Below are 57,671 nucleotides of genomic sequence, written 5' to 3'. Positions count from 1 at the left end.
CGATGTCCATGCGCCCACGGTAGTCCGGGACCAGGGTCTCTAGCTTGACGTTTGGCGACAACAGGCGAATTTCACGAATGCAATCGGCAAAGTGCTGGGCACCGCCGTCACGCAGGTCATCCCGGTCAACCGAGGTGATCACCACGTACTTGAGGCGCAGATCGGCGATGGCAACGGCCAGGTTTTTCGGCTCGTCGACGTCCAGGGCTTTCGGTCGGCCGTGGCCAACGTCACAGAACGGGCAACGACGGGTGCAGATATCACCCATGATCATGAAGGTCGCGGTGCCACCGGAGAAGCATTCGCCCAGGTTCGGGCAGGATGCCTCTTCGCATACGCTGTGCAGCTTGTGCTTACGCAGCAGTTGTTTGACGCGGTCTACTTCGGGAGAAACCGGGATACGTACACGAATCCAGTCGGGCTTTTTCGGCAAGTCGACGGTCGGAATGATCTTCACCGGAATCCGCGCGACTTTTTCCGCGCCGCGCAGCTTCACGCCGGCTTCCACTTTCGGACGGGCCGCATGCTCAGCGATGTCGAGCGTCGGGATCAGGGTTGGCGCAGTGTCAGTCGCAATAGTCATAGTCAGTCGATTCCGCCCGTTAGGGTCGTCTGCTCAGCATAGTCGAGGTGTTTGACGAGCTGCGCACGCAGCCGGGCACTTACCTCGGCAAATTCAATCGGGCCTGCATGATCGCGTAGCTGGGTCATTGCCAGCCCCGCATACCCGCAGGGATTAATCCGTCGAAACGGCTCAAGGTCCATGTCCACATTCAGCGCCAGGCCGTGGAATGAGCAACCGTTGCGAATCCGCAGGCCGAGGGAGGCGATTTTCGCTCCATCGACATAGACACCCGGCGCATCCGCTTTCGCTACCGCTGTTACGCCGTAGCTGGCCAACAGTGCAATCAGGCTGTGCTCGATCCGGGTGACCAGTTCGCGCACCCCGAACCCCAGACGCCGTACATCCAGCATCAGGTAGGCGACCAGTTGGCCGGGCCCATGATAGGTCACTTGACCACCACGATCGACCTGTACCACCGGAATATCACCCGGCAGCAACAAGTGTTCGGCTTTGCCTGACTGACCTTGGGTAAACACAGGAGGGTGCTGCACCAGCCAGACCTCGTCACCCACCTCGCGAGCACGCTCGTCGGTGAAACGTTGCATGGCGTGCCAGGCCGGCTCGTAAGCGACCAGACCCAGGTCACGGAAGCCCAGGCTGCCGGACATCAGAGCACCATGTGCACGAAACCCGTAGCGCGCAATGCACTATTGATATCGCGCAATTGTTCTTCGCCAGTCGCGGTGATGTGCAGCTGTACGGTGGTGTATTTGCCATTGCTGCTTTGACGCTCGGCGAGCGTGGCGATATCGAGCGTGGCGTGCTTGGCCAACGTCTCGATCACAAGGGCAGTGAAACCTACGCCGGTATCGCCGATCACCTTGATCGGGTAGTCGAGGCAGGGAAATTCGATTTTATGCGACTTTACGTCGGTATCAGTCATGGCAGTAACGGCCTCGTAAGCCGTGACGAGCGGCACGCACCGCGCTCTGGGTCAGAGCCGGTGCACGCCGGTCGGCAATATCAGTTGAACAAACCGTAGAAGAACAGGCGGATGCTGTCCCACACGCGACGGAAGATTCCACCCTGGTCGACAGCGTCGAGGGCGATAAGGTCGGAAGTGTGCACGATTTTGTCGTCCATTTTCACTTCAACTTTACCGATCACGTCGCCCTTGGCGATAGGTGCAACCAGCTGTGGATTCATAGTCATGCTTGCGGCCAGCTTTTTCAATTGGCCTTTAGGCAATGTCATGGTCAGGTCATCAGCCAGACCGGCTTTGACTTGATGCTCGACGCCTTTCCAGACAGCTGCCTGAGCCAGCTCGGTGCCCTTCTGATAGAACGTCTGGGTTTCGAAGAAGCGGAAACCGTAAGTCAGCAGCTTTTGAGTCTCGGCAGCACGAGCCTGTTCACTGTTGGTGCCAAACACCACGGCGATCAGACGCATACCATCACGTACTGCCGAAGACACCATGCAGTAACCCGCTTCGTCGGTGTGACCGGTTTTCAGACCATCAACGGTCTTGTCACGCCACAACAGCAGGTTGCGGTTAGGCTGTTTGATGCCGTTCCAGAAGAACTCTTTCTGCGAGTAGATCGCATAGTGAGCAGGGTCTTCATGGATGATCGCGCGTGCCAGCACGGCCATGTCATGAGCCGACGAGTAATGCTCCGGGTTTGGCAGACCGGTCGGGTTCATGAAGTGGCTGTTGGACATGCCGAGGTCGCCGGCGGTTTTGTTCATCATGTCGGCGAAAGCATCTTCGCTGCCGGCAATGTGCTCGGAGAGCGCGACGCTGGCGTCGTTGCCTGACTGAATAATGATGCCGTGCAGCAGATCGCTGACAGTAACCTGGGTGCCCACTTTGATGAACATCCGCGAACCGCCCGTGCGCCAGGCATTTTCGCTGACGGTCACTGGATCGTTTTCACCGATCTGGCCGCGACGGATTTCCAGGGTCGCAATGTAAGCCGTCATCAGCTTGGTCAGGCTTGCGGGTGCCAAACGCTGGTCGCCGTTATTCTCGACCAGAACGTTACCGCTGGAGGCGTCCATGAGCACGTAGGCTTTGGCGGCCAGTTGCGGCGGCGATGGCATCATCTGTTCAGCCGCCCAAGCGGCAGGGGCGATGATAAGCGGAACTAGCAGGCACAGGCGTTTTGCAAAGGTGGTGATGTTCATCCGTCTCTCGAAATTGCTAATGGGCAAACATGCCCTCGCGGGCAAAGCTAATCTGACTGGCGAAAAAATGACGTTTTCATCCGGTCTGCGACGCCAGGCATTACCCCTGGCTTACAAAACAGCCTGATTGATCAGACTGTCCTGTGAACAGTTGCATGTATCGCTTGCTCTGTCGGCAAGTCACCGTCGGCCAAACAACTGCACATCAACCCTGAACCAACCCGGGTTGAATTATTAATCCGACGTCACCACGCTCGGCTGGCCAAGATTGGCCGACCGGACGCTGGCTTGTAATTGCTGGGCTTCACCCTGAGTGTCTATCGGCCCCATCCGCACCCGATACAGCGTTTGCTGACTGCGTACTGTCGAGCTGACGAACACTGGAGTTTGCACCATCCCGCTCAACTTCGACCTCAGGAGTTCCGCAGCGTCCGGGTTGGCGAAAGCTCCCACCTGGAGATACAGCCCAGAGGCTTGTGCGGAAGCGTTTTTTTTTGCATCAATTTGCATGGCTGGAACTGCCACAGCGTGCTGCTGGGGCGGTGGCGTATATTGCTCGACCGTTCCAGTGGAAGCCGTAAAGGCAGGCGGCGCAGCCTGGGCGATGACTTGCGGTTGTTCAAGCATCAGCGGCGCTGGACGTCCGCGCTGCGCCCACCATTCCTGGGGGTCGATACCTTCAACCTTGACCCGCGCAGTACCGATTTCGGCGTAACCGAGCTTTTTAGCGGCCGCGTAGGACAGGTCGATAATCCGGTCGGAATAGAACGGCCCACGGTCATTGACCCGCAGGATCACGCTCTTGTTATTGTCCAGGTTGGTCACGCGAACATAGCTGGGCAACGGTAACGTCTTGTGGGCGGCACTCATGCCGTACAGGTCGTACTTTTCACCGTTGGCTGTGTCCTGGCCGTGGAACTTGGTGCCATACCAGGACGCGGTTCCCGACGCTACGTAGCGCTTGGAGTCAGACAGCGGGAAATAAGTCTTGCCCAATACGGTGTAGGGGTTGGCCTTGTAGGGGCCGTTATGCAGGGTCGGCACTGCGTCCGGAATCCGCGAGACATCGACATCCCACCATGGCGCACCATCTTTATGCGCACGGTTGATATCCAGACCTGGGGCCGAACGCACAGCCGTACTCTGTGGCGAGCGGCTGGTCGAACAGCTGGCCACCAGGATGGTCAAGGCTGCGAAGGCCAGGAACTTTAGTGGTTTGCGAATCGGCAATGCCCGCATTACTTGACGCCCCGTGCTTGGACCAGCAGTTCAGACAGTTGATGCACGGCCATGGCGTACATCACACTGCGGTTGTAGCGCGTGATTGCATAAAAATTCTTCAGGCCCATCCAGTATTCAGGGCCATTTTCACCATCGAGCCGGAAAGCGGTCACCGGCATATCATCGCGCAGCGCATCATGACTCGACCACCCCAACGCTCGCAACTCCCCAACATTCTTTACCGGATCGATTCCAGGGCTCAAACCTTCGTCGGCATGCTCACCGCGCACCGTCGCCAGGCTCACAACCGGCTCGCCCGCGACCCAACCGTGACGTTTGAAATAGCTGGCAACGCTACCGATCGCATCGTCCGGATCGGTCCAGATATTGATGTGGCCATCACCGTCGAAATCCACGGCATACGCCCGAAAGCTGCTGGGCATGAACTGCGGCAATCCCATAGCACCGGCGTACGAGCCTTTAAGCGTCAGGGGGTCGACTTGCTCTTCACGGGCCAGCATCAGGAACTCGCGCAGCTCCTTGCGGAAGAAGTCGGCACGCGGCGGATAGTCGAAGCCCAACGTCGACAAGGCGTCTATTACGCGGTAGTTGCCGGTATTGCGACCATAAAACGTTTCCACTCCGATGATCGAAACGATGACTTGTGCCGGTACGCCGTACTCCTGCTCGGCACGTGCAAGGACCGCTTCGTGTTGACGCCAGAAGTCCACGCCACGCGCAATACGCGCATCAGTGACGAAAATCGGCCGGTAGTCCTTCCATTGTTTTACCCGTTCGGCCGGACGAGAAATTGCGTCGAGAATGGCCTGTTTACGTTCTGCTTCGCGAAAAACAGCCATGAGCTGTTCACCGGCAAACCCATAGTCGCGGGTCATTTCGCCGACGAACTCAGCCACTTGCGGCGAGCCGTCGTAATCGCCTGCGGCCGCCTCCTGCACTGAACCAAGGATGCCCACCAGGCCGACCAACGGAGCATATCGAGCAGCCCAGCTACGCATTACTTGCATTGAGTTGTTCACCTTAATCAAACCTGTGCGATCCACTTACGATGGGTATGGACCGACATCAAAACCCCAAACGCTGACAACAGTGTTACCAGCGAGGTTCCGCCATAGCTAATGAATGGCAATGGGACACCTACAACCGGCAACAGGCCACTGACCATACCGATGTTGACGAAAACGTAAACAAAAAACGTCATTGTCAGGCTACCGGCCAACAATTTGCCAAACAGCGTCTGAGCTTGAGCGGTGATCACCAGCCCTCGACCGATCAACAGAACATAGATCAGCAACAGGGCGCAAATACCCACCAAGCCAAACTCTTCACCCAACACAGCAATAATAAAGTCGGTGTGGCTTTCCGGCAAAAAGTCCAGGTGCGACTGCGTACCCAGCAACCAGCCCTTGCCAAATACGCCGCCAGAACCAATCGCCGCCTTGGACTGAATGATGTTCCAGCCAGTGCCCAGCGGGTCACTTTCCGGGTCGAGGAACGTCAGGATTCGTTGTTTCTGGTAGTCGTGCATGAAGAAAAACCACATGCCGACCGCCACCGGCACGGCTGCGGTGAGCACACCAATGATCCAGCGCCAGCGCAGGCCGGCCATGAACAGTACAAACGTACCCGACGCCAGGATCAGCAAAGAAGTGCCCAGGTCCGGCTGGCGCACGATAAGGATGAACGGAAGACCGATCAGCCCCAGGCTCAAGGCCACGTGCTTCAAGTGCGGCGGCAACGTGTGCTTGGCCAGGTACCAGGCGATGGTCGCCGGCATGATGATTTTCATGAATTCGGAAGGCTGGAAGCGAATGACGCCGGGGATGTTGATCCAGCGGGTCGCGCCCATGGCGTTGTGGCCCATGACGTCCACCACCACCAGCAGCATCAGCCCCACTACGTAGGCGGCCGGTACCCAGCGCGCCATGAAACGCGGCTCGAGCTGCGCGATGATGAACATCGACACCAGGCCGATACCAAAGGAGGTCGCCTGCTTGATCAGCAGATCCCAATTCTTGCCACTGGCCGAATACAGCACGAACAAACTGCCGGCGGCCAGGGTCAGCAACAGGATCAGCAGCGGCCCATCGATATGAATGCGCTGGAGGAAACTGGCGCGACGGCGCATCACGTCCTCGCTGGAAAGGATGCGGTCGAAATTACTCTTCACGGGCCGAAGCCTCCGCATTTGAGGTGCTGGCGTACTCAGGTTTGAGCAAACCGTCCGGGCCAAGCAACCAGGCATCCATCACCTGGCGGACCACGGGGGCCGCGACGCCAGAACCGGACTCGCCGTTCTCCACCATCACTGCCACGACTATTTTCGGGTTATCCGCCGGGGCGAAGCCGACGAACAGGGCATGGTCACGGTGACGCTCCTGAATCTTGGAGCGGTCATACTTCTCACCCTGCTTGATTGCCACCACTTGAGCTGTACCGCTTTTGCCGGCAATTCGGTATTGCGAACCGATCGCAGCCTTGCGCGCAGTACCACGGGCGCCGTGCATCACTTGTTGCATGCCGTGATTGACCTTGTTCCAGTCCGAGGCGTCACGCAGCACGATGTCCGGCATCGGGTTTGCGTCTACCGGCGGCAAGCCCTCGATGGTTTTTGCCAGGTGCGGACGATTCCACTTGCCCTTGTTGGCCACCAGTGCAGTCGCTTGCGCCAGTTGCAGCGGGGTCGCCTGCATATAGCCCTGACCGATACCGAGGATCAGCGTCTCACCAGGAAACCAGGCCTGACGCCGGGTAATCCGCTTCCAGTCTCGCGACGGCATCAAGCCTGGCGACTCTTCGAACATGTCCAGCGACACCTTCTGCCCGATCCCGAACTTGTTCAGGTACGACGACAGCCGGTCGATGCCGAGCTTGTGCGCCAGGTCGTAAAAGTAGGTGTCGTTGGAGCGCATGATCGCCGTGTCCAGATCGACCCAGCCATCGCCCGTGCGGTTCCAGTTGCGATATTTGTGGTCGTAGTTCGGCAATTGGTAATAGCCCGGGTCAAACACCCGAGTGGATGCCGTGACGACGCCACTGTCGAGCCCGGCGATAGCAACAGCCGGTTTGATCGTCGAACCCGGCGGGTACAAGCCACGCAGAATACGGTTGAACAAGGGCCGGTCAATGGAGTCCCGCAGCTCGGCATAGGCTTTAAAACTGATGCCGGTGACAAACAGGTTAGGGTCGAAACTCGGCTGACTGACCATCGCCAGCACTTCGCCAGTACGCGGATCAAGCGCGACCACCGCACCGCGACGCCCGGCCAATGCAATTTCGGCGGCTTCCTGCAGTTTGATGTCGAGGCTCAGGACGATGTCTTTGCCTGGCGAAGGATCGGTGCGCTTGAGCACACGCAATACTCGCCCGCGGGCGTTGGTTTCAACTTCTTCGTAGCCCACCTGACCATGCAGCTCCGGCTCGTAGAAACGCTCGATGCCGGTTTTGCCGATATGGTGGGTGCCGCTGTAATTGACCGGGTCGAGCACCTTGAGCTCTTTCTCGTTGATCCGCCCCATGTAACCCACCGAGTGCGCGAAGTGCGCACCCTGCGGATAGTGGCGAACCAGCTGCGCAACCACCTCAACGCCGGGCAGACGGAACTGGTTGACGGCAACGCGGGCAATTTGCTCTTCAGTCAGCTCAAACAGAATGGGCACCGGCTCGAATGGCCGTCGCCCCTGCTTCATGCGCTTTTCGAACAGCACCCGATCATCAGGCGTCAATTCCAGCACGCTGACAATGACGTCCAGCACCTGCTCCCAGTCGCCAGAACGCTCGCGGGTCATGCTCAAGCTGAAACTGGCCCGATTATCGGCGACGACCACCCCATTGCGGTCGTAGATCAACCCACGGGGTGGCGGAATCGGCTGAACATGAACCCGGTTGTTCTCCGACAGGGTCGAGTGATACTCGTACTGGATGACCTGCAGGAAATACAGCCGCGCAATCAGCACGCACACCAGCACCACCACCGCCACAGCCCCGACCACGACTCTGCCGCGCACTAGGCGGGCATCTTTCTCATGGTCCTTGAGGCGAATCGGCTGGGACATTTAGGGCGTGTTCACACGACTACTTGTGATAAGGGTGCCCGGACAGAACAGTCCAGGCGCGATACATCTGCTCACCAATGAGGATGCGCACGAGTGGATGCGGCAAGGTCAGCGGGGACAACGACCAGCGTTGTTCGCTACGCGCGCAAACCTCCGGCGCCAGCCCTTCCGGGCCACCGACCATGAGATTCACCGTGCGCGAATCCAGACGCCAGCGATTGAGTTCGACCGCCAATTGCTCGGTGCTCCACGGTTTACCGTGCACTTCGAGGGTGACGATACGCTCGCCCGGCTGCACTTTTGCCAGCATGGCTTCGCCTTCCTGGCGGATGAAGCGCGCCACGTCGGCATTCTTGCCCCGGGTATTGAGCGGAATTTCCACCAGTTCGAGCGCCAGTTCGGATGGCATACGCTTGGCGTATTCATGCCAACCTTCTTCCACCCACTTTGGCATGCGCGAACCGACAGCGATCAAACGCAGACGCACAGCAACCCCTTACTCTTTGTCAGACGGCGTGTTGTCGAATGACATTTTGTCGGCTGCCATTGGGTCAAACGGGTTCGCATCGTGGCTGCCATGGCTTGCACGGCTTTGCTCGGCACCATGCCACAGACGCTCAAGATCGTAGAACTGACGGGCGCTGGCGGTCATTACGTGCACGATGATGTCGCCCAGGTCCAACAGAACCCAATCGCTGTCGCCCTTGCCTTCTTCACCCAGTGGCTTGAAGCCCTGAGCCTTGACCTTGTCGCGCACGTTCTCGACCATCGAGGCGATGTGGCGGTTGGAGGTACCTGTGGCGATGAGCATGTAATCAGTGATGCTGGTCTTGTCGCGCACGTCGATCGCCAGGATGTCCTGGGCCTTGATGTCTTCCAGTGCAGCCGTTGCCAGCTTGATCAGGATTTCGCTATTTTGCTTCGTCATAAAAAACTCATTCAGCTCGTGTGTATGAGGACCTGAAACGCCATCTAGAGAGGCTGTTTCAAAGGGTCCCCTGAGTGTTCGGCGCATGGTACAGCCCGTGCGCGTCGATATAGGCCAGTACCGCGTCTGGCACCAGAAAACGTACCGACTTCCCGCTGGCCAGCAGTTGGCGGATCTGGGTGGCAGACACCGATAACGGCGTCTGCCAGACGAATGTAATGTGTCCACCCGGCCCTTTCAGGGCCTTCGGATCGCTGACTGCGCGCCCCGCCAGCAAGTTACGCATGGCGTCAGGCGACTCGCTGTCGGCGTCCGGGCGTTGCAGCACCACGATATGGCAGTGCTCCAGCAGTTCTTCCCAGCGATGCCAGGTCGGTAGCCCGCAAAAGGCATCCCAACCCAATAACAGGAATAACTGGTCATCTGCGGCCAACTCGGCCCGCATCAGTTCCAGGGTGTCGATGGTGTACGACGGTTTGTCCCGTTGCAGCTCTCGGTCATCCACCGTCAAAGGAGGCACACCGGCCACCGCGCACTTGACCATCGCTAGTCGGTGCTGCGCACTGACGCTTGGCATGTCGCGATGAGGCGGCCTGGCACTGGGTGTCAGGCGTAACTCATCAAGCCCCAGCAACTCGGCGACTTCCAGCGCACTGCGCAAATGGCCGATGTGCACGGGGTCGAACGTGCCGCCCAGCATACCGATACGTCTGGGCAGGCCTGGCGTCTGTGGCACCTGCGCAGCGGGTTTTTCGGGATCGGCCAAGTCAGACAGGCTCCTGGCCACGCAACTGACCATCGCCGACCACGATGTACTTCTCGCAGGTCAAACCTTCCAGACCGACCGGACCGCGGGCGTGCAGCTTATCAGTAGAAATGCCGATCTCGGCACCCAATCCGTATTCAAAGCCATCAGCGAAGCAGGTCGGGGCGTTAATCATCACCGAACTGGAGTCCACTTCGGCCAGGAAACGCCGAGCCTGGCCCTGATGATCAGTGACGATGGCATCGGTATGGTGCGACCCATAGCGGTTGATATGTTCGATGGCCTGATCCAGATCCGCCACCACAAGGATCGACAAAATCGGCGCAAGGTATTCGGTGTTCCAGTCTTCTTCGGTTGCTGGCAGGGCATCAATCAGCTCGCGGGTGCGTTCGCAACCGCGCAGCTCGACACCTTTTTCGCGAAATTGCGCGGCCATTGGCGGCAAAAACTCGGCAGCAACAGCCTGATCCACCAACAAGGTTTCCATCGCGCCGCAGATGCCGTAACGGTAGGTTTTGGCGTTGAAACTGATGCGCTGAGCCTTGGGCAGATCGGCGTGGGCACTGACATAAACGTGGCAGATGCCGTCCAGATGCTTGATCACCGGCACCCGTGCATCGCGACTGACCCGCTCAATAAGGCCTTTGCCGCCGCGTGGAACGATCACGTCGACGTACTCGGGCATGGTGATCAGCGCGCCGACTGCCGCACGATCCGTCACTTCAACCACTTGCACCACGGCCGCCGGCAAATTGGCAACCGCCAGGCCGCGCTGAATGCAGGCGGCGATGGCACGGTTGGAGTGAATGGCTTCAGAGCCACCACGCAGAATCGTGGCGTTACCCGACTTCAGGCACAGGCTCGCGGCATCGATCGTCACATTCGGACGCGACTCGTAAATAATCCCCACCACACCCAGCGGCACACGCATCTTGCCGACCTGAATGCCCGACGGCCGATAGCTCATGTCGCGAATCGCGCCAATCGGGTCCGGCAGGCTGATCACCTGGCGCAAACCTTCGATCATGCTATCGATGCGTGCCGGCGTCAGGGTCAGACGCTCGAGCATGTACGGCGACAGGCCGTTGGTCCGACCGGCCGCCAAGTCCAGCTCATTGGCGGCAGACAATTCGGTCCGGGCGTCATCGAGAGCGTCAGCGGTGGCTTGCAAGGCGCGGTTTTTCTGCGCGGTGCTGGCGCGGCCGATCACTCGCGAAGCTTCGCGGGCGGCGCGACCCAAACGGGTCATGTAGTCAAGAACGGACTCAGTCATGGTCTCAGAGGTCTTGGCGGAGAGGAAAGCGGCCGATTATAGCTGTCGAGCCCGTGTAACGACAGCGGTGGCAGGCGGATGGTCGATAACCCGAGCAAAGTCGGGATAAAAAGCCCTCTGGAGCACCCAAAACCTCACGCCGGCACCTGATATAACGCCTTCGCGAAGAGGCCCCGCAGCCATACTCATCAATACCCGGCACACCGTCATTCAGCTTTGATTAAGACAGTTGTTGTTATCATCGCCGCCCTGATTGCCATTCGACGACCGTAAGCACCGATGCCCACCCCCCTGCCGGACTCGTTTTTCCACCGAGATGCGCAAGTCCTCGCCCGGGCGTTACTGGGCAAAGTGATTCGTCATCGCGTGGGCAATGGCCCAGATGCGTTGTGGCTGTCGGCTCGGATCATCGAGACGGAAGCCTACTACTGCGCAGAAAAAGGCAGCCACGCGTCATTGGGCTACACCGAAAAACGCAAAGCGCTGTTTCTCGAGGGCGGGCACATCTATATGTACTATGCCCGCGGCGGCGATTCGCTGAACTTCAGCGCCGAAGGGCCGGGCAATGCCGTGCTGATCAAGTCCGCGTATCCGTGGGTCGACGAACTTTCCGACGGCAACAGTCTCGCGCACATGCTCTTGAACAACCCTGATGCCAAGGGAGCACTGCGTCCGCCCGAGCGTCTGTGTGCCGGTCAAACCCTGCTGTGCAGGGCCCTGGGGCTCAAAGTCCCGACTTGGGACGCCAAACGCTTCGACCTTGAGCACCTGTTCGTCGATGATGTCGGTGCCGAGCCCAAGCAGATTATCCAGACCACACGACTGGGCATCCCCGAGGGCCGCGACGAGCATCTGATGTACCGTTTCGTCGACGCCGCCTACGCCCGGTATTGCACGCGGAACCCGCTGCGACGCGGCCAGGTCGAAGGCCGCGATTACTTTTTACTCAAGCAAGGAAACTGAGACATGGGCCCATGGCTCGATGGCATTACCGGCTGGCTGAGCGCAAACCCCTCGTGGCTGGGTCTAGCGATTTTTTTGGTGGCGTTCCTTGAATGCGTGGCCATCGCCGGGATCATCGTGCCGGGCACCGTGCTTCTGTTCACTGTCGCGGTGCTGGCCGGCAGTGGTGCCTTGTCACTGGGCGAAACACTTTTACTGGGCTTTTGTGGCGGCTTGCTGGGTGACGGTCTGTCGTATTTTCTCGGCAGGCGCTTTCACCAGAACATCCGCCGCCTGCCCGGGCTGCGTCATCACCCGGAATGGATAGGCGGTGCGGAGCTCTACTTCCAGCGCTACGGCATTGCCAGCCTGCTGGTCGGACGCTTTATCGGGCCACTGCGACCCATGTTGCCCATGGTCGCAGGCATGTTCGACATGCCTTTCCCGCGTTTTGCTGCTGTCAGCGTGATCGCGGCCGCTGGCTGGTCCCTCGCGTACCTGCTGCCGGGCTGGGCCACCGGCGCGGCCATGCGCTTGCCACTGCCCGAGGGCTTCTGGTCACAGGCAGGGATGATCGGTGGTGGGTTGGCGGTGTTGCTCGGCGTCAGTATCCACAGCAGCTTTGGCGGGAAGCGCTATGCAACCCCGCTGATCGCCGTGTTGAGCCTTGTCATGCTCGCTGGGGTATTTCTCGGCTGGCCCTACCTGACGCACTTCGATCAGGGCTTGATGGCATTGGTGCAGGAACATCGCAGTGAAGCGGCTGATCAGTTCGTGGTGATGATCACTCGGCTGGGCGACTTCAAAACCCAAGTGGCCGTCGTCAGCCTGTTGTTGGTGCTGTTGCTGGCAACCCGGCAATGGAAACAGGCGATGTTTGCTGGCGCAGTGACCGTGGGCTCGGCACTGGCCAATACAGGAATGAAAGGGTTCTTCGCCCGCACGCGTCCCGACGTACTGATCGACCCGCTCACCACTTACAGCATGCCCAGCGGGCACAGTTCGGGGTCATTCGCGCTGTTTATGGCGTTGGCAGTATTGGCGGGACGCGGTCAGCCGGTACGTTTGCGCCTGACCTGGTTATTGCTGGGCGGTATTCCGGCGCTGTCGATTGCCATGTCGCGGGTCTATCTGGGGGTGCATTGGCCGTCTGATGTGCTGGCCGGGGCCCTGCTCGCGTTCTGCCTCTGCGCAGCCAGCCTGTCCTTCATACAGCGTAAAACACCGCTTGAGCCCATGCCCGTAAGGGTGTGGTGGCTGATCCTGCCAGCGCTGGTCACCTTGTACGGTTACTTCGCCCTGCATTCACTGTCCCACGCGGCGCTGCGTTATCAGTACCTGGCCCCCACGGGCGCGATTAACTAACGCGTCAGGCCTGCACGTCACCCTGTATTTCATCGAGCAGGTCCTGAATCGCGTCCAGGCGCTCCTGAGCATCGTTGAGTTCCAGTAACTCGACCTTGTCTTCTTCGGTGAAGGGCAGCAGATAAGCCAGCTGATTGGCCAGCGATTGCTGCCCGCTGGCCGTAACGCCCATGTTCAACGCGGCAACCATCGGGTGCTCGGCCAAGGCGGCAAGCAAGGCCACCAGATCGGCGTCCGCTTCCTGCAACGGGCGCTCCGGCAGTTCATCCAGCCACTCAACGTCAGCCATAATCAGCTGGTCACGCTGCACCTGAGTGCTGACCACGCGGAAACGGCGCCCACCTTCCACGCGAATCCCCAGCAAGCCGTTGTCCTGCTGCTGAAAATCCCGCACCAACGCTTCGCAACCTACCAGCGCATAGCCCTCTGGCGCCTGCCCGACTTCTTCGCCGTCAAGAATGCATACCACGCCAAAGCCTTCGCCCTGCTTCATCCCGCGGCTAACCATGTCCAGATAGCGTGCCTCGAACAGCTGCAAATCGAGCATGCACCCCGGGAACAGCACTGCGTTGAGAGGAAATAATGGCAACACCATGGAAGCCTCCTTAAACGACCAGCGTAACGGCCAATGGCAGGAATACCGCCGTGCCGACGCCCATCAAACTCATTGCCAGGGCGGCGAACGCACCGCACTCCTCACTTTCCTGCAACGCCACCGAGGTGCCGACGGCATGCGCGGCCAAACCGAGGGCCATGCCGCGCGCAGCCTGATTCTCCACCCCAAGAAGGGACAGCAGACCAGGGCCAAAAATCGCGCCGATCACCCCGGTAATCAACACGAACACCGCCGCCAGTGGTGCGACGCCACCAATCTGTTCGGCCACCAACATGGCAATCGGCGACGTCACTGATTTGGGCGCCATGGTCATCAAGATCATGTGGTCGGCACCGAACAGCCAGCCCAGCGTCACACCCAGGGATGTCGCCAGTACTCCGCCCACGATTAGCGTAGTAAAAGTCGGCCAGAACAGCTGGCGAATACGTCGCAGGTTCAGATAAAGCGGGACCGCCAGTGCAACCGTCGCAGGCCCCAACAAAATACTGAGGATTTCCGTGCTTTTGCGGTACTCGGCATAGTTCAAACCGCAGCTGACCAGAATGCCGACCACCAGCAACATCGAGATAAGCACCGGCTGCAAAAATATCCAGCGGGTTTTTTCGTATGCGGCCAGCATCAACTGGTACGCCCCCAGCGTAATCGCAATGCCGAACAGCGGATGATGGATCACCGCGTTCCAGGCGCCATTCCAATCCATGTTCATGAGGACTCCCCGCGTCGCGACTGGCGCAGAACCAGCTTCTGCATCAGCCAGCCGACGAACGCCAAGGACAGCAGCAACGACAGCACTAACGATCCGACGATGGCCCAGAAATCGGCGGCAATCTCGGCAGCGTAGACCATCACCCCCACGGCGGGCGGCACCAACAGCAGCGGCAGATAACGCAACAAGCTGCTGGCGGCCAGACTCAATGGCTCACTGACTTCGCCGCGCGTCATCAGAAAAATCAGTAACAACACCAGACCGATGATCGGCCCGGGCAGTATTGGCAAGAACAGGTGATTGAGCGCGGTGCCCACCAATTGGAACAACACCAGCCATGTCAGACCCCGTAGCAACATAAGAAACTCCAGCAAATTCGCGACGCCATTATAGGCACGCTGCGGTAACGGCTGATAAATCAGCATTCGCCAAAGGCATACATCCTTGACCATCCCTAAAGCCCATGCTGATCTTAGGCCTTGGCACGGTGAAAAATCCGACGCCTATAAACACTGAGCGCGACAGCCATACCCACAAAAACCAATGACAACAAGGAGAGTATCTATGCCCTTTGTACCCGTTGCAGAGCTGAAGAACTATGAAGGCAAGGAACTGGGACGTTCCGAGTGGTTCACTATCGACCAAGAGCGCATCAACTTGTTTGCCGAAGCCACCGGCGACTTCCAGTTCATCCACGTCAACCCTGAAAAAGCCGCGAAAACCCCCTTCGGCAGTACCATCGCCCACGGCTTTCTGTCGCTATCGCTGATCCCGAAGTTGATGGAAGACCTGCTGGTAGTGCCCGAAGGGCTGAAAATGGTGATCAACTATGGCCTGGACAGCGTGCGTTTTATCCAACCGGTAAAAGTGAACTCACGGGTTCGGCTCAACGTAACCATGACTCAAGTCACCGAAAAGAAACCAGGCCAATGGCTGCTCAAAGCCACGGCAACGCTGGAAATAGAGGGCCAGGACAAGCCGGCCTTCGTCGCTGAACCCCTGTCGTTGTGCTTCGTGTAAGACCACTAAAAAGCGAAACAGCTGTTACCGGCTGTTTCGTTGCCTCTATAAAGCAACCACATAGCTGCGTCATACTGCCCGCGGCTGTGTGAAAGCGACTGTTCAGGGACGTCTTCAACACGCTTGGATTTTTATCTTCAGGATCGACCATGCGCGCGTTCGCCCCTCTTGCCCCTCTGGCACTCATTCTTTTACTCGCGGCTTGCGGCGAGGGCGAACCACTGTCGCCCCCAGACGCACGTCTGCCCGACGGCGGCCGTTACCGCGGCGATGTCGTCAATGGCCTGCTGCAAGGTAAGGGCCGAGTCGACTATCCCAACGGCAGCTGGTACGCAGGTCAGTTCCAGAAGGGGCTGTGGCAGGGTGCCGGCGAATGGCACGCCAGTAATGGCGACGTCTACCGCGGCCAATTCCAGAACGGTCTGTTTCACGGTTTAGGCACGTTGACCACCAGCACCGGCAATTATGTCGGCGGCTTCAAGCTGGGCCGACGCGAGGGTGAAGGCACGCTCAAAGAGCCAGGCATGGCCTATAGGGGCGAATTCAAGGCTGACCAATACGACGGCCTCGGTCACCTCGAACTTGATGACGGCAGCCAATATCAAGGCCTGTTCGCGCACGGCAAACCCAATGGCGAAGGCCAGCGCAGCGACGCCAGTGGCAATCAATTCAGCGGCAAATTCGTCAACGGTCAACTGGAAGGCAACGGCAGCTTCAACAGCGCCGAGGGTGATCAATACGTCGGCGGTTTCCGCAACAACCAACTGCAAGGCAAAGGCCGCTACGAAAACAGCGACGGCGATGTCTGGATTGGGCAGTTCAAGGACGGCGCGCTCAACGGTAAGGGCGAACTGATCGGTGCAGATGGCAGCCATTATCAGGGTCAGTTCAGCAACTGGCGCTTCAACGGCGAGGGTGTACTGCACCTGGTCGATGGCAGCACCTATCAAGGTCCGTTCGCCGACGACACCTATCAAGGCAAAGGCACCTTGACCCTGGCAGATGGCAGCGTTCAAAGCGGCACCTGGACCAACGGTCTGCGTGTGCGTGACGCGCAAGGCAATCTGTTGCCCGATGCACTTGAGGTCGGCTTGCTCGCCCAAGGCCCCCTGTTGGAAAAAGCCCTGGCCGCAGTGCCCGCCTCCACTCCCGCTGTCGAATTGTACAGCCTGGTCGTGGGTGGTGACGGCAAGCAGAGCGTATTCATGCGCGAAGCAGATTACGTGAACAACCTGCTGGCCACGCGCTTCGGCGCCTACGGGCAGATCAGCCTGGTCAATCATCGCGATCACATGAACGACCGGGCACTGGCGACCCGCGAAAGTATCAGCCGCGCGGTTCAGACCCTGGCGCAACGCAGCGGGCCGGAAGACCTGGTGTTCATCTACCTGACCAGCCACGGCACTCAAGAACATGAACTGGTGCTTGATCAACCACGGATGGAACTGGCCGACCTGCCCGCCGATGAGCTGGCCGTCGTCCTCGCACCGTTAAAAGACCGCGACAAAATTATCGTGATCTCCGCCTGTTATTCCGGTGGTTTCATTCCGGTGCTCAAAGACGAAAAAACCGTAGTGATCACCGCCTCGCGTGCAGACAGGGTGTCTTTTGGCTGCTCGGAAGAGGACGATTTCACTTACTTTGGCGAAGCCATGTTCGCAAAGGCATTGGTTGAAACAGACAACCTGCAACAAGCGTTCAACGACGCCAAATCGTACGTGGCGGCCCGCGAAATAACCGAAAGCTTTGAGGCATCGGAGCCGCAGATCTGGGCGCCCAAAGGGGTTCTTGCGCACTGGCAGCAGTTGCGCAAGAGCCAGGCGCAGAGGGCCCTGAACACATCGTTGAGCAGCAAGGAAGCGAAGACCACGGGCAACCGCTAGACTGCGTTGTAAAAAGGGAGAAACACTATGTACCTGACCCCTCAGCACATCCTGCTTGCCGGAGCCACCGGCCTGACCGGTGAACATTTGCTTGATCGCTTGCTCAGCGAACCGACGGTCAGCCGCGTACTGGCACCGACCCGTAAACCCCTGAACAAGCACCCTCGCCTGGAAAATCCGGTGGGTGAACTCAATGCACTGCTGCCAACGTTAAGCGGGCGGGTCGACATCGCCTTTTGCTGCCTGGGCACCACGATCAAGCAGGCTGGCTCGCAGGAAGCGTTTCGCGCGGTCGATCTGGATATGGTGGTGGCCTTCGGCAAGCGAGCTCGCGAACTCGGAGCGCGGCATCTGGTGGTGATCAGCGCAGTCAATGCCGATCGGCGATCCAGCGTTTTCTACAACAGGATCAAGGGCGAAATGGAATATGCACTCAAAGCTCAGGATTGGCCGCAACTGACCATCGTCCGACCATCACTGTTGCTTGGCGAACGCACCGAACAGCGTCTGGCCGAACAACTGGCAGGCCCATTGGCAAAACTGATTCCCGGCAAATACCGTGGCATAGAAGCCTGCTGCCTGGCCCGAGCGCTTTGGCGCCTGGCGCTGGAAGACCAGGACGGGGTGCGGATCGTCGAAGCAGAAGAGTTGAACAAACTGGGCAAGTGAGCCCGACAGCACGTCAGGTTCAGACGTCTACAAGCCGCCCGTCGCCTGAAACCCCACGCCCAGCACGGTCAGCAGCGACAGCGGTAAAAGCAGGGTGTCGAGCAACGCGCTGGCGGGCAGGTCCACGCCTGGATAGCTCGGTGCCTCGGCACCGAAACGATCCATCTCGCAGCAACCACCCTGTATCGCATACCAATCCAGACGCGCACCCGAATACACAACGGGGGCCCCAGGTTTGGCGGCATCAAGCGTTCGAGCCGTGGCACACCCAGTCAGCTGTAGCACCAACAGGGTCAACAGCAGGCGCTTATTCATCTGCACTCAGGTGATGCTCGCCCCAGCGCGGCAACATGTCTTGAGGGATATTCAGCACATTGAGAATCCGCGCGACAACAAAGTCGATCAGATCATCAATGGTTTGCGGCTGATGATAGAAACCCGGTGACGCCGGCAGAATCACCGCACCCATGTTCGACAGTTTGAGCATGTTCTCCAGATGGATACTGGAAAACGGCGCCTCACGCGGCACCAGAATCAATTGGCGACGCTCCTTCAACGTCACATCCGCCGCACGCTCGATCAGGTTGTTGCAGGCCCCGGTCGCAATCGCCGACAAGGTGCCCGTGGAACAGGGCACCACCACCATCGCGCTGGGCGAACCCGAGCCAGAGGCCACGGGCGACATCCAGTCTTCCTTGCCATACACCCGAATCTGTCCCGCCGCTGCGCCGGTGTACTCGGTCAGAAACGCTTGCATCATCAGGGTTTTCGGCGGCAGCGAGACATCGGTCTCGGTGGCCAACACCAACTGGGCCGCCTTGGAAATCAGGAAGTGCACTTCCCTGTCTTCACGCACCAGACAGTCGAGCAGGCGCAACCCATACTGCGCGCCAGAAGCACCGGTCATCGCCAGGGTGACGCGTTCCGGGCCACTCATTTCAACGCCTCAGCCAACTTGCCGTGCAAGCCGCCGAAGCCGCCGTTACTCATAATGACGACCTGTGTACCCGGTTTAGCCAGGTTTTTCACCTGGGCGATGATCGCCTCAAGGGAGTCGCAAACCACCGAAGGCACCGTGCACAATGCAGCAGTGGCGGCCAGGTCCCAGCCCAGATTGGCCGGCGCGTACCAGATCGCCTGATCAGCCTGACGCACACTTTCCGGCAAGCCGTCGCGGTGCGCACCGAGCTTCATGGAATTGGAGCGCGGCTCGATAATCGCGATCACCGGCGCATCGCCAACGTGTTTGCGCAGGCCATCAAGGGTGGTGGCAATCGCAGTCGGATGATGAGCAAAGTCATCATAGATAGTGATGCCGTTGACCTCCGCGACCTTTTCCATGCGGCGTTTGACGCTTTTGAACAAGCCCAGCGCTTCGATACCTTGCTTCGGCACCACGCCAACATGCCGCGCGGCCGCCAGAGTGGCCAACGCGTTGGCTACGTTATGCTGACCGGTCATGTCCCACTCGACCACGCCCTGAACTACGCCTTCAAAGGTGACTTCGAAACGCGAGCCGTCATCGCTGAGCAGACGCGCCTGCCATTGACCGCCCTCACCGGTGGTTTGTACCGGCGTCCAGCAGCCCATTTGAATCACTCGCAGCAACGCCGGCTCGGTGGTCGGATGGATCACCAGGCCTTCGCTTGGGATAGTTCGCACCAAGTGGTGGAACTGCCGTTCGATGGCTGGCAGATCGGGGAAGATGTCGGCGTGATCGAACTCCAGGTTGTTCAGAATCGCAGTACGCGGACGGTAATGGACAAATTTTGAGCGCTTGTCGAAGAAGGCGCTGTCGTACTCGTCAGCCTCGACGACAAAAAACGGGGTCTCGCCCACACGCGCCGACACGGCAAAATTCTGCGGTACACCGCCGATCAAGAAACCGGGGCTCATGCCAGCATGTTCCAGCACCCAGGCGAGCATGCTGCTGGTCGTCGTCTTGCCATGCGTTCCGGCAACGGCCAATACCCAGCGCCCTTGCAGCACGTGATCGGCCAGCCATTGCGGGCCGGAAACATAAGGCAGGCCTTTGTTCAGCACGTACTCTACCGCCGGGTTGCCTCGCGACAGCGCGTTGCCAATAACCACCAGATCCGGCGCAGGGTCAAGCTGTGCCGCGTCGTAGCCTTGGGTCAACTCAATGCCCTGAGCCTGCAACTGCGTGCTCATCGGCGGGTAGACATTGGCGTCCGAACCGGTGACCCGATGGCCCAACTCTTTGGCGAGTACCGCCAGCGAACCCATGAAAGTACCGCAAATACCGAGAATATGAATATGCATGATCGACCTCGTAAACTATGGGCGCAGGTTAGCGTAGAGGGCGACAAATCACACCTCGAGTTTAAAATCCGGATTTGTTGCTCCCACAGCCGTACAAGGAGCTGACTTGTCTGCGAAACGATCGACCCGCTGTTTGGCCTAACGCGCGATCCCGTGCTTGCGCAATTTCCGGTACAGCGTATTTCGGCTGACCCCCAACTGTTCGGCGGTGTGGGTCATGTGCCAGCGCTGGGCGTCCAGGGCTGACAGCAGGGCGATGCGCTCGGCGTCGTCCAGCGGGTGTTCGCCCATCAGTGCAAGAGCCGGCGCGGATGCGCTTTGCCGAATGGCGAACGGCAATTCATCGAAGCCAATGTGCTGGTCATCGCACAGTGCCGCCAAGGTGCGCAGGACATTGCGCAATTGCCGCAGGTTGCCCGGCCAGGCGAAGTCCAGCAGCGCCTGGCGGGCGTCCGCGTCGAGGATCACGGTCTCGCCGCCCGCCTCTTCTTCCAGAAGAAAATCCAGCAACTGCGATTTGTCGCTGCGCTCGCGCAACGGCGGCAACGCGATCTCCAGGCCGTTCAAACGGTAATAAAGATCTTCGCGAAAGCTGGCATCGGCCACGCGCTCCAGCAAGTTGCGGTGAGTCGCGCTGATGATCCGTACATTTACCGCTTGCGGCTCACCCCCCAAGGGCACCACCAAACGGTCTTCCAGCACCCGCAACAGCCGGGTTTGCAGCGCCAGCGGCATGTCACCGATTTCATCGAGAAACAACGTACCGCCATCGGCCTGTTGCAGCTTGCCGCGCATGCCTTCCTTGCGCGCACCGGTAAAGCTGCCACCGCGATAGCCGAACAGTTCACTTTCGATCAGGCTTTCGGGAATCGCCGCACAATTAAGCGCGATGAACGGTTTATCGCCGCGCACGCTGGCTTGATGCACTGCTTTGGCAAAAGCTTCTTTGCCGGAACCTGTTTCGCCATTAATCAGCAAAGGCACATCGCGTTCGAAAACCCGCAGTGCGCGACGGAAATCATTCTGCAGCGCTGCATCGCCCAGGCAGATCCCACTCAAGCGCGGCGGCGCCCCCGTCGGGCTGACCGGCAACGCTGTCGGCACGCTATGCGGTTGGCTGCGCAGTCGTGCAAATAAGCGTCGGCCTTCGCGGGTACGCAACGGCCAACTGGCACTGGCCTCAACACTGGCACGGCCGAGCAACTCATCCAGTGAGCAATCGAACACGCTCTCGACTGATTGCCCGAGCAAACCACCGCGCCCGAGGCCCAGCAGGTTCAAGGCACTCTGATTGACCGCACTGACCCGCCCCTCATCATCGAACGCCAGCAACCCCTCGCTGAACAAACCGGCGGACTCGACCTGCACGTGAAAACGCAACAGCCACTGATTGTCGAAGTGGCGCAGGAAATAGCAGCTCTCGATCATCTTTGCCGACAAATTGACCAGGGCCATGGTGTGGAACTGGCTTTGCCGGGACACGTCATGGCGTGCAGACGAGACGTCCAGCACCGCCAGCAAGTCGCCATGAGGGTCGAAAACCGGACTGGCCGAGCAGGTCAGCCCGGTGTGGCGTCCGCGAAAATGCTCCTCCTGATGAATGGTCAGGGACTGGCGTTCGACCAGGCAGGTGCCGATGCCGTTAGTGCCTTCACAGGCTTCGCTCCAGTCGGCGCCCAACCAGAGCCCGGCGCGTTCGAATATCTTGCGTTCAGTAGGGGCGGTCACGCAGTTGAGGATCACCCCACGCGCATCAGTCAATAAAATTGCATGCCCGGCACCCGACAACTGCTGGTGCAGGCTGGTCATTTCGCCACCGGCAATGCTCAGCACTTGCTGCATGCGCTCACGGCTTTCCAGCAAACGGTCGTGCTCAAGGACAGTCGGCGCAATGGCCAGTGCGGGGTCGAGATGATAGTCCTCAAGACAACGCAACCAGGACCGCGCAATGGAAGGATCGCTGCCCGGCCCGCGCAACTGCGCTTTGCCTTGGGTGACCGTCAGCACTTGTCGAGCGTGCCGTGTCAGGTGATTGCTGTGCACTTTTTATTATTCTCCTTTTTTGCGGTGCTTTTGCGGAGGTGCAGCCCAGCATCCTCCTCGCGACACGGCATTGCAATGTCGACCAAACCGATGAGTCACGCGCTGTACCGATAGCGGTACAAAGTGTCACATCCTCCGTATCGGATACGCGACAACACTGGCGCTTTGCCCTCACGAAAACCGCCGAAAGCCTTATAAACCGTGCCGTACAGGGCGCTGGCCCGACCTTTGCTCTACGCTTAAGGTAAGCGCTACAGCGCGTCTTCCCCTATAAACACAAAAGTCAGGAGACACTCACCATGCGTTACGCCCATCCCGGTACTGAAGGCTCTATCGTCACCTTCAAAAATCGTTACGGTAACTACATCGGTGGCGAGTTTGTGCCGCCGGTCAAAGGCCAATATTTCGAAAACACGTCGCCGATCACCGGCAAGCTGATCGCTGAATTCCCACGCTCCAGCGCCGAAGATATCGAAAAAGCCCTGGATGCCGCCCATGCCGCTGCCGCTGCATGGGGCGCAACCTCGGTGCAGGCGCGTTCGCTGGTGCTGCTGAAGATCGCCGACCGCATCGAAGCAAACCTGGAGCTGCTGGCCGTCACTGAAACCTGGGACAACGGCAAAGCCGTTCGTGAAACCCTGAATGCCGACATCCCGCTGGCCGCCGATCACTTCCGCTACTTCGCGGGCTGTTTGCGCGCTCAGGAAGGCAGCGCTGCCGAAATCGACGGCAACACCGTGGCTTATCACATCCATGAGCCGCTGGGTGTGGTCGGGCAAATCATCCCGTGGAACTTCCCACTGCTGATGGCGGCCTGGAAACTCGCGCCGGCCTTGGCTGCAGGTAACTGCGTAGTGCTCAAACCTGCCGAACAAACCCCACTGGGTATCAGCGTGCTGATGGAGTTGATCGGTGATCTGCTGCCACCCGGCGTATTGAACGTGGTGCAGGGTTATGGCCGCGAGGCTGGCGAAGCGCTGGCCAGCAGCAAACGCATCGCCAAAATCGCCTTTACCGGCTCGACGCCCGTGGGCTCGCACATCATGAAACTGGCGGCGGAAAACATCATTCCGTCCACCGTGGAGCTGGGTGGCAAGTCGCCGAACATCTTCTTCGAAGACATCATGCAAGCCGAGCCCGAGTTCATCGATAAAGCTGCTGAAGGCTTGGTGCTGGCGTTCTTCAATCAGGGCGAAGTCTGCACCTGCCCGTCGCGGGCACTGGTGCAAGAGTCGATTTACCCGGAGTTCATCAAAGCAGTGATGAAAAAGGTCGGGCAGATCAAACGCGGCGACCCGCTGGACACCGACTGCATGGTCGGCGCTCAGGCGTCGGAGCAGCAATTCGACAAGATTCTCTCGTACCTGGAAATCGCCAAGGGCGAAGGCGCCGAGCTGCTGACTGGAGGCCAGGTGGAAAAGCTCAGCGGCGACCTGTCCACCGGTTACTACATCCAGCCGACCCTGCTCAAAGGCAATAATCAGATGCGGGTGTTCCAGGAAGAAATTTTCGGCCCAGTGGTCAGCATCACCACGTTCAAGGACGAAGCCGAAGCCGTGGCCATCGCCAACGATACCCAGTTCGGTCTGGGCGCTGGCGTATGGACCCGTGACATCAACCGCGCCTACCGAGTCGGCCGTGCCCTCAAGGCTGGCCGCGTGTGGACCAACTGCTACCACCTGTATCCGGCGCACGCGGCATTCGGCGGCTACAAAAAATCCGGCGTCGGCCGCGAAACCCACAAAGTGGCTCTTGAGCACTATCAACAGACAAAAAACCTGTTGGTGAGCTACGACACCAATCCGCTGGGTTTCTTCTAACCCCTTAGCCTCTCGTCAGACCTTCTCCCCGTGCCAGTTGCGGCGTAATCCGCAACTGGCACGGGGGTTGCGTGCGTGCTGTACCCATTACTGAAAGTCCATCAATCGAACAATAAAAATACACGCGAGGACTTATGACTTCTACAACACAGCTCAAACCGACACTCGGGACCCTGCATTTATGGGGCATCGCTGTTGGCCTGGTGATCTCCGGCGAATACTTTGGCTGGAGTTACGGCTGGGGCGCGGCGGGTACGCTGGGTTTCCTGATCACCACGTTGATCGTGGCTACGATGTACACCTGTTTCATCTTCAGCTTCACTGAATTGACCACCGCCATTCCTCACGCGGGCGGCCCCTTTGCCTACAGTCGACGGGCCTTCGGTGAAAAAGCCGGACTGATTGCCGGGATCGCCACGCTGATCGAGTTCGTCTTCGCCCCACCCGCCATTGCCATGGCAATCGGCGCTTACCTGAACGTGCAGTTCCCGGAACTGGACCCGAAACACGCGGCGGTTGGCGCCTATTTCGTGTTCATGACCCTGAATATCCTTGGCGTCAGCATCGCGGCCACCTTTGAACTGGTGGTGACTGTTTTGGCGGTTGCCGAGCTGTTGGTGTTCATGGGCGTGGTTGCGCCGGGCTTCAGCTTCAGTAACTTCGCGCTCAACGGCTGGTCCGGCTCCGACACGTTTACCATTGCGTCTGTGCCCGGTATTTTCGCCGCCATTCCTTTTGCGATCTGGTTTTTCCTCGCCATCGAAGGCGCGGCCATGGCTGCTGAAGAAGCCAAAGACCCGAAACGGACAATCCCCAAGGCCTATGTCAGCGGCATTCTGACCCTGGTGTTCCTGGCCATCGGGGTGATGGTGATGGCAGGCGGCGTGGGCGACTGGCGGCAACTGTCGAACATCAACGATCCGCTGCCGCAGGCGATGAAAGCGGTGGTCGGCACGAACTCCAGCTGGATGCACATGCTGGTGTGGATTGGCCTGTTCGGCCTGGTAGCAAGCTTTCACGGGATCATCCTTGGCTACTCGCGGCAGTTCTTCGCCCTGGCTCGCGCCGGTTACTTGCCCAAAGGCCTGGCCAAACTCTCGCGCTTCCAGACACCGCACCGCGCCATTCTGGCAGGCGGCGTGGTCGGCATTGCCGCAATCTACAGCGACGGCCTGGTCAACCTGCAAGGCATGACCCTGACCGCTGCCATGATCACCATGTCGGTGTTCGGCGCCATCGTGATGTACATCATCAGCATGCTTAGCCTGTTCAAACTGCGCAAAACCGAACCGCTGCTGGAACGCACTTTCCGCGCGCCCGGTTACCCGATCGTGCCCGGCATCGCCCTGCTGCTGGCGCTGGTGTGCCTGGTGGCAATGGCCTGGTTCAACGCGCTTATCGGCTTGATCTTCCTTGGCTTCATGGTTGTAGGCTTCATCTACTTCCAACTGACCGCCAAGCAGCGTTCCGATGCGCCGGCTGATGCGATGCTCACCGGTATATAAGTTGCACCTGTGCCGGGCTTGCGTCCGGCACAGGCCCTATTAAGGTGCAGGCCCGGCGCTTTAGAGTGATCAGGTCCGTAGAACCACAGGAGGACTCCGTCCATGGCTGCTTTTGCCCATACCGTCGGCGCCCAGACCTACCGTTTCGACAGCCTCAAGGACGTCATGGCCAAGGCCAGCCCCGCGCGCTCCGGCGATTTCCTCGCGGGCGTTGCGGCGCTCAATGATGGCGAGCGTGTGGCCGCGCAGATGGCACTGGCCGACATCCCGCTCAAGCACTTCCTTGAAGAAGCCCTGATCCCTTACGAAGACGATGAAGTCACCCGACTGATCATCGACACCCACGATAAACAGGCGTTTGCCGTCGTCAGCCACCTCACGGTCGGCGGCCTGCGCGACTGGCTGCTCAGCGATCACGCCAACGAAGACAGCCTGCGCGCCCTCGCCCCCGGCCTGACCCCGGAAATGGCGGCGGCCGTGTCGAAGATCATGCGCGTGCAGGATCTGGTGCTGGTGGCGCAGAAAATTCGTGTCGTCACCCGTTTTCGCGGGACGATGGGCTTGCGCGGACGTCTGTCGACACGACTGCAACCCAATCACCCCACTGACGAACCGGCCGGGATTGCCGCGAGCATCCTCGACGGGCTGCTGTACGGCAATGGCGATGCCATGATCGGCATCAACCCGGCCACCGACAGCACGTCATCGATCTGCACACTCCTGGAAATGCTCGACGCGATCATCCAGCGCTATGACATCCCGACTCAAGCCTGCGTGCTGACCCATGTCACCACCTCGATCGAAGTGATCAATCGCGGCGTGCCGCTGGATCTGGTGTTCCAGTCCATCGCCGGCACCGAAGCGGCCAACGCCAGTTTCGGCATCAATTTGAATCTACTGCAGGAAGGTTATGAAGCGGGCCTGAGCCTCAACCGCGGGACCCTCGGGCACAACCTGATGTATTTCGAAACAGGCCAAGGCAGCGCCTTGTCGGCCAACGCCCACCACGGCATCGATCAGCAGACCTGCGAAACCCGCGCCTACGCCGTGGCCCGACATTTCAATCCGTTCCTGGTGAACACCGTGGTCGGCTTTATCGGCCCCGAATACCTGTACAACGGCAAACAGATCATCCGTGCCGGTCTTGAAGATCACTTCTGCGGCAAGTTGCTCGGCGTGCCAATGGGCTGTGACATCTGCTACACCAACCATGCAGAAGCCGATCAAGACGACATGGACACCCTGCTAACGTTGCTGGGGGTGGCCGGGATCAACTTCATCATGGGCATCCCCGGCTCCGACGACATCATGCTCAACTACCAGACCACCTCGTTTCACGATGCCCTGTATGCCCGGCAGACCTTGGGCCTGAGGCCCGCCCCGGAATTCGAGGCATGGCTGGCAAACATGGGCATCTTTACCCAGACCGATGGCCGCGTGCGTTTCGGCGACAACCTGCCGCCGGCCTTCCGCCACGCCCTGGCACATTTAGGATGAGTGAGCTGCCCATGGCCGAGCTACCCATAAATGGACTGCCTGAAGAGCAGGCCGCTTTACCCACCGACAGCCAGAACCCGTGGCTGGAGCTACGCCGCCTTACGCCCGCGCGGATCGCCCTAGGGCGCACCGGCACCAGCCTGCCCACCCGTGCGCAGCTGGATTTTCAGTACGCACATGCTCAAGCCCGCGATGCCGTGCACTTGCCATTCGATCACGCAGGGCTCCGCGCCCAAATGGCCGAACGCGGGCGCGACACCCTGCTGCTGCACAGCGCGGCGCTCGACCGTCACAGCTACCTGCAACGCCCTGACCTGGGCCGACGCTTAAACGAAGCCTCCGCTCAACAGCTGCGCGACTATGCCCTGGCCCACCCCGGCGGCGTCGATCTGGCCGTGGTGATCGCCGACGGCCTGTCAGCGCTGGCCGTCCATCGACATGCCCTGCCGTTTCTGGCGCGGATGGAAGAACAGACTTTGTCCGAAGGCTGGTCACTGTCTCCGGTGATTCTGGTAGAGCAGGGCCGAGTGGCGGTGGCCGACGAAATCGGCGAGCTGCTCGGGGCAAAAATGGTAGTGATCCTGATCGGCGAACGCCCTGGGCTCAGCTCGCCGGACAGCCTGGGCCTGTATTTCACCTATGGCCCGAAAGTCGGCCTGACCGATGCCTATCGCAACTGCATTTCCAATGTTCGCCTGGAGGGTTTGAGCTACGGCATGGCCGCTCACCGCCTGCTTTACTTGATGCGTGAAGCCTGTCGACGCCAGCTTTCAGGGGTCAATCTAAAGGATGAAGCCCAACTTCACACCCTGGAATCGGATGCACCACTCCCGGTGAGCAGTAACTTCCTGCTGGCGAAGCCCAAAGACTGACGGTCATTGGATTGCGCTTTCTAAATGCTTTAGGCAGCATCGAAAACGACTGGCTGAGCGACCCGTTCGCTGTCATCCCCCATTGTGAAGTTGAGGCCCAACGTATGCGGATCATTCAAGCCACCCTGGAGCACCTGGACCTGCTGAGCCCTCTATTCGTCAAATACCGCGAATTTTACGGCGAGCTGCCTTTCCCCGACTCCTCCCGCGCCTTTCTGGAAAAGCGTCTGCGTCGCAAAGAGTCGGTGATCTACCTGGCATTGCCTGATGACGACGACAGCAAGCTGCTTGGTTTCTGCCAGCTTTACCCAAGTTTTTCGTCGCTGTCGCTCAAGCGCGTGTGGATTCTCAACGACATCTACGTTGCCGAAGAGGCTCGCCGCCAGTTGGTCGCCGACCATCTGATCAAGAAAGCAAAAAAAATGGCCAAGGAAACCCACGCGGTGCGCATGCGCGTTTCCACCAACAGCAACAATGACGTGGCGCAGAAAGTCTACGAGTCCATTGGATTCAAAGAAGACACGCAGTTCAAGAACTACGTATTGCCGATCAACGAGGATTGACTCAAGCCCATTTGCCGACAGGCAATCGCCCACAGATCCGGCGGGCGATTGCCTACGAACAAACTGATACGGTCTGACCGGTCGGCAGCCGCTCCCCCTCCCCGCTTAAAAAACATTCTATTGACATACTTCGCGACAAACTGATCGGGCATTAGAGGGTTGCCCCCCTATAATGCTGCCCATATCGCCTCAGCATTCCCCTTAGCACACGACCCAGAATCTGGTCATTTACACAGGTGCCGTACATGGACTTCAACCCGATCGACATTATTTTGCATCTCGACGTATACCTCGACATGCTCGTAACCAACTACGGCGTCTGGATCTACGCGATCCTGTTTCTCGTCATCTTCTGCGAGACAGGGTTAGTGGTCATGCCATTCCTGCCCGGTGACTCATTACTGTTCATCGCTGGCGCGGTTGCCGCCGGTGGTGGCATGGACCCGGTCCTGCTCGCTGGCCTGCTGATGCTGGCGGCAATTCTCGGTGACAGCACTAACTACGTGATCGGCCGAACAGCAGGCGAAAAACTGTTCAGCAACCCGAACTCGAAAATTTTCCGGCGCGACTACCTGCAACAAACTCATGACTTCTATGATCGCCATGGCGGCAAAACCGTAACGCTGGCGCGCTTCCTGCCCATTATCCGCACCTTTGCCCCCTTTGTTGCAGGCGTGGCCAAGATGCCCTACCCGCGGTTTTTCGGTTTTAGCGTACTGGGCACTGTCGCCTGGGTTGGCGGGCTGGTCACCCTGGGTTACTTCTTCGGCAACGTACCGTTCATCAAGAAGAACCTGTCGTTGCTCGTAGTCGCTATCATTCTGCTATCACTGATGCCGATGATCATCGGCCTGGTACGTGGCCGTCTGGCCCGTTCAGCTGCTGCGCGCTGATACTTGATGTGGTCGCTTGGCTCATGGCACAGGCAGCGGATACTCGACCAGCATCCGGTCGATCAACAGGTCTGGAATCGCGTCCGGCAACGGCTGGCGATTCTCGACGGGTTAAATGCCGAGGAGGATCAGCGCCTGCGCGAACGCAGCGTGCTGTTCCTTCAGGACAAGCACTTGACCGCCCTGCCCGGCGTAGAACTGGACGACGAGCAACGTCTGTTTCTCGCCGCTCAGGCACAATTGCCGCTGCTCAACCTTGATGAGTTGAACTGGTATCAGGGCTTCCATGAGCTGGTGCTGTACCCGGACGACTTCATCAGCCCGCAACGTCATCGCGACAGCAACGGCGTCGAGCATGAATGGAACGGCAAACACAGCGGCGAGGCCTGGTCCCAGGGGCCGGTAATCCTGGCATGGCCGGGGGTGTTGTCCAGCGGGGGCTGGCACGCCTACAACCTGGTTATCCATGAACTGGCGCATAAACTCGACATGCTCGATGGCGCCGCCAATGGGGTGCCGCCGCTGCACAGCGACATGCGCGGCAGCGACTGGGCCAGCGTCATGCAAACGGCTTATGACGACCTGAACCGACAACTGGAACACCACCCGCACGCCCAACCGACCATCGATCCGTACGCCGCAGAAAACCCCGCAGAATTCTTCGCCGTCACCAGCGAGTACTTCTTCAGCGCACCGAACCTGTTGATCGCAGCCTATCCAGCCGTCTATGAACAGCTAAAAGCCTTCTACCGACAAGACCCCCTGGCACGCCTGCGGCAACTTCGCCATGACCATCCCGCCTACAAGACCCACTACTAAGGTCTAGGGGCCAATCGCCATGCGTGGCAACCGGCTCTGAGTATGCCTATAATCGCCACCACTTTTTGGTCGATTCGACCAAAGCCTGACTGGTCAACTACGGGGGCAACGCCCAATGAGCTACAGCAAGATTCCGGCTGGTAAAGACCTGCCGAACGACATCTACGTCGCGATCGAAATTCCGGCCAACCACGCGCCGATCAAATACGAAATCGACAAAGAAACCGATTGCCTGTTCGTTGACCGTTTCATGGCCACCCCCATGTTCTACCCGGCCAACTACGGTTTCATTCCTAACACCCTGGCTGACGACGGTGACCCCCTCGACGTGCTGGTCGTAACCCCTTACCCGGTTACGCCAGGCTCGGTTATCCGCGCCCGTCCGGTCGGCATCCTGCACATGACAGACGACGGCGGCGGCGATGCCAAAGTCATCGCAGTCCCGCACGACAAACTGTCCCAGCTGTACGTCGACGTCAAAGAATACACCGACCTGCCTCCCCTGCTGCTTGAGCAAATCAAGCACTTCTTCGAGAACTACAAAGATCTCGAAAAAGGCAAATGGGTGAAGATCGAAGGTTGGGGTGATGCAGAAGCAGCCCGCACTGAAATCATGAAGTCGGTTGCTGCCTTCAAAGGTTGATCGACGACGGTTGCTGCGTCAGTAGCACCGTGAAAGAGCCCTGGCTTCTTGATGTGAAGCCAGGGCTTTTTTTCGCCTCGAACTTCTGTTGTTTACCTGTCACGAAACACTGATGGAAACCCCCTACAAAGCACCGCCACGCCTGTAGTACGCGCACTCATTTGGTGATTTGACGCACCGCTCATTTGAACACCTCGTTTATTTAAACAAGCTCGTGACCTCCGTAAACTCGGTGCTTATGAAGACATCAGGTGATCGCTTACGCGCCCTCCTTCGGGAGTGCCATCTCTCAGCCACGGACTTTGCCGCCAATCGCAAAGTGACGCCGCAGCACGTGAACAACTGGTTCAAGCGAGGCATCCCCATGGCCCGACTGGTGGAAGTGGCTGAATTATTGACCGTCAACCCCCAGTGGCTGCGCTCGGGTGATGGGTCCAAACACCCGAGAGAACGCACCGAGAACACCTATAACAACAGCACTTCAGTTGCCATCCGGGCCGACGCCCCCCAGTCCTCCGAAGACGTAAGCGTGCCATTGCTCAAGGAAATCGCATCCACCCTCGGCCCTGGACGAACCGTCGTCGCCGAAGCCCCCGACCAAAAAGTCCGCCTATCACTGCACACCCTGCAAGCCATGAACATCGACCCCAGCAACGCCGTGTGTGCCGCGATCATCGGCAACAGCATGGCCGAGACAATCCAGGACGGCTCGATCATCGGCATAGACCGCGGAACGACACAAGTCATCGACGGCGAAATGTACGCCCTCGAACATGACGGCATGCTCCGCGTGAAATACCTCTATCGCTTGCCCTGCGGCGCCATGCGCCTACGCAGCCATAACAGCGCCGAATACCCGGACGAGTTTTTTAGCGCCGAACAAATCAAGAAACAGAATATTCGGGTCATGGGCTGGGTATTTTGGTGGTCAACATTAAACACCCGTCGACGAACGGCATCGTTTCGGTAATCACGCTAAACAGCGTGTTCACGATTGAGCGAGAAACTACCTCCTCGATCACGCTCCAGGCGCAGAACGAGAATGATCTATCCAAACGCTGGGCATCAGGCACTAACCCAAGTATCCTACGCGCCTCGTTTTAGACGCCCCGAACGATACGTTCGCGTCGCCCCCCATTCAGTCGCCCCCGTTGCGGGTCGCACATTTTGAAGGCGGTTGCGGTTTACCAAAAATAAACCAAAACCGTCCCCGAGAAGCCGGCCACAAGCCGGCTTTTTAATTGTCCGAAATAAACCTGTCCCATCCGAGATTCCACCTGATAGCCTAGCTATTTCGGAGGTTTCAGGCACTCCCTTGCCCGATGGGGTTCAACGCCACTTGACCTCATCCGACGATGAAGTGGGGGACAAAAGGGACGACAGGGGAAATCCAATGGGTAAGCTGAATCCGAGACAAGTCGAAAACCTGACCGAACCCGGCACCTACGGAGATGGTGATGGGCTTCGCTTGGTCGTCAAACCTACCGGGCGTAAATCCTGGCTACTTCGCTTCCAACTGGCGGGCCGCCGCAGGGAGATGGGCTAGGACTCACTCCCTGAAGTGAGTCTCAAGAAAGCCAGGCTTGAAGCCAGCGCCAAACGCAGCCAGTTGAGTGATGGTGTAGATCCTCTAGCCGCTCGCGACATCGAACGCGTGGCTCAACGCGAAGCTCAGAGAGCCATCGAGGCAAAACAGCTGAAGTTCGAGACACTCGCGAAAGAGCGCTGCGAACTCCAGCAACCGCCCGATGTTGGGAATCACAACACCTCGCTCAATGCGGGAAACGGCTTCGTTGCCAACTCCCAAACGCTCGGCCACTTCCTCCTGCGTCAAGCCACTACGTATGCGCTGTTTGGCAATTGCACGGCCCACCACACCCGCCATGTATTTCTGATCAGCCGCTATCACGACCCCTCCCCATCTCGACCTAGATGGTTGGGCATCGCCTCATTGACATGAAGGACATAGCACGATGACAATCAACTTCTAAGGTTGGTTACTCCATTTATGCCCACAGCAAAAAAACAAAGGAGTTTCTCACGCAAGCAATGAAAGGCAGTGAGCAACGGCTTTGCACAGAAAAAGTCGAGCGCAACGGACTCAGATCGAAGCAGCACGGATAAACTGTTAGAGCGGCTGCAAGTGAAGAACGTAGATGAACGCAAGGACAACATCCCTGTGTGCAAGTCGGTGCTGATCAGCACCGAATTTAAACTTTGTGGGATCGTATCAAGCGTAAGTAAAATTTATCCAAACGCACAGATAACGGAACATCAGGAAGCGCTATATCTACCAACTTCCAACATCTGGACCAATATTTGCAATCACTACCATTCTATTAAGTGGTTGCTCCGACCCACACCTAGAATACCAAAATGCTCAAATTTCGAATGGTCTTATCTACGAAAACAAGGCTAACGAGCCCTTTACAGGAACCCTGAATAATACATCTCCCTCGACACAAGAAAACGTAAGTTTTCAGATTATGTTAAACACCTACGACGCAAACATGTCTAACGTCTATGGTGGCGTTTATGGACTCCTTAACCCGCAAGCAATAGATACCAGAAACCTAAGATGTACGACAGGCGTAAAAATAGGCTATCTTGATGGCAATATCACCTGCTTCACCCCGTCCACAACCACAAAGCAATACGAAGAAAATTACACAAAAGGCACGCTTGACGGAACTGTAAAGTTTTATGCCGTCGATGGAGAAACAGTACTTACCGAAGGAATAATAAACAAAGATTTGATTGACGGCGATTTCAATATTTACAGCCCTACTAACAGAAATGTCATCGACGAACATCATTACAACAAAGAATCCCCGGACGGCATCCAGAGGACCCATGACGATAAAACGCGAGCGATAACGTCAGAACAATCTGTCAGCTCAAACATAAGCAATTATATAAAAACATTTACACCAGAAGGAAAACCATTAGGGGAAATTACTGTTGAGCGCGATGGAGTCACCATCAAAAATAAACGATGGGACCCAAAAACCGGAGTATTGATTGACGAGCTCATGAGTAAAAATTGCAATTACGCTGGCCCTAGTAAACACGGGGACAGTAATGGAGCACTCGTTAGCAATGGTATTTATGGCCCTGCGGTTATCAATCGCTTATGAGTGAAATCGTAGCACCTAAAGTTGATACTAAAAAGTGCCTCGGCATGTGGACTGACGCGTACCACAAAGAAGAAGGTGAAGAAGCGATGATCTCAGCTGACCAAATTGGTGAATGGGAACGCTGGTGTAGTGACGGAAAATCACCTAGCGTTCCGCGCTCACAATTAAAGCGCCTCCTGCCTGTGAGGCTATTACCTCAAGGGCTCGCCGTATTTTTTTTCAAAACATCCTCCCCTTGGTGTTCCAGACATAGTGAGTCGGTTGCGCATTCCGCAGTGCCAGCAGCAAAACGACTACAGTTGTAATATGTCTTCACTCTCGGTGTCAGCGATTCATTGAATGTTCAACGACTTGAAATATAAGTGCACGATATCGACAGACGGTATTGAAACAGAAGGGTGCGCAAGAAACAGGTGGTTGTCCATGGCTGTGCATTGATTTCTATGCAGTGCATGATTATAATTTTTGCCCCTTTTTGAGAGAAGGGCCAGGTTTTGTTTTTTTGAGTGAAGGGTGGACAGGCAGTGTCATATTCAGCATCAACGCTTGAATCGCGTTCGTTTCGTCGAGATATTAATGGGTTGCGTGCTTGGGCCGTAATTGCTGTTGTGCTTTATCATTTCGGGATTGTTGGTTTTGGCGGTGGGTTTGTCGGTGTTGATGTGTTTTTTGTTATTTCAGGGTTTTTAATGACTGGGATTATCAGTAGAGGGTTGCAAGGCGGTAATTTCTCCGTGTGGTCCTTCTACTGGGATCGGGGTAAACGGATTGCACCCGCATTGATTGCTGTGTCGGCAGTACTGTTAGTGGTCGGGTGGTTTTGGTTAATGCCCGATGATTATAAAAAACTGGCTCGCCATGTCAGTTGGTCGGTATTGTTTAAGTCGAATCTTGGTTACCTACAAGAAGCTGGGTACTTTGACAGTGCCGCTCGAGAAAAATGGTTATTGCATACGTGGTCGCTATCGATTGAGTGGCAATTTTATCTTATTTTTCCTCTGATAATAGCCGCCGTGTGGAAAGTCATCCCTAAACGGGGTGCATTGGTCGCCACCCATGTAATACTCTTGTTAATGTCTTTTGTGATATGCGTCATTCTCACTCGGCAAGACAGCGCGAAGGCATTTTACCTTTTCCAGTCTCGCGCGTGGGAGTTACTGCTGGGCGGTTTGGTTTTTTTACTTTTTCATCACCGCAGACTCTCCTCCCTGATGTGCAAAATTGCCGAGGGCCTGGGGTTGCTACTGATTTTAGCCTCCATTGTATTGCTCGAGGCCTCTAATGCTTGGCCGGGTATGCAAGCGCTACTTCCAACGCTGGGGGCATCGCTTGTTCTGGTCGCTCAGCGAGATGATTCTATTTGGACGGGGAGCGGGGTCGCCCAATGGCTGGGCACCCGGTCATACTCTATATATCTGTGGCATTGGCCTTTGGTTGTAGGGTTGGCCTATGTTAGTCAATTGCATAGCGCTGTTTGGACCCTGGCTGGGCTGTTGTTGGCACTCCTGATGGGCGAACTGTCTTATCGTTGGATTGAAGTCCCGACGCGCCGTGCGTTGCAGGTGGCGAGGCCGCGCTATGCAGTGAGCTGTCTGTTGTTGGTAGTGCTGTCGGTTTATAGCGTTGGCCAGTGGCTTCGACGTGATGGGGAGCCGAGTCGTTTGCCTCCTGACGTGGCGTCAGTTGAAGCGCAAAAAAACAATCGCAATCCTCGTATAGACGAGTGTTTACATCATGGTATTCCTTGCGTGTATGGTGGCTCTGATATTAAGGCGATTTTGGTTGGGGACAGTCATGCTGATGCAGTAGTCACGGCGGCTGAAGCGGCACTTCCCAGCGTGAAACAAGGTATCTACTTTCAGGCAGCCTCTAGCTGTTTATTCATACCTGAGACCAATTACCCTAACGCTCGAGATCGTGGTGAACCTTGCTCACGTATGATTGATAATATTCATGAGAAGTTGGCAAGTGATATGCTGGGTGCGCCACTTATTGTGATAAATCGAACGTCTATGTATGTGTACGGCCATAACGAGGAGGGTGCAGAGCCACAAGAGCGCAAGACGCAGGTTTTTTGGAATGTGCTGTCGGATGTCGCGACGCCAGAATACTTGGAAGACTTTAGTCGTCATTATATCGATACGGCGTGCTCTCTGGCCAAGGACCGCCCTGTGTACCTAGTGCGACCGATACCGGAAATGCTCGCGAAGGTGCCCACTACAATTGGAAAGGGCTTGATCATGGGGCAGGCACATGATGTGGTAATAAGTCGTGCAGACTATCAGGCTAGAAATGCTTTCGTTTGGAGTATTCAGGATAAGGCTCGCGAGCAGTGCGGTATTAAAATCCTAGACCCACTGCCGTATTTGTGTGACGCAAATTTCTGTTATGGCAGTAAGAATGAAAAGCCACTTTATGTCGATGACAATCATCTGAGTGAGTATGGCAACCGATTGCTGATACCCATGTTTTCTGAAGTGTTTACTCAAGGGGCTGTTGCGGTGAGCGGTGTGCAGAAGGATTAGTTATTTCGATAGGATCATTGTGCGCGCAGTGGATAGGCGACACCGAGTGCCTCACGGGCTAGCTATCTCTCAGCCATTACATAAAAGCCCCTGAATCCATTGATTTAAGGGGCTTTTTATGTTCTGGTGGAAAATTCTGCCTGCGCAATCGCCTTAGCTTAGTTATCAGTTTTTTTATCGAGCTTTCATGATTGGGGCCGTCCTCGAAGGTTTGAGAGCAATGAACTCGACCGGCGTATTACCGTCCACATGAGCCATCGGTCATGTGAAAAATCAACGACAATACGAGATGGGGGGACAAAACGAAGCCTCAATAATAATTCTTTAAAAACATGACTTTATGCAACTAAAAAGCCGGCCACCAGCCGGCTTTTTAATGCCTGCGGGAAAGCCATTCTCATCTACGGGAAACCGCGACGGCCCTGCTAAAGCGCCCGCTCGGCTGGCGCTAAAAATTGAGGGTCGGTAGTGCCGGTGCAGTGCTTGCATATGCCAGACGGCGGAGTTAATTGCCGAGGAGAGTTCTGCAGTACAAAACCCTCTGCATCAGTATTGGATTAGCACGTTGCTTTCCCGATACCTGGTTTCCGTCATCGGTTTCTCGGCGCCAACAACTCAGAACGACCAACCTGCTCTCGGTTGCGTTCAGGTGCTCGAGGGTCTGAGAAGCCCGCCTCGGTGATGGCGGTATCCAGCCCCCGAAAGTGCGGGGCCGCTCTTGGGCTGCGTAGCGTCTCCATCCCCTCGTTCCAGGCATGCACCATGTGTTTGGCCACATCGCGCCAAGCGGGCTCGTTCTTTGCGGCCTCGATCACTTCCTTGCCCACGGCGACAGCAGACTCGCACAGTTGCTCGACCATTGCAGAGTACTGGCGCGCGGCAATACCTAAGCGGCCATTAGAAAAGGTCTCGAGCGTACGTACCGGCGTCCAGATTTGCCGACCGCCGACGGACAAACCTGGCGGGTTCGGTTGAAGCCCAGATAAGGCGTAGTGTCGTCCGAGCCTTTAATGATATGAAAACCGGTGCGCAGGGTGGGATTACCCAATGGCAAAGCGTCATGTGCAACATTCTGTGCGATGAACTTGGGCACAACGCCCGAAATGGCTGCACGTGCGTACCGACGTACCAGCGTCGCAAAATGCTCGGTCGTGTTTTCAGCGCTCAGCAGATGGCCTATTTCCAACGGCTCCATTTCGATGCCAGGCATGACGCCTTCAGGCGTCACCGTCACTCGGCCAATTCCCGCGCCGCCAATTACGGCCAACAGTGACAAGTCAGTGCCGTCAAGCAACGCACCAAACTCTTCGCGGATTACCCCCAGCAAATACCCCTCAGGCAGGTTCTGCCGAAAAAACGGGAAAAGATCGCGAGGCCAGCGCCAGGGGGCTTCACGGACGGGCAACGTCAAGCTGACAAAATCCTCCGCAGTTGTACCTGGAAGGCATTTTCAAGACGTACTCATCACGCTCTCGATAGAGCTTGGCGACCGTTTTTCCGCTGACATGGACATCTAGAATCATGAATCAACCCCCCCTGAACGCTGCTCGGCCAGAATGGCCTCGACCGTACGTTCATGACCGGCCTTCACCAGCTTTAAGTCATACCCGGCGGCTTCCAATAAACGGACAAGAGCCGAGACGCTCATATCACCTTTAGCCATGGTTTCCATACGCACCACCGTCGAACGTGATACGCCGGCACGGCTGGCCAAGGCATCCTGACTCAAGCGAGCCTCACCTCGCGCCTGTTTCAGCATTTCGGACACATCAAACAGGGTGCTCATTTGTAGCCCTCAAGCATCAACTCGTGTGTTTCTAGTGAACGAATGCCATAACGTCATCAACCCATCTTTCCGACGGTTGCCGTAATTCCCACGCCAACTTGATGCGTATGCACACTTTTACGAAGGCCCACCCAGACCACCCGCTTATGAGTGGCAAAAAACGCAACACCTATCCGAATAAGTGCTACCAATCTCCTGCATCTGTTATCGTCAGCGGACTTCATCTCCTCCTCGCCAGCATTTCTAGCGGCAATCTGTGAGCATGCTCTGCGGCGCTGCCTTTTCGGTTCGCTGGTGTGATTGTTTACGGAAAGAATCCAATGGACGAGTGCAGTTCAGGCGATGGTGCACGACTGTTACGCGCCGAAGGTATAGTCGAGTCCCGTCGGCAGGAGACGTTGCTCAAGACTGGCGCCTTGCAGGACGCTATCTTTAATAGCGCCTATTTCTCCAGTATTGCCACTGACGAAAAGGGTGTGATCCAGATTTTCAACGTCGGCGCGGAGCGCATGCTCGGCTATGAGGCCCAGGATGTCGTCAACCTGATCACGCCGGCCGATATCTCTGACCCTGCAGAGTTGATCGCGCGCGCTGCCACGCTCAGCCTGGAATTGGACACACCTATCACTCCTGGCTTCGAGGCCCTTGTATTCAAAGCATCGCGGGGCATCGAGGACATCTACGAGCTGACCTACATCCGTAAGGACGGCAGTCGTTTCTCGGCCATTGTCTCGGTGACTGCTCTGCGCGATGCCCAGGACGACATCATCGGTTATCTGTTGATCGGCACTGACAACACAGCACGCAAGCAGGAGGAAGCCGCCCAGGCATTGCTCGATCAGCGCTTGCGCGATCAGCAGTTCTACACGCGCTCCCTGATCGAATCCAATATCGATGCGTTGATGATGACCGATCCCCAAGGGATCATCTCCGACGTCAACCAACAAATGATGGCCCTCACCGGTCGTACCCGTGATGAGCTGATCGGCGCACCCTGCAAAAAATTCTTTACCGATCCGGTGCGCGCGGATGCAGCCATCAAACGCGTACTCAGTGAGCACAAGGTCAGCGACTATGAGCTGACGGTGCGCGCGCATAACGGCACGGAGACGGTGGTGTCTTACAACGCCGCCACGTTTCATGACCGCGACCGCAAGCTACAGGGGGTTTTCGCCGCAGCCCGTGACGTGACCGAGCGCAAACGCTTCGAGCGCACCTTGGAGGAAAAGAATATCGAGCTGGAACATGCCAACCGCATGAAGTCGGAATTTCTGGCCACCATGTCGCACGAATTACGCACACCCCTGAACGCCATCATCGGTTTTTCCGAGGCGCTCAAGGATGGTCTGGCGGGTGAGATGAGCGCGACTCAGTTCGAATATGTCGGTGATATTTTCACCAGCGGCCAGCATTTGCTGTCTCTGATCAATGACATCCTCGACCTGTCCAAGGTTGAAGCCGGGATGATGGCCCTGGAACTGGAAGCGGTTGACCTGCAGAGTTTGCTGGGCAATAGCTTGTCAATCGTCAGGGAAAAGGCGGCGGCCCAGCGCATCCGTCTTGAGCTGGACACCGCTGAAGACTTCGGCGTACTCGTGCTGGACCCGCGCAAGACCAAGCAAATTGTCTACAACTTGCTGGCCAACGCGGTCAAGTTCAGTGCGAGCGGTGGCCGTGTCATCCTCTCGGCCCGTCGGGTTGATCGCGATGTGGTGGGAACACTGGCTGGCGAGTGGCCGGTGTACGGCTTCCCCCTCGCCGACAGCGAACATAAGCAATTCCTTGAACTCTGTGTGAGCGATACAGGCATCGGTATTTCCCAAGAGGACATGGCCAAGCTGTTCCAGGCGTTCAGCCAGATCGACAGCAGCCTGGCACGAAAATTCGAGGGCACGGGACTGGGGCTGGCGATGGTCAAGCAACTCGCCCAATTACACGGCGGCAGCGTGGCCGTTGCCAGTCTGGTTGGGGCCGGCGCACGCTTTGTGGTCTGGCTGCCATTACGTGATTCAGGACAAACCCCGCGACCGCAGGTAACAAGAGCGACAACGCCATGGCCCATGTACTGATCGTTGAAGACAATGCAGCCAACATGAAGCTGGCCCGGCTGCTGCTCAGCAATGCGGGCCATACCGTGTTGTGTGCGGTGGACGCGGAAACCGGCCTGACACTCGCGCGCGAGCAACAACCGGACTTGATCCTGATGGACATTCAGTTGCCCGGGATGGACGGGCTTGCCGCTACCGCCTTGCTCAAGCAGGACTCTGCCACGGCCAATATTCCCGTCATAGCGCTGACGGCGATGGCCATGAAGGAGGATAAGGAAAAGAGTCAGATCGCCGGCTGCGACGGTTACATCGCCAAGCCTCTGCGCTACCGGGAACTGTACGCTGCGATCGACACGTTGTTGACCAACCGCGCAGGGCCGAGCGCCCCTCACATGACTCCGCCCGAGCCAAACCCATGATCAGTTCATCTGCAACCGTATTGATCGTCGATGACGACCCCCAGGTACGCAAGCTGCTGGAATTGCTATTGCAGCACGAGGGCTATCGGACCCGCACCGCAGTGAGTGGCGAACAGGCGTTGGCAACGATCAAGTACGCCCAGCCAGACCTGATTCTGCTCGACGTCATGATGCCTGGGATGGATGGCTGTCAGGTCGCCAGCCATCTCAAGGCAAACGCCGAGACCTCAAGTATTCCAATCATCATGCTAACCGCGTTGAGCGACCGCAGCTCGCGCCTGGCTGCTCTGGAAGCCGGCGTCGAAGAGTTCCTGAGCAAGCCGGTGGACCGGGCCGAACTGTGGCTGCGTGTGAGAAATTTGCTGCGACTCAAAACGTTTGGCGACTTGCTTCGCAAACACAGCGCAAAACTGGAGGATCAGGTACAGCAACGCTCTGCAGATCTGCAGCAGTTTCGCGCGGCGATGGACGTCACTGCGGACGCGATCACACTTATCCATCGCAGCACCTTGCGCTTCGTCGAATTCAATGCGAGCGCCTGTGACATGCTCGGGTATAGCCGCGAAGAACTGTTGCAGATGTGCCCCGGTGAACTGGACGGCTCTTCCACGGCGGATTTGCAGGTGCTGTTTGACGATATTATCACCGGCCAAAATGCCAATGAATTGACCGAAACCCAATTGCGGTGCAAGAACGGCTCGCACGTGCAGGTCGAGATTCGCCGTCAGGCTTATCGCTCGGGAGAGGAATGGATCATCGTCGGGGTCGTGCGCGACATCACCGAGCGCAAAGAGGCCGATAAGCGCCTGCTGCATATGGCCCATTACGATGCCCTCACCGGCCTGCCCAACCGCACCCAGTTTTATGCCACCCTGCAAATCACCCTCGCTCAAGCCGCAGACAATGGATGGCAAGTGGCGGTCCTGTTCATTGATCTGGACCACTTCAAGAACGTCAATGAAACCTTCGGGCACGCCATCGGCGACGAACTGTTACGCCAGCTCAGTAATCGTCTGGTGCAATGCGTGAACATCAGGGACACCGTCGGACGGCTGGGCGGCGATGAGTTTGCGCTCATCCTGATGACGCAGGACGGCCAGAAAGGCGCGACCTCAATGGTCAAAAAAGTCCGCGAGGAACTGCGTGTACCCTTCCATCTAAAGGGCCATGAAGTCTCGGTGACCGCAAGCATCGGGATTGCCCTCTACCCCGACGATGACGCCGCTCCTGATACCTTGATCAAATTCGCCGACACCGCCATGTATCGGGCCAAGCAAGCCGGTCGCGACAGCTATCGATTCTTTACCGCCGAAATGAACACTGAGGTATTGGCCCGCCTTGATCTGGAAACAGCCCTGCGCAAAGCCGTGGAGAATGAAGAGTTCGTCCTGCACTATCAGCCCAAAGTGCGCCTGAGCGACGGGCGCGTCTGCGGCCTGGAAGCCTTGTTGCGCTGGGAACGTCCCGGTCATGGTTTGATTTCACCCAATGCCTTTATTCCGGCCCTGGAAGAGACCGGGATGATCATCCAGGTCGGCAAATGGATAATTGCCACTGCCTGTCAGCAGATCGCCCAGTGGCAACGCTCGGGCATCGGCCCGGTTCAAGTGTCAGTAAACGTTTCGGCCCGCCAATTCAATGAGGGCGAGTTGTGGACCGATATCATCCGCGCCCTCACGGACAACCATGTTGCAGCCGATTTACTGGAACTGGAACTGACCGAAAGCTCACTCATGATCAATACCGAGCGCACCATCGTCAGCCTGCAAAAATTGCGCGGCCTGGGCATCAAGGTGTCCATCGATGACTTCGGCACCGGCTATTCGAGCCTGTCCTACCTGCGCCGGTTTCAAATCGATACGCTGAAAATCGATATCTCCTTTATTCGTGAAGTTACCGTCAACTCGGAAGACGCCGCCATCGTCCTGGCCATCATCCACCTGGCGCATAGCCTGAAACTGGATGTGATTGCCGAAGGCGTGGAAACCGTCGAGCAAATGGACTTCCTGCTACGCAACCACTGCGATCAGATTCAAGGCTACCTGTTCAGTCGTCCGCTGGGACTGCATGCCATCGATCAGTTACTGCGCGAGGATAAACGCCTGACATTGCAGGCCCCATCCAAAGTGCGCCAGCCGCTGTAAATTCAGCGTTACCGCCGATCCCCATCAAACAACCGAAGTCCAAACTGTTGCCACGCAAACAGCCATAAAACACTTTGCCCCCGCAGCAACAGTCCGCTCCGCCTAAAAAAACACCTAATCCTATATAAATCAGGAGGTTGTTCTTCTGGTACACCTTTTGCTCTTTCTTGGCTGTCGACGTGTTTCTCACAGACTTGCCCAAGCAAGCCCCGATTACAAAGCCGTACTTGCCCTGCGTTGCACGCCCCGTCGCTCCTCACCTTGCTCGAGGCCAGTGACGTCCACCCCTGCAACGAGGATTGTGTTCATGAGTCTCGATATTTTCTGGTTTCTGCCCACCTCCGGCGACACCCGGTATTTGGGCAAGTCCGACAGCGGTCGCCCGGCCACCAACGAATACATGCGGCAGATCGCTGTGGCCGCCGAGAACCTTGGCTATGACGGTCTGTTGATCCCGACAGGCAGCAGCTGCCTCGACCCGTGGATCACCGCCGCCAGCCTGGTGCCCGTAACCCAGCGCATCAAACTGCTGGTGGCGCTGCGCACCTCGCTCGGCAACCCCACTGCGTCTGCGCGCCAGGCTGCGACCCTGGACCAGGCGTGCCACGGACGCCTGCTGCTCAACGTGGTGCCCGGTGGTGATGCCACTGAATTAGCCGCCGATGGCATTTTCCTCGATCACGATCAGCGCTACGAAGCCGCCGATGAATTCCTCACCGTATGGCGCCAACTACTCAGCGGCGAAACCGTGGATTTCGCTGGCAAGCATGTGCGGGTAGAAGGCGCGCAAAACTTCTTCCCACCGGTCCAGCGCCCTCATCCGCCGCTGTATTTCGGCGGTTCTTCACCGGCCGCCCATGAACTGGCAGCCAAGCATGTCGACGCCTACCTGACGTGGGGCGAGCCGCCTGCCGCCGTGGCCGAGAAAATCGCCGACGTGCGCGCCCGCGCCAAAAAACACGGCCGTACGGTGCACTTTGGCGTGCGCCTGCATGTGATTGTGCGCGAAACCAACGAGCAAGCCTGGGCCGCCGCCGAGGAACTGATCAGCCACCTCGACGACGACACCATCGCTGACGCGCAACAGAACTACGCGAAGATGGACTCCGAAGGCCAACGGCGCATGGCCGCCCTGCATGGCGGGCAACGCGACAAGCTGGAAGTGTCGCCTAACCTTTGGGCCGGTGTTGGCTTGGTCCGAGGTGGTGCGGGTACCGCGCTGGTCGGTGATCCACAGACCGTCGCCGCACGCCTGCTGGAATACGCTGCCCTTGGCGTCGACCGCTTTGTCCTGTCTGGCTACCCCCATCTGGAAGAAGCCTTCCGCTTCGCTGAACTGGTGTTCCCGTTGCTGCCGGGCAAGCAGCCGGTCACCGTGAGCGATCAGGTCTTGACCGGGGGAGCGTTCGACGTTCGCGCCGGCAAGAAACCAGCAACAGATGAGGCCGCCGCATGAAAGTCATCGATATGCGCTGCCGGCCGGCGTACCTCCATGACTTCTTCGGCGCCACACCCGGCTCCCCGGAATACGCCACCGCACGTTGGCTCAATCGTCGAGTGGGTACTCGCGGCAATGATGAGCACTTCGCCCGCTCGCTGACGCCCGAGGGTTTCCTCGACGAAGTACGCGATGCCGGACTAAGCAAGGCGGTGGTGGTCGGCCGTCACACCCCTAGCCAGCATCTGCCCAACGATCTGATCCACGGCATCGTTCAGGGCCATGACGAACTGCTCGGCATCGGCAGTATCGACCCGGCGCTGCAAGGCATCGACGGTGCTATTACCGAAATCGACCGTGCGATCAACCTGCTCGGACTGGTTGGCATCGACCTGGAGCCGGGCTTCGGGGCGCCTGCTCGTCATCCGGACGATGCGCTGTATTGGCCGATCTACGAACACCTGGAACAGCGCTGCATCCCCCTGTTCCTGATGAGCGGCCCGACCACCCCCGACCCGGCATTCAACAACCCTGGGCACCTGGCAAAAGTCGCCCAGGCGTTCCCGCAACTGCCCATCGTCTGCTACCACGGCTACTGGCCGAACGTGCAGCAGGCCATCGGCGTCGCCTTCCGCTACCCGAACATTTATCTGGTGCCGGACATGTATCTGTTCCAGCCCGGTAGCGAAGCCTATGTCCAGGCGTCTAACGGTTTTCTTGCCGACCAGTTGCTGTTTGGCTCGTCCTACCCGTTCAGGCCGATTCGCCAGTCCATCGACGACGCCCAGGCCCTCGGCTTCAACGAATCAGCACTCGACAAGCTGCTTTATGGCAACGCCGCAAGGCTGTTCGGACTGTAACGCCGTCTGGATGAACGTCGGGCAAGCACCTGTCTATAGGGGGGCTGCCCGGCGCATGAACCTCGGTGACGGCCTGCGCCCTAGCCAATCAAGGAGTCACCTGTGACCACCCCAAACGATCCCTTGCAGATCGCCCGTCGTCTGGCGGCCGGATTTGCCACGACCGCTGCCGAGCGTGACGAACGCGGCGGCACCCCCAAGGCCGAGCGCGACGCCCTGCGAGATAGCGGCTTGCTTGCCCTCAGTATTCCCCGCGAGTTCGGCGGCATGGGTGCCAGCTGGAGCGAAGCCCTGAATATCGTTCGCGAGTTCGCCAAAGTCGACAGCTCCATCGCCCACGTCTTCGGCTTCCAGCATTTGATGCTGGCCACCGTGCGTCTGTTCGCCAGGCCAGATCAATGGCAACCCTTGCTGGAACAAACCGCCCGCAAGAACTGGTTCTGGGGCAACGCCCTCAATCCTCTGGACACCCGCACGATAGCGACCCGTTTCGACGGCTGGCGCGAGTTCTCCGGCACCAAGAGTTTCTGTTCCGGCTCCAGCGACTCCGACATGCTGATCGCCTCGGCGCTGGATGAAAGCGCCAGTGGCAAGTTGCTGATTGCGGCCATTCCCACCGACCGTATTGGCATCACGCTGCATGGCGACTGGAACAACATGGGCCAACGCCAGACCGACAGCGGCAGCGCCAGCTTTGAACGCGTGCGGGTCGAGGAGAACGAACTGCTCCTCGACCCGGGTCCGTTGAGTACGCACTTTTCCAGCCTGAGGCCATTGCTCGCGCAACTGACCTTCGTCAACCTGTTCCTGGGGATCGCCGAAGGCGCCTTCGAACAGGCTCGCGACTATACGGTTAATGAGGCGCGCCCCTGGTTCAAGGCCGATGTCAGTAAAGCCGTTGACGATCCGTACGTGCTGGCCCACTACGGGGAATTCTGGGCGGGGCTGGAGGCCGTTCGCGCACTGGCCGAACGGGCCAATACACGGTTCGACCACGCCTGGAATAAAGCCGAGGACCTGGAAGCCGAGGAACGCGCGCAACTGGCCCTCGCCATCGGCAGCGCCAAAGTCTACGCCACGAGAATCGGCCTGGACGTGTGCAACCGTTTGTTCGAAGTCACCGGCGCACGCGCGACCAACGCGTCGCGGCGCTTCGATCGCTACTGGCGCAACCTGCGCACTCAGACCCTGCACGACCCTGTGGACTATCGCATCCGCGAACTCGGCGAGTGGGCGTTGAAGCAGACACCGCCTACTCCCAGTTTTTATTCCTGAGCCCTAACCTCGCAGGAAATTGATTGCCGGGCCGGGCTTGCTGCCCGGCCTTTCCGAGCACCGAACCGTACTGTTGGCTATTGCCCAATCAAACAGCAAAGTGTTGCCCGGCCAACACTTACACCCCCCCTAAAAACAACCAGCCCCCTTGTATTACCTGGCTTTCCTGACTCGGCACGGACTGTGCAATCTCGACATAAACAATCATTCATGTGCCGCGTGCGCTTAATGAACCTATCGAGTAAGGAGTTAACCGACTATGGCATCTCGCATTATTCTCAATGCATTCGACATGACGTGCGTTAGCCACCAGGCCGCTGGCACTTGGCGTCACCCAGAAAGCCAAGCGTGGAAATACAAGGACCTCGACTACTGGGTCGACCTGGCGAAGTTGCTTGAGCGTGGTTATTTCGACTCGCTATTCATCGCCGATGTCGTGGGTGTCTATGACGTTTATCGGGGCTCGGTGGAAACCTCGCTGATTGATGCCGATCAAGTGCCAGTGAACGACCCGTTCTTTCAGGTACCGGCCATGGCCACCGTGACCAAACACTTGGGTTTCGGTGTGACCTCCGCGCTGACCTACGAGCAGCCGTATGCCCTTGCGCGCAAGTTCTCCACCCTTGACCACCTGACCAAAGGCCGCGTGGCCTGGAACGTCGTGACCTCCTACTTGAACAGCGCGGCGGTCAATCTCGGCCTCAAGCAGCAGATCTCCCACGACGAACGCTATGACATCGCCGACGAGTTTCTGGATGTCACCTACAAACTGTGGGAGGGTTCCTGGGATGAAGACGCGGTGCTGCGCGACCGTGAGAAAGGCATCTTCACCGACCCGAGCAAGGTTCACCCCATCGGCCACAAAGGCAAGTATTTCGACGTGCCCGGCATCCACCTGTCCGAGCCGTCGCCGCAACGCACCCCGGTAATTTTCCAGGCCGGCGCTTCCACCCGTGGTCGCGCCTTTGCCGCCAAGCATGCCGAAGGCGTGTTCATCAGCCCGGCCACTCCAGAACAGGCGCGGGAGGTCTCCGATGACATCCGCAACCGCGCCGTAGAGGCAGGCCGGACACGCGATTCGCTGAAAATATTCACGCTGCTTACGGTGATCACTGCCGAAAGCGATGAGGCTGCGCAAGCCAAATACCAGGAATACCTGGGCTACAGCAATGGCGAAGGTATGTTGTCGTTCTACGGCGGCTGGACCGGCATCGACTTCTCCGAGTACGACCCGGATCAACCGCTGGAAGCCATCGACAACGACAGCATTCGCTCGGTACTGGAACTGCTCGCCACTGCCGACCCACACCGTAAATGGACACCGCGCGACATCATCAAGCACCGCAGCATTGGCGGCCTTGGCCCCGTACTGGTGGGTGGCCCGAAAACCGTGGCCGATGAACTGGAACGTTGGGTGGATGTCGGCGGTATCGACGGTTTCAACCTGGCCTATGCCATCACACCCGGATCGTTTGTGGACTTCGTCGAGTACATCGTCCCCGAATTGCAACGCCGGGGGCGTGTGCGCACCTCGTATGAGGGCAGCACCTTGCGAGAAAACCTGCTCGACAGCGACTCGGCGTACGCCGCGGCCGACCACCCTGCCGCTCAGTATCGAGGTGCGTTCAAGAACGGGGCAAACGCCACCGACCAGACCAAACCGTCCAAGTTTTCCAACCTGACCTGACGCGCAGTATCGTCCAAGAGGCGTTCAATCAATGTCTAGCCATCAACCGTTAAACCCGCTGTCGCTTGGTACCGATTACGAGCAGCTCGCTGCGCGCTTCAGGCCGATTTTCGCGCGTATTGCCGAAGGCGCGGTGGAGCGTGAACGCAACCGAGTGCTGCCCTTCGAGCAGATAAAATGGCTGAAAGAGGCCGGTTTCGGCGCTGTGCGCATCCCGGTTGAACACGGCGGAGCCGGTGCCTCGCTGCCACAACTGGTCCAGTTGCTGATCGAGCTGGCCGAGGCCGACTCCAATCTGCCGCAGGCGCTGCGTGGTCACCTGGCCTTTGTCGAGGACCGTCTTAACGCCCACGCCACAAGCGCCCAGGACGTCTGGTTCAAACGCTTCGTCGCCGGTGAACTGGTCGGCAACGCCTGGACCGAGGTGGGCGGCGTGAGGATCGGCCAGGTCATCACCCGCGTCAGCCGTCAGGGCGAGCAGTGGGTCGTGAATGGCACCAAGTACTACAGCACCGGCAGTCTCTTCGCCGACTGGATCGACCTGTATGCCCAGCGCGATGACAACGGTGCCGATGTGATCGCTGCTGTCAGGGTCCAGCAACCGGGCGTCCGTCAGAGCGACGACTGGGACGGCTTCGGTCAGCGCACCACCGGCAGCGGAACGTCGGTATTCGAGAACGCCGTGGTCGAAGAAGAGAACATCATCGACTTCTCCACCCGCTTCAAATACCAGACAGCCTTCTATCAACTGACGCTGCTGGCCGTGCTGGTGGGTTCCGGTCGCGCTGCCGTGCGCGACATCGCCGAGGAAGTGCGCACGCGTACGCGCATCTTCAGCACGGGCAACGCGTCGTCCGCCAGCGCAGATGCTCAGGTCCAACAAGTCGTGGGCAAGGCGTCGGCCCAGGTCTACGCCGCCGAAGCAGCTGCAATCCGGGCCGCGCACGCCTCGCAGCGGGCCTACGTCACCCGCTATGGCAAGGACGAGCAAGCGGAACGCGATGCCAACATCGCCGCAGAGCTGGAGTCTGCCCAGGCGCAGGTGGCGATCGCCGAGCTGGTGCTGCGCGCCACCAGCGACCTGTTCAATGCACTGGGCGCATCGGCCACCAGCACCACCAAGCAACTCGACCGGCACTGGCGCAATGCCCGCACAACGGCGTCGCACAATCCGCTGATCTACAAGGAGCGCATCATCGGCGACTGGGAGATCAACGGCACCGAGCCGCCTTATGTCTGGCAGATCGGAGGGGGCAGCAAACAGACTGCCTGATAAACCGGGTATCGCCCACTGACTACAAAGGCCAGCGCTTGCGCTGGCCTTTGTCTATTCCGCGCAGCAGAAAACGACTGTCTGGCCAGCAACAGAACTTCATCAGCACTGTCACTCGACAGACACTTTCGCGCAATCATATAGAAATAAAATCGTTTAAAAACAATAACTTAATATCTGGCATAAAGCCTGCAGAAGGTCTTGTGCTGCCCTGCATACCGGATGTACGGACGTGGTGGAGCAAACCCTATCGGCGTTTAAAACGCTGTCCGTTACACCTGGAATCAAGGAAGTGCTTTATGCAGTATCGCTGGCTAAAACGTACAACCCTCGGGGCCCTGCTATGTGTCGCGGCGCCACTGGTCTACGCAGAAAGCCCGTGGCAAGTGCGCGTAGGTATCAGCGACATCGTGCCTACCTCCGACCCCGGCAACATCACGCCCGGGACCATAGACATCAATAGTTCTATCGGTCCCACCTTCAACATCGCCTACTTCATCACCCCTAACTGGGCCATCGATGTACTGGGCGGCCTGCCGTTCAAACACGACATCAAGCTCAACGGAGAGAAGGTTGGCAGCACCCGCCACTTGCCGCCGATTGTTTCGCTGCAGTACCACTTCTTGCCCGGCGCCAAAGTACAGCCCTTCGTAGGCGTAGGCATCAATTACACCTACTTCTTCGACGAGCATCTGGACAACGGCGCCAAACTTGAACTCTCCGACTCATGGGGTGCGGCCTTTCAGGCCGGTGTGGATGTGGCCATCGACGAGCACTGGAGTCTGGGCGCTGACGTGCGCTACGCGAAGATCAACAGCGACGTAAAAATCGCTGGCACCAAGGTCGGCAGTGTCGACGTCGACCCCACCATCTACAGCCTTAACCTCGGCTACCGCTTCTAAAGGAAATCATCATGAGCTCATTACCTAAAGTCGATACTGCCAGCCCGAGCGATCCGTACCTGCAGATCCAATCCAAAACACCCGCCACTCGCCTGGAAAGCGAGGCCCAGGCCATCAATGCCGCCAAGCGCCTAGCCAGCCAGTTCGCTCAGGAAACCATCCAGCGCGACCGCGAACGCCGACTGCCATTCGCCGAGCTGGACGCTTATTCGCAAAGCGGCCTGTGGAGCATCGTCGTGCCCAAACAGTTCGGCGGTTTAGGGGCCAGTTACCGTACCGTGGCCAAAGTCTTCAAATTGATCGCGGCCGCCGACGCCTCGCTAGGCCAATTGCCACAGAACCATTTCGTCATTCTCGTCCACATCGCGCTGGACGGTACTGAGGAGCAGAAGCGCTTCTTCTTCGACCTCGCGCTGTCCGGTACTCGTTTCGGCAACGCCTTCTCCGAACGTGGCGGGCGCAACGTTGCAGAGTTCCAGACCAAAATCAGCGCAGAGGGCGACGACTTCATCGTCGAAGGGCAGAAGTTTTTCTCCACCGGGGCCTTACTGGCGCACTGGATTCCTATCGTCGCGGTCAATGATGAGGGTTTGCCGCATCTGGCCATCGTCCCGCGCGATACCTCGGGGCTCAAGGTGGTCAACGACTGGTCCAGCTTCGGCCTGCGGACCACCGCAAGCGGGACGGTGTTGATCGACAAGGTCCGCGTACCGGCCAGTCATGTGATCCCGATCTGGCGCGCATTTGCCAACCCTACCGCTGCCGGGCCGATCTCCCAGTTTCTCCAGGCCGCCATCGACGCCGGTCTGGCCCGTAGCGCGCTGGAAGACACCCTGAAATATGTGCGCAGTTTCACTCGCCCCTGGATCGATTCAGGTCAGGAAAAGGCCACTGAAGACCCGTATATCCTGCAACAAATCGGCGACATCCAGGTGCGCCTGCGCGCCGCGGAAGCGGTCCTTGATCTGGCTGCCGACGCCATTGACCATGCCTTGCTCGATCCGAGCGAAGACAGCGTCGCAGTGGCCTCGATCCGCACCGCAGAAGCCAAGATACTCACCACCGAGGCCGCCATCCTGGCCAGCAACAAGTTATTTGAGCTGGCGGGCACCCGCGCCACGCTGGAGGAATACGGCCTCGACCGCCACTGGCGAAACGCACGCACCCATACACTGCACGACCCCGTGCGCTGGAAATTCCACGCCATCGGCAACTATGTCCTGAACGAGATCAAGCCGCCGCGTCATCCCTGGCTGTAAGCCTTACACCTCGTCGGCACAGTCGCACTGGCGAGGTGTATCCCCCACGAAAAGGCCTCCCCGAGCAGACAAAGCGCGTCCCTTTGGCGTAGCGTTATGGCCTCTGAGCAGCGTCCTTGATTTGCCCCGAAGCCGTTGCTCTGCTAGTGTCGCGCCGGTTTAACGTCTACCGAGATAGCCGCCATGGCCCGCAAGAAAGCTGCACCGGATTTCGAACAGTCCCTCGCTGATCTGCAAACGCTGGTTGAGCGCCTGGAGAACGGCGAGCTGTCGTTGGAGGATTCGTTGACCGCCTTCGAACAAGGTATCCGCCTGACCCGCGACTGCCAGGGCGCCTTGGCGCAGGCCGAGCAGAAGGTGCAGGTATTGCTCGAACGCGACGGTGAACTGACTGAAGAGCCCTTCGACGAGGATCAGCCAGAATGATTTCCACCTATCAGGCCCGCAGTCAGGCCCGCGTCAATGCGGCGCTGGATGGCCTGTTCCAGGCACCAAGCCCCGAACTGACCCGACTGTATGCTGCCATGCGCTACAGCGTGATGAACGGCGGCAAGCGTGTCCGGCCGCTGCTCGCTTATGCTGCCTGCGAAGCCTTGGGCGCCAACCCGGAGCTTGCCAACGGCGCGGCCTGCGCGGTGGAACTGATCCACGCTTACTCGCTGGTGCATGACGATTTACCGGCGATGGACGACGACGATCTGCGTCGCGGCCAACCCACTACCCATAAAGCCTTCGATGAAGCCTGCGCGATTCTTGCCGGTGACGGTCTGCAAAGCCTGGCATTCAGCGCATTACTCGACTCCGCGTTGTCGCCGCAAGATACCGAAACCCGCTTGAACATGGTCAGCACCCTGGCCCTGGCCGCAGGCCCGGCGGGCATGGTCGGTGGTCAGGCCATTGATTTGGGCTCCGTGGGCCTCAAGCTCGATCAGGCCGCCCTGGCCTTCATGCACCGGCATAAAACCGGTGCCTTGATCGAAGCCAGTGTAAAGCTCGGCGCTCTGGCCAGTGGCCGCGCCGAGAAAGCCGACCTCAAAGCCCTGCAAATTTATGCACAGGCCATTGGTCTGGCCTTTCAGGTGCAGGACGACATTCTCGACGTCGAAAGCGATACCGCCACCCTCGGTAAACGCCAGGGCGCCGATATTGCCCGCGACAAACCGACCTATCCGTCTCTGTTGGGCCTGGAAGCTGCCAAAGGCTACGCTCTGGAGCTACGTGATCAGGCGCTGCAGGCCCTGCGACCTTTCGACGCGTCGGCGGAGCCCTTGCGCGAACTTGCCCGCTATATCGTTGAGCGCCGTAGCTGAAATACACCGCAACAACAAGCTCACAGACAACCGTCAGATCTGAAAATCCACGAAATTAAAGCCACTGTCTGATCATCCTCTGCCGTGCTTCGTGGGCAGCTTGCGCTGCATCAGGTAAACTGCCGCCTCTTTTACTTATAACGATTCGCCTGATGCCCACGACGTTCAAAGAGATTCCCCGCGAGCGCCCCACTACGCCCCTGCTCGACCGCGCGGCAACGCCGGACGGCTTGCGTCGGTTGGGTGAGGCTGAGTTGGAAACCCTGGCTGATGAACTGCGCCAGGAGTTGCTCTACACCGTCGGCCAGACCGGCGGGCATTTTGGTGCCGGCCTGGGTGTCATCGAGCTGACTATCGCGCTGCACTACGTCTTCGATACCCCGGACGACCGCCTGGTCTGGGACGTGGGCCATCAGGCCTACCCACACAAAATTCTCACGGGCCGTCGGCACCGGATGGGCAGCCTGCGTCAGAAGGACGGCATCGCAGCCTTCCCGCGTCGCAGCGAGAGCGAGTACGACACCTTTGGTGTTGGCCACTCCAGCACGTCCATCAGCGCAGCGCTGGGCATGGCCCTGGCTTCCCGCCTGCAAGGCAGTTCGCGCAAGTCCATCGCCGTGATCGGTGACGGCGCCCTGACAGCCGGTATGGCCTTCGAGGCGCTGAACCATGCGCCGGAAGTGGCCGCCGACATGCTGGTGATCCTCAACGACAACGACATGTCGATCTCGCGCAACGTCGGCGGGCTGTCGAATTACCTGGCGAAAATCCTCTCGAGCCGCACTTACGCAAGCATGCGTGAAGGCAGCAAAAAAGTGCTGTCGCGCTTGCCTGGCGCGTGGGAAATCGCCCGTCGTACCGAAGAATATGCCAAAGGCATGCTGGTCCCCGGCACCTTGTTCGAAGAGCTAGGCTGGAACTACATCGGCCCGATCGACGGCCATGACCTGCCGACGCTGATCGCGACGCTGCGCAACATGCGTGACCTCAAAGGCCCACAGTTCCTGCACGTGGTCACCAAAAAAGGCAAAGGTTTCGCCCCGGCGGAAGCGGACCCGATTGGCTACCACGCGATTACCAAGCTCGAGCCTCTGGACGCCCCGGCCGTTGCACCGAAAAAAGCCAGCGGGCCGAAGTATTCCGGTGTGTTTGGCCAATGGCTGTGCGACATGGCCCAGGCCGACCCACGCCTGGTCGGCATAACGCCCGCCATGAAAGAAGGCTCGGACCTGGTCGAGTTCAGCGAACGCTACCCGGCGCGCTACTTCGACGTCGCCATCGCCGAGCAGCATGCGGTCACGCTGGCGGCGGGCATGGCCTGCGAAGGCGCCAAGCCGGTGGTGGCGATCTACTCCACCTTCCTGCAACGCGGCTACGACCAGTTGATCCATGACGTGGCCGTGCAGAACCTCGACGTGCTGTTCGCCATCGACCGCGCAGGTCTGGTGGGTGAAGACGGTCCGACCCACGCTGGCAGCTTCGATCTGTCTTACCTGCGCTGCATTCCCGGCATGCTGGTCATGACCCCCAGCGACGAGAATGAACTGCGCAAAATGCTCAGCACCGGTTTCCTGCATTCAGGCCCGGCGGCGGTGCGTTACCCACGCGGCACCGGCCCGAATGCGCTGATCGACAGCAGCCTTGAACCGCTGAAAATCGGCAAAGGCGTGGTGCGTCGCATCGGTCAGAACGTCGCGATACTGGTGTTTGGCGTGCAACTGGCCGAAGCCCTCAAGGTCGCCGAAACGCTGGATGCCACCGTCGTCGACATGCGTTTCGTCAAACCACTGGATGAAGCGCTGGTTCGAGAGATGGCGGCCAGTCATACCTTGCTGGTAACGATCGAAGAGAACGCGATCATGGGTGGCGCGGGCGCTGCGGTCAGCGAGTTTCTCGCCCGCGAAAACATCCTCAAGTCGGTGCTGCACCTGGGCTTGCCGGACAGCTACGTCGAGCACGCCAAGCCTGCGCAAATGCTGGCTGAATGCGGGCTGGATGCGCCGGGTATCGAAGCATCGATCCAACAGCGTCTGCACCTGATCGAACAGGCTTCACGCTAAGCCTGCCCCTCTGAAACGGCGCACACTCATTAACCCGGGTCGTGCGCCGGTTTTGCCTTATGCGACCTATATGACTCTGCGCCGCCTTGCCCTGACCCTTTCGTTATTGCCCGCCACGAACGCGCTGGCCGATACCCTTGAGCGCGATGCCGCGCTGAAACTGCCGGACATGCTGATCAGCGCCAACCGCCAGGTTGAAGAGCGCAGTACCAGCAGCGCCGCGAGCAGCGTATTCACCCGTGAAGACATCGAGCGCCTGCAACCCGGCAGCGTCAACGACCTGCTCAGCCGCGTGCCCGGCGTGCAAGTCGCACCGAGCGGCGGTCGCGGCAGCCTCCCGGGGATTTTCATTCGCGGGACCAAGTCGGCGCAGAGCCTGGTACTGGTCGACGGACAACGCATCGCCAATGCCACCTCGGCTGACAGCAATCTGCAGTTTCTCAGCGTCGATCAGATCGAGCGGGTGGAAGTGCTGCGCGGCTCACGCTCGGTGATCTATGGCGCAGACGCGATTGGCGGGGTGATTCAGATCTTTACCCGGCGTGGCGCTGAGCAGGGACTAAAGCCACGGTTAAAGATGGGCTACGGCAGCAATAATAGCTGGCAGCGCAGCATGGGACTGTCCGGGGGCGATCAGCAGACGCATTTCAACCTTGGCGTCAGCCTTGATGAAACCGCCGGGATCAACCGGTCGCAGGAGTCTTTCGCCAGCGACGGCGATGACGATGCCTATCGCAACAAGTCGCTGAGCCTGAACCTCAGCCATCAGCTCGATGACGATATCGAGATCGGCCTGAACCTGCTGGATAACCGCGGCAAGACCGAGTTCGACAACAGCTTCGGCCGCTATGACCCCGCCACGCAGAACAGCGTCGGGCAACAGCCGTACAGCAAGTTCGACCTGAGCAGCGTCAGTACCTATTTCGACGTGCGACTCAGCGAGCACTGGAAGTCCCGCCTGGAGCTGGGCCACAGCGAAAACCGCGACACGTCCCTCGACACGCTCAGCGACGACCGCAGCGTCTTCAATACCTACAGGGACTCGGCCAACTGGCAGAACACCCTGACGCTCAATGATCGGCACAGCCTGATACTGGGCACCGATTGGTACGAAGATCGGGTCAATAGCAGCACGGTATTCGATGAAGACAGCCGCTGGAATCGTGCCGCGTTTATCCAGCATCGTTATCAAAGCGAACATTTTTCAACGGAGCTCGGGCTCCGTCATGATCAGAACCAGCAGTTCGGCGGACAGAACACCTGGAGCGGCACGCTGACCGTGCCGATTAACCCCGACAACGACGTGCTGCTTTCGTACAGCGAAGGGTTTCGTGCGCCGACCTTTAACGACCTGTACTACCCCGACTTCAGCAACCCCAACCTGAAGCCCGAGCATTCAAAAAGCTATGAACTGCAATGGCGCAGCCGCCTGACCGAGACCAGCCGCCTGGAAGCATCGCTGTATCGCACCGACTTGCAGGACGCGATTGCGCTGGACGCCAACTACCGCCCGCAAAACCTTGCCTCGGCACGAATCAACGGCTTCGAAGCAGCGCTGCACCAAGAGCTGTTCGGCTGGCAAAGCAGCCTGGGGCTGGCGATTATCGACCCACGCGACCGTGACACTGGCTATACCCTGAACCGCCGTGCCCGGCGCACGTTCAGCCTGGATGTGGATCGTCAATTCGACCGGCTGGGCCTGGGCGCCACATGGCAAGCCTTCAGCCACAGCTACAACGACGAGAACAACCTGCAGCCCATCGGCGGTTACGCCCTGTTCGGCTTGCGCAGCAGTTGGGCGGCGAGTAATGAAGTCAAACTGGAACTGAAACTCGATAACGCTCTGGACAGACGTTACAGTCGAACGCTCTACAGCTTCGAAGGCAACAACTACGGCTATCGCGAAGAAGGCCGCACCTGGATGCTGAGTTTGACCTGGACACCGGAGTTGTAGCCACCACTCAGCGCCCAGCCGACTTGCCCTGGAAGTCTGGAGGCGCAACGAAACAAAAACCAACATAAGCCTGATGTTGTTCCGTGGCTCCCTCCTCCTTCTCTATATTCGGAAGCGTCCTACAACCTGCCTGTCCCCCGTGGTAATAAACTGTCCAGCCAGCGAAGAAAGGACTTACGCGTATGGCTAACCACGGTTACATGACCCTGACCGGCAAGACTCAAGGGCTGATTTCAGCGGGCTGCTCAACTCAGGATTCCATGGGCAACAAATATCAGTCAGACCATACCGACGAAATAATGGTGCTGTCTTACAACCACACCATGGCCAATATTGGAAATATCAACAGGCCAACCCACCACCCCATCATCATCACCAAAAACGTTGATAAATCGTCACCGTTACTCGCTCAAGCGCTCTCAAACAGAGAAGAAATAAACGG

At 58.3% G+C, this 57,671-nt stretch carries 54 protein-coding genes and 1 pseudogene (1 of these 55 running past the window's edge); 32 read left to right on the top strand and 23 right to left on the bottom strand.

Annotated features, from left to right (window positions below; all coding sequences use genetic code 11):
- The 12 genes from lipA to QN399_RS12340 all read right to left on the bottom strand — a co-directional run.
- Positions 1 to 583 carry the 5' portion of a lipoyl synthase gene (gene lipA / locus QN399_RS12395; RefSeq protein ID WP_322182170.1) on the bottom strand. Its footprint begins 437 nt before the window's first position, so the window shows 583 of its 1,020 coding nt (coding positions 1–583); it begins with the start codon at positions 581 to 583; the stop codon falls past the left edge of the window.
- Positions 584 to 585: 2 nt separating this feature from the next.
- Positions 586 to 1,233, bottom strand: a complete 648-nt coding sequence (gene lipB, locus QN399_RS12390) for a lipoyl(octanoyl) transferase LipB (protein WP_322182172.1) — start codon at positions 1,231 to 1,233, stop codon at positions 586 to 588.
- Positions 1,233 to 1,508 carry a DUF493 domain-containing protein gene (locus tag QN399_RS12385; protein WP_219062680.1) on the bottom strand — a complete coding sequence of 92 codons (276 nt, stop codon included), beginning with the start codon at positions 1,506 to 1,508 and terminating at the stop codon, positions 1,233 to 1,235. Before QN399_RS12385 ends, lipB begins: the two co-directional genes overlap by 1 nt.
- A gap of 80 nt (positions 1,509 to 1,588) precedes the next feature.
- Positions 1,589 to 2,749, bottom strand: a complete 1,161-nt coding sequence (locus tag QN399_RS12380) for a D-alanyl-D-alanine carboxypeptidase family protein (protein WP_322182175.1) — start codon at positions 2,747 to 2,749, stop codon at positions 1,589 to 1,591.
- 234 nt (positions 2,750 to 2,983) lie between these two features.
- Positions 2,984 to 3,988 carry a septal ring lytic transglycosylase RlpA family protein gene (locus tag QN399_RS12375; RefSeq protein WP_322218111.1) on the bottom strand — a complete coding sequence of 335 codons (1,005 nt, stop codon included), beginning with the start codon at positions 3,986 to 3,988 and terminating at the stop codon, positions 2,984 to 2,986.
- Positions 3,988 to 4,998 (bottom strand): lytic murein transglycosylase B, encoded by a 1,011-nt coding sequence (mltB, locus tag QN399_RS12370; RefSeq protein ID WP_322182177.1) that lies wholly within the window; start codon positions 4,996 to 4,998, stop codon positions 3,988 to 3,990. The genes QN399_RS12375 and mltB overlap by 1 nt, the downstream gene beginning before the upstream one ends.
- A gap of 17 nt (positions 4,999 to 5,015) precedes the next feature.
- A complete protein-coding gene (gene rodA, locus QN399_RS12365; protein ID WP_322182881.1) occupies positions 5,016 to 6,119 on the bottom strand; it encodes a rod shape-determining protein RodA in 1,104 nt (367 codons plus the stop codon).
- A gap of 31 nt (positions 6,120 to 6,150) precedes the next feature.
- Positions 6,151 to 8,046: a penicillin-binding protein 2 gene (gene mrdA / locus QN399_RS12360; RefSeq protein WP_322182179.1), complete on the bottom strand. Its 1,896-nt coding sequence runs from the start codon at positions 8,044 to 8,046 to the stop codon at positions 6,151 to 6,153.
- A 19-nt stretch (positions 8,047 to 8,065) separates the two neighbouring features.
- A complete protein-coding gene (rlmH, locus tag QN399_RS12355; RefSeq protein WP_322182181.1) occupies positions 8,066 to 8,533 on the bottom strand; it encodes a 23S rRNA (pseudouridine(1915)-N(3))-methyltransferase RlmH in 468 nt (155 codons plus the stop codon).
- A gap of 9 nt (positions 8,534 to 8,542) precedes the next feature.
- The gene (gene rsfS / locus QN399_RS12350; protein ID WP_257604395.1) at positions 8,543 to 8,974 is read right to left on the bottom strand and encodes a ribosome silencing factor; all 432 of its coding nucleotides are present in this window, start codon (positions 8,972 to 8,974) and stop codon (positions 8,543 to 8,545) included.
- Positions 8,975 to 9,032: 58 nt separating this feature from the next.
- On the bottom strand, positions 9,033 to 9,692 hold the full coding sequence (nadD, locus tag QN399_RS12345) for a nicotinate-nucleotide adenylyltransferase (protein ID WP_219062819.1): 660 nt from the start codon (positions 9,690 to 9,692) through the stop codon (positions 9,033 to 9,035).
- Between the two features lie 49 nt (positions 9,693 to 9,741).
- A complete protein-coding gene (locus QN399_RS12340; protein WP_322182184.1) occupies positions 9,742 to 11,013 on the bottom strand; it encodes a glutamate-5-semialdehyde dehydrogenase in 1,272 nt (423 codons plus the stop codon).
- A 279-nt stretch (positions 11,014 to 11,292) separates the two neighbouring features.
- Here QN399_RS12340 and QN399_RS12335 point away from each other — a divergent pair, with 279 nt between their 5' ends.
- A complete protein-coding gene (locus QN399_RS12335) occupies positions 11,293 to 11,976 on the top strand; it encodes a DNA-3-methyladenine glycosylase (RefSeq protein WP_322182186.1) in 684 nt (227 codons plus the stop codon).
- Positions 11,977 to 11,979: 3 nt separating this feature from the next.
- A complete protein-coding gene (locus QN399_RS12330) occupies positions 11,980 to 13,320 on the top strand; it encodes a bifunctional DedA family/phosphatase PAP2 family protein (protein WP_322182188.1) in 1,341 nt (446 codons plus the stop codon).
- A gap of 4 nt (positions 13,321 to 13,324) precedes the next feature.
- Here the strand turns inward: QN399_RS12330 and QN399_RS12325 are convergent, their stop codons facing one another.
- From QN399_RS12325 to QN399_RS12315, 3 genes are read right to left on the bottom strand one after another with little or no spacing between them, the layout of a single operon-like run.
- Positions 13,325 to 13,915, bottom strand: coding sequence for an LON peptidase substrate-binding domain-containing protein (locus QN399_RS12325; RefSeq protein WP_322182190.1), 591 nt, complete (start codon positions 13,913 to 13,915; stop codon positions 13,325 to 13,327).
- Positions 13,916 to 13,925: 10 nt separating this feature from the next.
- Positions 13,926 to 14,642, bottom strand: coding sequence for an LrgB family protein (locus QN399_RS12320; RefSeq protein ID WP_322182192.1), 717 nt, complete (start codon positions 14,640 to 14,642; stop codon positions 13,926 to 13,928).
- Positions 14,639 to 15,001: a CidA/LrgA family protein gene (locus QN399_RS12315; protein ID WP_219062691.1), complete on the bottom strand. Its 363-nt coding sequence runs from the start codon at positions 14,999 to 15,001 to the stop codon at positions 14,639 to 14,641. Before QN399_RS12315 ends, QN399_RS12320 begins: the two co-directional genes overlap by 4 nt.
- A gap of 205 nt (positions 15,002 to 15,206) precedes the next feature.
- On the opposite strand from QN399_RS12315, the gene QN399_RS12310 reads away from it, so the two are divergent.
- From QN399_RS12310 to QN399_RS12300, 3 genes are all read left to right on the top strand, one after another.
- On the top strand, positions 15,207 to 15,662 hold the full coding sequence (locus tag QN399_RS12310; protein ID WP_322182195.1) for a MaoC family dehydratase: 456 nt from the start codon (positions 15,207 to 15,209) through the stop codon (positions 15,660 to 15,662).
- Positions 15,663 to 15,811: 149 nt separating this feature from the next.
- Positions 15,812 to 17,545, top strand: coding sequence for a C13 family peptidase (locus tag QN399_RS12305; RefSeq protein ID WP_322218121.1), 1,734 nt, complete (start codon positions 15,812 to 15,814; stop codon positions 17,543 to 17,545).
- Between the two features lie 27 nt (positions 17,546 to 17,572).
- Positions 17,573 to 18,214 carry an oxidoreductase gene (locus QN399_RS12300; protein ID WP_322182200.1) on the top strand — a complete coding sequence of 214 codons (642 nt, stop codon included), beginning with the start codon at positions 17,573 to 17,575 and terminating at the stop codon, positions 18,212 to 18,214.
- Between the two features lie 27 nt (positions 18,215 to 18,241).
- Here the strand turns inward: QN399_RS12300 and QN399_RS12295 are convergent, their stop codons facing one another.
- The 4 genes from QN399_RS12295 to QN399_RS12280 all read right to left on the bottom strand — a co-directional run bounded on the left by QN399_RS12295 (position 18,242) and on the right by QN399_RS12280 (position 22,540).
- Complete coding sequence (locus QN399_RS12295) at positions 18,242 to 18,529, bottom strand: YceK/YidQ family lipoprotein (RefSeq protein ID WP_322182202.1); 288 nt, start codon at positions 18,527 to 18,529, stop codon at positions 18,242 to 18,244.
- The gene (gene ubiX, locus QN399_RS12290; protein WP_322182205.1) at positions 18,522 to 19,151 is read right to left on the bottom strand and encodes a flavin prenyltransferase UbiX; all 630 of its coding nucleotides are present in this window, start codon (positions 19,149 to 19,151) and stop codon (positions 18,522 to 18,524) included. Before ubiX ends, QN399_RS12295 begins: the two co-directional genes overlap by 8 nt.
- Positions 19,148 to 20,497 (bottom strand): UDP-N-acetylmuramate:L-alanyl-gamma-D-glutamyl-meso-diaminopimelate ligase, encoded by a 1,350-nt coding sequence (gene mpl / locus QN399_RS12285; RefSeq protein WP_322182207.1) that lies wholly within the window; start codon positions 20,495 to 20,497, stop codon positions 19,148 to 19,150. Before mpl ends, ubiX begins: the two co-directional genes overlap by 4 nt.
- 138 nt (positions 20,498 to 20,635) lie before the next feature.
- A complete protein-coding gene (locus tag QN399_RS12280) occupies positions 20,636 to 22,540 on the bottom strand; it encodes a sigma-54-dependent Fis family transcriptional regulator (protein WP_323565666.1) in 1,905 nt (634 codons plus the stop codon).
- A 299-nt stretch (positions 22,541 to 22,839) separates the two neighbouring features.
- Between QN399_RS12280 and QN399_RS12275 the strand changes: the two genes are divergently transcribed.
- The 10 genes and pseudogenes from QN399_RS12275 to QN399_RS12230 form a co-directional block, all read left to right on the top strand.
- A complete protein-coding gene (locus QN399_RS12275) occupies positions 22,840 to 24,360 on the top strand; it encodes an aldehyde dehydrogenase family protein (protein WP_322182211.1) in 1,521 nt (506 codons plus the stop codon).
- Between the two features lie 134 nt (positions 24,361 to 24,494).
- Positions 24,495 to 25,865, top strand: a complete 1,371-nt coding sequence (gene eat, locus QN399_RS12270) for an ethanolamine permease (RefSeq protein ID WP_322182215.1) — start codon at positions 24,495 to 24,497, stop codon at positions 25,863 to 25,865.
- Positions 25,866 to 25,967: 102 nt separating this feature from the next.
- Positions 25,968 to 27,362: an ethanolamine ammonia-lyase subunit EutB gene (locus tag QN399_RS12265; RefSeq protein ID WP_322182218.1), complete on the top strand. Its 1,395-nt coding sequence runs from the start codon at positions 25,968 to 25,970 to the stop codon at positions 27,360 to 27,362.
- 11 nt (positions 27,363 to 27,373) lie between these two features.
- Entirely contained in the window at positions 27,374 to 28,234 is an 861-nt protein-coding gene (eutC, locus tag QN399_RS12260) for an ethanolamine ammonia-lyase subunit EutC (RefSeq protein ID WP_322278459.1), read from the top strand.
- 104 nt (positions 28,235 to 28,338) lie between these two features.
- On the top strand, positions 28,339 to 28,797 hold the full coding sequence (locus QN399_RS12255) for a GNAT family N-acetyltransferase (RefSeq protein ID WP_322182886.1): 459 nt from the start codon (positions 28,339 to 28,341) through the stop codon (positions 28,795 to 28,797).
- A 245-nt stretch (positions 28,798 to 29,042) separates the two neighbouring features.
- Complete coding sequence (locus QN399_RS12250) at positions 29,043 to 29,690, top strand: DedA family protein (protein WP_322182220.1); 648 nt, start codon at positions 29,043 to 29,045, stop codon at positions 29,688 to 29,690.
- Between the two features lie 6 nt (positions 29,691 to 29,696).
- Positions 29,697 to 30,509 carry a M90 family metallopeptidase gene (locus tag QN399_RS12245; RefSeq protein WP_322182222.1) on the top strand — a complete coding sequence of 271 codons (813 nt, stop codon included), beginning with the start codon at positions 29,697 to 29,699 and terminating at the stop codon, positions 30,507 to 30,509.
- A 115-nt stretch (positions 30,510 to 30,624) separates the two neighbouring features.
- The gene (ppa, locus tag QN399_RS12240) at positions 30,625 to 31,152 is read left to right on the top strand and encodes an inorganic diphosphatase (RefSeq protein ID WP_219062705.1); all 528 of its coding nucleotides are present in this window, start codon (positions 30,625 to 30,627) and stop codon (positions 31,150 to 31,152) included.
- A 238-nt stretch (positions 31,153 to 31,390) separates the two neighbouring features.
- Positions 31,391 to 32,122: a helix-turn-helix transcriptional regulator gene (locus tag QN399_RS12235; protein ID WP_322218131.1), complete on the top strand. Its 732-nt coding sequence runs from the start codon at positions 31,391 to 31,393 to the stop codon at positions 32,120 to 32,122.
- Positions 32,123 to 32,545: 423 nt separating this feature from the next.
- Positions 32,546 to 32,875: pseudogene (locus tag QN399_RS12230) on the top strand (Arm DNA-binding domain-containing protein); the annotation flags it as partial.
- Here the strand turns inward: QN399_RS12230 and QN399_RS12225 are convergent.
- The gene (locus tag QN399_RS12225; protein ID WP_322182888.1) at positions 32,783 to 33,061 is read right to left on the bottom strand and encodes a helix-turn-helix transcriptional regulator; all 279 of its coding nucleotides are present in this window, start codon (positions 33,059 to 33,061) and stop codon (positions 32,783 to 32,785) included. The pseudogene QN399_RS12230 and the gene QN399_RS12225 overlap by 93 nt on opposite strands.
- 601 nt (positions 33,062 to 33,662) lie before the next feature.
- Between QN399_RS12225 and QN399_RS12220 the strand changes: the two genes are divergently transcribed.
- Positions 33,663 to 34,289, top strand: a complete 627-nt coding sequence (locus QN399_RS12220; RefSeq protein WP_323566422.1) for a hypothetical protein — start codon at positions 33,663 to 33,665, stop codon at positions 34,287 to 34,289.
- A gap of 524 nt (positions 34,290 to 34,813) precedes the next feature.
- On the top strand, positions 34,814 to 36,814 hold the full coding sequence (locus QN399_RS12215; protein ID WP_323566421.1) for an acyltransferase family protein: 2,001 nt from the start codon (positions 34,814 to 34,816) through the stop codon (positions 36,812 to 36,814).
- A 590-nt stretch (positions 36,815 to 37,404) separates the two neighbouring features.
- Here QN399_RS12215 and QN399_RS12210 read toward each other — a convergent pair.
- The 3 genes from QN399_RS12210 to QN399_RS12200 all read right to left on the bottom strand — a co-directional run bounded on the left by QN399_RS12210 (position 37,405) and on the right by QN399_RS12200 (position 38,600).
- The gene (locus QN399_RS12210; protein ID WP_322182230.1) at positions 37,405 to 37,674 is read right to left on the bottom strand and encodes a hypothetical protein; all 270 of its coding nucleotides are present in this window, start codon (positions 37,672 to 37,674) and stop codon (positions 37,405 to 37,407) included.
- A 26-nt stretch (positions 37,675 to 37,700) separates the two neighbouring features.
- Entirely contained in the window at positions 37,701 to 38,225 is a 525-nt protein-coding gene (locus QN399_RS12205; RefSeq protein ID WP_322182232.1) for a HipA N-terminal domain-containing protein, read from the bottom strand.
- 108 nt (positions 38,226 to 38,333) lie between these two features.
- On the bottom strand, positions 38,334 to 38,600 hold the full coding sequence (locus QN399_RS12200; protein WP_322182234.1) for a helix-turn-helix transcriptional regulator: 267 nt from the start codon (positions 38,598 to 38,600) through the stop codon (positions 38,334 to 38,336).
- A gap of 320 nt (positions 38,601 to 38,920) precedes the next feature.
- Between QN399_RS12200 and QN399_RS12195 the strand changes: the two genes are divergently transcribed.
- From QN399_RS12195 to tssD, 15 genes are all read left to right on the top strand, one after another.
- Complete coding sequence (locus tag QN399_RS12195) at positions 38,921 to 40,669, top strand: PAS domain-containing sensor histidine kinase (protein ID WP_322218192.1); 1,749 nt, start codon at positions 38,921 to 38,923, stop codon at positions 40,667 to 40,669.
- Positions 40,654 to 41,067: a response regulator gene (locus QN399_RS12190; protein ID WP_322182238.1), complete on the top strand. Its 414-nt coding sequence runs from the start codon at positions 40,654 to 40,656 to the stop codon at positions 41,065 to 41,067. The genes QN399_RS12195 and QN399_RS12190 overlap by 16 nt, the downstream gene beginning before the upstream one ends.
- A complete protein-coding gene (locus tag QN399_RS12185; RefSeq protein WP_330200991.1) occupies positions 41,064 to 43,211 on the top strand; it encodes an EAL domain-containing protein in 2,148 nt (715 codons plus the stop codon). Before QN399_RS12190 ends, QN399_RS12185 begins: the two co-directional genes overlap by 4 nt.
- Positions 43,212 to 43,518: 307 nt before the next feature.
- The gene (gene ssuD, locus QN399_RS12180; RefSeq protein ID WP_330200990.1) at positions 43,519 to 44,667 is read left to right on the top strand and encodes an FMNH2-dependent alkanesulfonate monooxygenase; all 1,149 of its coding nucleotides are present in this window, start codon (positions 43,519 to 43,521) and stop codon (positions 44,665 to 44,667) included.
- A complete protein-coding gene (locus QN399_RS12175; RefSeq protein ID WP_330200989.1) occupies positions 44,664 to 45,509 on the top strand; it encodes an amidohydrolase family protein in 846 nt (281 codons plus the stop codon). Before ssuD ends, QN399_RS12175 begins: the two co-directional genes overlap by 4 nt.
- 102 nt (positions 45,510 to 45,611) lie before the next feature.
- A complete protein-coding gene (locus QN399_RS12170; RefSeq protein WP_330200988.1) occupies positions 45,612 to 46,784 on the top strand; it encodes an acyl-CoA dehydrogenase family protein in 1,173 nt (390 codons plus the stop codon).
- Positions 46,785 to 47,043: 259 nt separating this feature from the next.
- Positions 47,044 to 48,471 carry an LLM class flavin-dependent oxidoreductase gene (locus tag QN399_RS12165; RefSeq protein ID WP_322182246.1) on the top strand — a complete coding sequence of 476 codons (1,428 nt, stop codon included), beginning with the start codon at positions 47,044 to 47,046 and terminating at the stop codon, positions 48,469 to 48,471.
- Between the two features lie 31 nt (positions 48,472 to 48,502).
- Positions 48,503 to 49,744, top strand: a complete 1,242-nt coding sequence (locus QN399_RS12160; protein WP_322182248.1) for an acyl-CoA dehydrogenase family protein — start codon at positions 48,503 to 48,505, stop codon at positions 49,742 to 49,744.
- 299 nt (positions 49,745 to 50,043) lie between these two features.
- Positions 50,044 to 50,646: an OmpW family outer membrane protein gene (locus tag QN399_RS12155; RefSeq protein WP_322182250.1), complete on the top strand. Its 603-nt coding sequence runs from the start codon at positions 50,044 to 50,046 to the stop codon at positions 50,644 to 50,646.
- Positions 50,647 to 50,657: 11 nt separating this feature from the next.
- Positions 50,658 to 51,905: an SfnB family sulfur acquisition oxidoreductase gene (locus tag QN399_RS12150; protein ID WP_322182252.1), complete on the top strand. Its 1,248-nt coding sequence runs from the start codon at positions 50,658 to 50,660 to the stop codon at positions 51,903 to 51,905.
- A gap of 183 nt (positions 51,906 to 52,088) precedes the next feature.
- A complete protein-coding gene (locus tag QN399_RS12145; protein WP_322182254.1) occupies positions 52,089 to 52,331 on the top strand; it encodes an exodeoxyribonuclease VII small subunit in 243 nt (80 codons plus the stop codon).
- Entirely contained in the window at positions 52,328 to 53,215 is an 888-nt protein-coding gene (locus QN399_RS12140; protein ID WP_322182256.1) for a farnesyl diphosphate synthase, read from the top strand. Before QN399_RS12145 ends, QN399_RS12140 begins: the two co-directional genes overlap by 4 nt.
- 152 nt (positions 53,216 to 53,367) lie before the next feature.
- Positions 53,368 to 55,275 carry a 1-deoxy-D-xylulose-5-phosphate synthase gene (gene dxs, locus QN399_RS12135; RefSeq protein ID WP_322182258.1) on the top strand — a complete coding sequence of 636 codons (1,908 nt, stop codon included), beginning with the start codon at positions 53,368 to 53,370 and terminating at the stop codon, positions 55,273 to 55,275.
- A gap of 70 nt (positions 55,276 to 55,345) precedes the next feature.
- Complete coding sequence (locus tag QN399_RS12130) at positions 55,346 to 57,229, top strand: TonB-dependent receptor (RefSeq protein ID WP_330200987.1); 1,884 nt, start codon at positions 55,346 to 55,348, stop codon at positions 57,227 to 57,229.
- Between the two features lie 182 nt (positions 57,230 to 57,411).
- The coding region (tssD, locus tag QN399_RS12125; protein ID WP_330200986.1) for a type VI secretion system tube protein TssD at positions 57,412 to 57,671 on the top strand (260 nt) is incomplete at its 3' end.

The organism is Pseudomonas sp. 10C3, from assembly GCF_036346185.1.
Classification (GTDB): Bacteria; Pseudomonadota; Gammaproteobacteria; order Pseudomonadales; family Pseudomonadaceae; genus Aquipseudomonas.
Note: the sequence above shows the minus strand (reverse complement) of the source record. Positions and strands in the feature narration are given on the sequence as shown.

Bases quoted from the DNA above. Each gene is read 5' to 3' on its own strand.
- QN399_RS12325 (WP_322182190.1), bottom strand. From the start codon at position 13,915: ATGGTGTTGCCATTATTTCCTCTCAACGCAGTGCTGTTCCCGGGGTGC.
- ubiX (WP_322182205.1), bottom strand. From the start codon at position 19,151: ATGAGTGGCCCGGAACGCGTCACCCTGGCGATGACCGGTGCTTCTGGC.
- QN399_RS12340 (WP_322182184.1), bottom strand. From the start codon at position 11,013: ATGACTGAGTCCGTTCTTGACTACATGACCCGTTTGGGTCGCGCCGCC.
- dxs (WP_322182258.1), top strand. From the start codon at position 53,368: ATGCCCACGACGTTCAAAGAGATTCCCCGCGAGCGCCCCACTACGCCC.
- ppa (WP_219062705.1), top strand. From the start codon at position 30,625: ATGAGCTACAGCAAGATTCCGGCTGGTAAAGACCTGCCGAACGACATC.
- QN399_RS12185 (WP_330200991.1), top strand. From the start codon at position 41,064: ATGATCAGTTCATCTGCAACCGTATTGATCGTCGATGACGACCCCCAG.
- QN399_RS12220 (WP_323566422.1), top strand. From the start codon at position 33,663: ATGTCTAACGTCTATGGTGGCGTTTATGGACTCCTTAACCCGCAAGCA.
- QN399_RS12380 (WP_322182175.1), bottom strand. From the start codon at position 2,749: ATGAACATCACCACCTTTGCAAAACGCCTGTGCCTGCTAGTTCCGCTT.
- QN399_RS12200 (WP_322182234.1), bottom strand. From the start codon at position 38,600: ATGAGCACCCTGTTTGATGTGTCCGAAATGCTGAAACAGGCGCGAGGT.
- QN399_RS12210 (WP_322182230.1), bottom strand. From the start codon at position 37,674: ATGGTCGAGCAACTGTGCGAGTCTGCTGTCGCCGTGGGCAAGGAAGTG.
- rodA (WP_322182881.1), bottom strand. From the start codon at position 6,119: ATGCGCCGTCGCGCCAGTTTCCTCCAGCGCATTCATATCGATGGGCCG.
- QN399_RS12315 (WP_219062691.1), bottom strand. From the start codon at position 15,001: ATGTTGCTACGGGGTCTGACATGGCTGGTGTTGTTCCAATTGGTGGGC.
- QN399_RS12335 (WP_322182186.1), top strand. From the start codon at position 11,293: ATGCCCACCCCCCTGCCGGACTCGTTTTTCCACCGAGATGCGCAAGTC.
- QN399_RS12190 (WP_322182238.1), top strand. From the start codon at position 40,654: ATGGCCCATGTACTGATCGTTGAAGACAATGCAGCCAACATGAAGCTG.
- QN399_RS12130 (WP_330200987.1), top strand. From the start codon at position 55,346: ATGACTCTGCGCCGCCTTGCCCTGACCCTTTCGTTATTGCCCGCCACG.
- QN399_RS12140 (WP_322182256.1), top strand. From the start codon at position 52,328: ATGATTTCCACCTATCAGGCCCGCAGTCAGGCCCGCGTCAATGCGGCG.
- QN399_RS12150 (WP_322182252.1), top strand. From the start codon at position 50,658: ATGAGCTCATTACCTAAAGTCGATACTGCCAGCCCGAGCGATCCGTAC.
- mltB (WP_322182177.1), bottom strand. From the start codon at position 4,998: ATGCAAGTAATGCGTAGCTGGGCTGCTCGATATGCTCCGTTGGTCGGC.
- QN399_RS12275 (WP_322182211.1), top strand. From the start codon at position 22,840: ATGCGTTACGCCCATCCCGGTACTGAAGGCTCTATCGTCACCTTCAAA.
- lipB (WP_322182172.1), bottom strand. From the start codon at position 1,233: ATGTCCGGCAGCCTGGGCTTCCGTGACCTGGGTCTGGTCGCTTACGAG.
- QN399_RS12300 (WP_322182200.1), top strand. From the start codon at position 17,573: ATGTACCTGACCCCTCAGCACATCCTGCTTGCCGGAGCCACCGGCCTG.
- QN399_RS12165 (WP_322182246.1), top strand. From the start codon at position 47,044: ATGGCATCTCGCATTATTCTCAATGCATTCGACATGACGTGCGTTAGC.
- QN399_RS12330 (WP_322182188.1), top strand. From the start codon at position 11,980: ATGGGCCCATGGCTCGATGGCATTACCGGCTGGCTGAGCGCAAACCCC.
- QN399_RS12155 (WP_322182250.1), top strand. From the start codon at position 50,044: ATGCAGTATCGCTGGCTAAAACGTACAACCCTCGGGGCCCTGCTATGT.
- QN399_RS12160 (WP_322182248.1), top strand. From the start codon at position 48,503: ATGTCTAGCCATCAACCGTTAAACCCGCTGTCGCTTGGTACCGATTAC.
- QN399_RS12145 (WP_322182254.1), top strand. From the start codon at position 52,089: ATGGCCCGCAAGAAAGCTGCACCGGATTTCGAACAGTCCCTCGCTGAT.
- QN399_RS12310 (WP_322182195.1), top strand. From the start codon at position 15,207: ATGCCCTTTGTACCCGTTGCAGAGCTGAAGAACTATGAAGGCAAGGAA.
- QN399_RS12195 (WP_322218192.1), top strand. From the start codon at position 38,921: ATGGACGAGTGCAGTTCAGGCGATGGTGCACGACTGTTACGCGCCGAA.
- QN399_RS12295 (WP_322182202.1), bottom strand. From the start codon at position 18,529: ATGAATAAGCGCCTGCTGTTGACCCTGTTGGTGCTACAGCTGACTGGG.
- QN399_RS12265 (WP_322182218.1), top strand. From the start codon at position 25,968: ATGGCTGCTTTTGCCCATACCGTCGGCGCCCAGACCTACCGTTTCGAC.
- mrdA (WP_322182179.1), bottom strand. From the start codon at position 8,046: ATGTCCCAGCCGATTCGCCTCAAGGACCATGAGAAAGATGCCCGCCTA.
- QN399_RS12305 (WP_322218121.1), top strand. From the start codon at position 15,812: ATGCGCGCGTTCGCCCCTCTTGCCCCTCTGGCACTCATTCTTTTACTC.
- QN399_RS12250 (WP_322182220.1), top strand. From the start codon at position 29,043: ATGGACTTCAACCCGATCGACATTATTTTGCATCTCGACGTATACCTC.
- QN399_RS12385 (WP_219062680.1), bottom strand. From the start codon at position 1,508: ATGACTGATACCGACGTAAAGTCGCATAAAATCGAATTTCCCTGCCTC.
- mpl (WP_322182207.1), bottom strand. From the start codon at position 20,497: ATGCATATTCATATTCTCGGTATTTGCGGTACTTTCATGGGTTCGCTG.
- ssuD (WP_330200990.1), top strand. From the start codon at position 43,519: ATGAGTCTCGATATTTTCTGGTTTCTGCCCACCTCCGGCGACACCCGG.
- QN399_RS12175 (WP_330200989.1), top strand. From the start codon at position 44,664: ATGAAAGTCATCGATATGCGCTGCCGGCCGGCGTACCTCCATGACTTC.
- QN399_RS12375 (WP_322218111.1), bottom strand. From the start codon at position 3,988: ATGCGGGCATTGCCGATTCGCAAACCACTAAAGTTCCTGGCCTTCGCA.
- eat (WP_322182215.1), top strand. From the start codon at position 24,495: ATGACTTCTACAACACAGCTCAAACCGACACTCGGGACCCTGCATTTA.
- QN399_RS12245 (WP_322182222.1), top strand. From the start codon at position 29,697: ATGTGGTCGCTTGGCTCATGGCACAGGCAGCGGATACTCGACCAGCAT.
- QN399_RS12255 (WP_322182886.1), top strand. From the start codon at position 28,339: ATGCGGATCATTCAAGCCACCCTGGAGCACCTGGACCTGCTGAGCCCT.
- QN399_RS12320 (WP_322182192.1), bottom strand. From the start codon at position 14,642: ATGAACATGGATTGGAATGGCGCCTGGAACGCGGTGATCCATCATCCG.
- eutC (WP_322278459.1), top strand. From the start codon at position 27,374: ATGGCCGAGCTACCCATAAATGGACTGCCTGAAGAGCAGGCCGCTTTA.
- rsfS (WP_257604395.1), bottom strand. From the start codon at position 8,974: ATGACGAAGCAAAATAGCGAAATCCTGATCAAGCTGGCAACGGCTGCA.
- QN399_RS12235 (WP_322218131.1), top strand. From the start codon at position 31,391: ATGAAGACATCAGGTGATCGCTTACGCGCCCTCCTTCGGGAGTGCCAT.